The organism is Caballeronia arvi, assembly GCF_001544695.2.
Taxonomy (GTDB): domain Bacteria; phylum Pseudomonadota; class Gammaproteobacteria; order Burkholderiales; family Burkholderiaceae; genus Caballeronia; species Caballeronia arvi.
This window is the reverse complement of record NZ_FCOM02000043.1, coordinates 1-56,220: the sequence shown is the minus strand read 5'-3', so window position 1 is coordinate 56,220 and position 56,220 is coordinate 1. Positions and strand designations below refer to the sequence as shown.

At 63.3% G+C, this 56,220-nt stretch carries 51 protein-coding genes and 5 tRNA genes (1 of these 56 only partly in view); 14 read left to right on the top strand and 42 right to left on the bottom strand.

Translation table 11 applies throughout. The features are described 5' to 3' along the window. The 3 genes from odhB to typA form a co-directional block, all read right to left on the bottom strand. On the bottom strand, positions 1-547 hold the 5' end (the start) of the coding sequence (odhB, locus tag AWB74_RS31940; RefSeq protein WP_061150611.1) for a 2-oxoglutarate dehydrogenase complex dihydrolipoyllysine-residue succinyltransferase. Its footprint begins 761 nt before the window's first position; the window shows 547 of its 1,308 coding nt (coding positions 1-547); it begins with the start codon at positions 545-547; its stop codon lies beyond the left edge, outside the window. An 85-nt stretch (positions 548-632) separates the two neighbouring features. Beyond that, positions 633-3,491: a 2-oxoglutarate dehydrogenase E1 component gene (locus AWB74_RS31935; RefSeq protein WP_061150610.1), complete on the bottom strand. Its 2,859-nt coding sequence runs from the start codon at positions 3,489-3,491 to the stop codon at positions 633-635. 298 nt (positions 3,492-3,789) lie between these two features. Continuing rightward, positions 3,790-5,616, bottom strand: coding sequence for a translational GTPase TypA (gene typA, locus AWB74_RS31930; RefSeq protein ID WP_061150609.1), 1,827 nt, complete (start codon positions 5,614-5,616; stop codon positions 3,790-3,792). 315 nt (positions 5,617-5,931) lie between these two features. Here typA and AWB74_RS31925 point away from each other — a divergent pair, with 315 nt between their 5' ends. From AWB74_RS31925 to AWB74_RS31910, 4 genes are all read left to right on the top strand, one after another. Next, positions 5,932-6,438 (top strand): MarR family winged helix-turn-helix transcriptional regulator, encoded by a 507-nt coding sequence (locus tag AWB74_RS31925; RefSeq protein ID WP_061150608.1) that lies wholly within the window; start codon positions 5,932-5,934, stop codon positions 6,436-6,438. Positions 6,439-6,522: 84 nt separating this feature from the next. Beyond that, complete coding sequence (locus tag AWB74_RS31920; RefSeq protein ID WP_061150607.1) at positions 6,523-8,034, top strand: efflux transporter outer membrane subunit; 1,512 nt, start codon at positions 6,523-6,525, stop codon at positions 8,032-8,034. A 52-nt stretch (positions 8,035-8,086) separates the two neighbouring features. Beyond that, a complete protein-coding gene (locus AWB74_RS31915; protein ID WP_061150606.1) occupies positions 8,087-9,340 on the top strand; it encodes an EmrA/EmrK family multidrug efflux transporter periplasmic adaptor subunit in 1,254 nt (417 codons plus the stop codon). Between the two features lie 12 nt (positions 9,341-9,352). Continuing rightward, the gene (locus AWB74_RS31910) at positions 9,353-10,909 is read left to right on the top strand and encodes a DHA2 family efflux MFS transporter permease subunit (protein WP_061150605.1); all 1,557 of its coding nucleotides are present in this window, start codon (positions 9,353-9,355) and stop codon (positions 10,907-10,909) included. A 50-nt stretch (positions 10,910-10,959) separates the two neighbouring features. Here the strand turns inward: AWB74_RS31910 and truB are convergent, their stop codons facing one another. The 9 genes from truB to AWB74_RS31865 all read right to left on the bottom strand — a co-directional run bounded on the left by truB (position 10,960) and on the right by AWB74_RS31865 (position 23,354). Next, positions 10,960-11,883, bottom strand: coding sequence for a tRNA pseudouridine(55) synthase TruB (gene truB / locus AWB74_RS31905; protein WP_061150604.1), 924 nt, complete (start codon positions 11,881-11,883; stop codon positions 10,960-10,962). Then, positions 11,884-12,261, bottom strand: a complete 378-nt coding sequence (gene rbfA / locus AWB74_RS31900; RefSeq protein ID WP_061150603.1) for a 30S ribosome-binding factor RbfA — start codon at positions 12,259-12,261, stop codon at positions 11,884-11,886. A 95-nt stretch (positions 12,262-12,356) separates the two neighbouring features. Further along, a complete protein-coding gene (gene infB / locus AWB74_RS31895) occupies positions 12,357-15,371 on the bottom strand; it encodes a translation initiation factor IF-2 (protein ID WP_061150602.1) in 3,015 nt (1,004 codons plus the stop codon). A gap of 93 nt (positions 15,372-15,464) precedes the next feature. After that, positions 15,465-16,940, bottom strand: a complete 1,476-nt coding sequence (gene nusA / locus AWB74_RS31890) for a transcription termination factor NusA (protein WP_061150601.1) — start codon at positions 16,938-16,940, stop codon at positions 15,465-15,467. Then, positions 16,937-17,395 (bottom strand): ribosome maturation factor RimP, encoded by a 459-nt coding sequence (rimP, locus tag AWB74_RS31885; RefSeq protein WP_061150600.1) that lies wholly within the window; start codon positions 17,393-17,395, stop codon positions 16,937-16,939. Before rimP ends, nusA begins: the two co-directional genes overlap by 4 nt. A 386-nt stretch (positions 17,396-17,781) precedes the next feature. Beyond that, positions 17,782-19,674 (bottom strand): 23S rRNA pseudouridine(2605) synthase RluB, encoded by a 1,893-nt coding sequence (rluB, locus tag AWB74_RS31880; RefSeq protein WP_061150599.1) that lies wholly within the window; start codon positions 19,672-19,674, stop codon positions 17,782-17,784. Between the two features lie 131 nt (positions 19,675-19,805). Next, on the bottom strand, positions 19,806-20,792 hold the full coding sequence (scpB, locus tag AWB74_RS31875; protein ID WP_061150598.1) for an SMC-Scp complex subunit ScpB: 987 nt from the start codon (positions 20,790-20,792) through the stop codon (positions 19,806-19,808). 332 nt (positions 20,793-21,124) lie between these two features. After that, positions 21,125-22,366 (bottom strand): pyridoxal phosphate-dependent aminotransferase, encoded by a 1,242-nt coding sequence (locus AWB74_RS31870; RefSeq protein WP_096032039.1) that lies wholly within the window; start codon positions 22,364-22,366, stop codon positions 21,125-21,127. A gap of 73 nt (positions 22,367-22,439) precedes the next feature. Then, a complete protein-coding gene (locus tag AWB74_RS31865) occupies positions 22,440-23,354 on the bottom strand; it encodes a LysR family transcriptional regulator (protein ID WP_061150597.1) in 915 nt (304 codons plus the stop codon). A 410-nt stretch (positions 23,355-23,764) separates the two neighbouring features. Between AWB74_RS31865 and AWB74_RS31860 the strand changes: the two genes are divergently transcribed. Beyond that, on the top strand, positions 23,765-24,166 hold the full coding sequence (locus AWB74_RS31860) for a transposase (RefSeq protein ID WP_061125459.1): 402 nt from the start codon (positions 23,765-23,767) through the stop codon (positions 24,164-24,166). A gap of 246 nt (positions 24,167-24,412) precedes the next feature. Continuing rightward, positions 24,413-24,670: a hypothetical protein gene (locus AWB74_RS31855; RefSeq protein ID WP_061150596.1), complete on the top strand. Its 258-nt coding sequence runs from the start codon at positions 24,413-24,415 to the stop codon at positions 24,668-24,670. A 227-nt stretch (positions 24,671-24,897) separates the two neighbouring features. Here AWB74_RS31855 and AWB74_RS31850 read toward each other — a convergent pair whose 3' ends face one another. Then, entirely contained in the window at positions 24,898-25,209 is a 312-nt protein-coding gene (locus AWB74_RS31850) for a hypothetical protein (protein WP_061125461.1), read from the bottom strand. Between the two features lie 364 nt (positions 25,210-25,573). Here AWB74_RS31850 and AWB74_RS31845 point away from each other — a divergent pair, with 364 nt between their 5' ends. Beyond that, a complete protein-coding gene (locus AWB74_RS31845; protein WP_235024759.1) occupies positions 25,574-26,206 on the top strand; it encodes a YdcF family protein in 633 nt (210 codons plus the stop codon). A 266-nt stretch (positions 26,207-26,472) separates the two neighbouring features. Further along, positions 26,473-26,718: a hypothetical protein gene (locus AWB74_RS31840; RefSeq protein ID WP_061150595.1), complete on the top strand. Its 246-nt coding sequence runs from the start codon at positions 26,473-26,475 to the stop codon at positions 26,716-26,718. A gap of 132 nt (positions 26,719-26,850) precedes the next feature. Here the strand turns inward: AWB74_RS31840 and AWB74_RS31835 are convergent, their stop codons facing one another. Further along, entirely contained in the window at positions 26,851-27,267 is a 417-nt protein-coding gene (locus AWB74_RS31835; RefSeq protein WP_061150594.1) for a gamma-glutamylcyclotransferase family protein, read from the bottom strand. Between the two features lie 148 nt (positions 27,268-27,415). Between AWB74_RS31835 and AWB74_RS31830 the strand changes: the two genes are divergently transcribed. Then, positions 27,416-28,258 carry an AraC family transcriptional regulator gene (locus AWB74_RS31830; protein ID WP_061150622.1) on the top strand — a complete coding sequence of 281 codons (843 nt, stop codon included), beginning with the start codon at positions 27,416-27,418 and terminating at the stop codon, positions 28,256-28,258. A gap of 21 nt (positions 28,259-28,279) precedes the next feature. Here AWB74_RS31830 and AWB74_RS31825 read toward each other — a convergent pair whose 3' ends face one another. The 7 genes from AWB74_RS31825 to gltX form a co-directional block, all read right to left on the bottom strand. Further along, the gene (locus AWB74_RS31825) at positions 28,280-28,744 is read right to left on the bottom strand and encodes a GNAT family N-acetyltransferase (protein ID WP_061150593.1); all 465 of its coding nucleotides are present in this window, start codon (positions 28,742-28,744) and stop codon (positions 28,280-28,282) included. A 171-nt stretch (positions 28,745-28,915) separates the two neighbouring features. Then, positions 28,916-28,992 (bottom strand) — tRNA-Asp (locus AWB74_RS31820). Positions 28,993-29,061: 69 nt separating this feature from the next. Next, positions 29,062-29,137: transfer RNA gene (locus tag AWB74_RS31815), tRNA-Glu, on the bottom strand. A 95-nt stretch (positions 29,138-29,232) separates the two neighbouring features. Further along, a tRNA-Asp gene (locus tag AWB74_RS31810) sits at positions 29,233-29,309 on the bottom strand. Positions 29,310-29,378: 69 nt separating this feature from the next. Continuing rightward, positions 29,379-29,454, bottom strand: a tRNA-Glu gene (locus AWB74_RS31805). A 165-nt stretch (positions 29,455-29,619) separates the two neighbouring features. Continuing rightward, a tRNA-Ala gene (locus tag AWB74_RS31800) sits at positions 29,620-29,695 on the bottom strand. A 161-nt stretch (positions 29,696-29,856) separates the two neighbouring features. Continuing rightward, complete coding sequence (gltX, locus tag AWB74_RS31795) at positions 29,857-31,266, bottom strand: glutamate--tRNA ligase (protein ID WP_061150592.1); 1,410 nt, start codon at positions 31,264-31,266, stop codon at positions 29,857-29,859. A gap of 217 nt (positions 31,267-31,483) precedes the next feature. Between gltX and AWB74_RS31790 the strand changes: the two genes are divergently transcribed. Continuing rightward, the gene (locus AWB74_RS31790) at positions 31,484-32,425 is read left to right on the top strand and encodes a patatin-like phospholipase family protein (protein ID WP_061150591.1); all 942 of its coding nucleotides are present in this window, start codon (positions 31,484-31,486) and stop codon (positions 32,423-32,425) included. Between the two features lie 55 nt (positions 32,426-32,480). On the opposite strand, the gene AWB74_RS31785 is transcribed toward AWB74_RS31790, so the two are convergent. From AWB74_RS31785 to AWB74_RS31720, 14 genes are all read right to left on the bottom strand, one after another. After that, the gene (locus AWB74_RS31785) at positions 32,481-33,716 is read right to left on the bottom strand and encodes a c-type cytochrome (protein WP_061150590.1); all 1,236 of its coding nucleotides are present in this window, start codon (positions 33,714-33,716) and stop codon (positions 32,481-32,483) included. Beyond that, positions 33,713-34,285, bottom strand: coding sequence for a (2Fe-2S)-binding protein (locus AWB74_RS31780; protein ID WP_061150589.1), 573 nt, complete (start codon positions 34,283-34,285; stop codon positions 33,713-33,715). Before AWB74_RS31780 ends, AWB74_RS31785 begins: the two co-directional genes overlap by 4 nt. Further along, positions 34,282-37,098 carry a xanthine dehydrogenase family protein molybdopterin-binding subunit gene (locus AWB74_RS31775; RefSeq protein ID WP_061150588.1) on the bottom strand — a complete coding sequence of 939 codons (2,817 nt, stop codon included), beginning with the start codon at positions 37,096-37,098 and terminating at the stop codon, positions 34,282-34,284. Before AWB74_RS31775 ends, AWB74_RS31780 begins: the two co-directional genes overlap by 4 nt. A 347-nt stretch (positions 37,099-37,445) precedes the next feature. Beyond that, the gene (iscX, locus tag AWB74_RS31770; RefSeq protein ID WP_061150587.1) at positions 37,446-37,643 is read right to left on the bottom strand and encodes a Fe-S cluster assembly protein IscX; all 198 of its coding nucleotides are present in this window, start codon (positions 37,641-37,643) and stop codon (positions 37,446-37,448) included. Between the two features lie 14 nt (positions 37,644-37,657). Further along, complete coding sequence (gene fdx, locus AWB74_RS31765; protein ID WP_061150586.1) at positions 37,658-37,999, bottom strand: ISC system 2Fe-2S type ferredoxin; 342 nt, start codon at positions 37,997-37,999, stop codon at positions 37,658-37,660. Positions 38,000-38,026: 27 nt separating this feature from the next. After that, complete coding sequence (gene hscA, locus AWB74_RS31760) at positions 38,027-39,892, bottom strand: Fe-S protein assembly chaperone HscA (RefSeq protein ID WP_061150585.1); 1,866 nt, start codon at positions 39,890-39,892, stop codon at positions 38,027-38,029. 36 nt (positions 39,893-39,928) lie between these two features. After that, a complete protein-coding gene (hscB, locus tag AWB74_RS31755) occupies positions 39,929-40,459 on the bottom strand; it encodes a Fe-S protein assembly co-chaperone HscB (protein ID WP_061150584.1) in 531 nt (176 codons plus the stop codon). A gap of 83 nt (positions 40,460-40,542) precedes the next feature. Further along, positions 40,543-40,866: an iron-sulfur cluster assembly protein IscA gene (gene iscA, locus AWB74_RS31750; protein WP_061125475.1), complete on the bottom strand. Its 324-nt coding sequence runs from the start codon at positions 40,864-40,866 to the stop codon at positions 40,543-40,545. A gap of 62 nt (positions 40,867-40,928) precedes the next feature. Then, entirely contained in the window at positions 40,929-41,357 is a 429-nt protein-coding gene (gene iscU / locus AWB74_RS31745; protein ID WP_061150583.1) for a Fe-S cluster assembly scaffold IscU, read from the bottom strand. A gap of 59 nt (positions 41,358-41,416) precedes the next feature. Continuing rightward, the gene (locus AWB74_RS31740) at positions 41,417-42,640 is read right to left on the bottom strand and encodes an IscS subfamily cysteine desulfurase (protein ID WP_061125501.1); all 1,224 of its coding nucleotides are present in this window, start codon (positions 42,638-42,640) and stop codon (positions 41,417-41,419) included. A gap of 86 nt (positions 42,641-42,726) precedes the next feature. Further along, on the bottom strand, positions 42,727-43,254 hold the full coding sequence (gene iscR / locus AWB74_RS31735; RefSeq protein ID WP_061150582.1) for a Fe-S cluster assembly transcriptional regulator IscR: 528 nt from the start codon (positions 43,252-43,254) through the stop codon (positions 42,727-42,729). A gap of 151 nt (positions 43,255-43,405) precedes the next feature. Further along, entirely contained in the window at positions 43,406-43,888 is a 483-nt protein-coding gene (locus AWB74_RS31730; protein ID WP_061150581.1) for a low molecular weight protein-tyrosine-phosphatase, read from the bottom strand. A gap of 106 nt (positions 43,889-43,994) precedes the next feature. Then, complete coding sequence (locus AWB74_RS31725; RefSeq protein ID WP_061150580.1) at positions 43,995-45,188, bottom strand: DUF3734 domain-containing protein; 1,194 nt, start codon at positions 45,186-45,188, stop codon at positions 43,995-43,997. A gap of 15 nt (positions 45,189-45,203) precedes the next feature. Next, positions 45,204-45,998: a 3-hydroxybutyrate dehydrogenase gene (locus AWB74_RS31720; RefSeq protein ID WP_061150579.1), complete on the bottom strand. Its 795-nt coding sequence runs from the start codon at positions 45,996-45,998 to the stop codon at positions 45,204-45,206. 285 nt (positions 45,999-46,283) lie between these two features. Between AWB74_RS31720 and AWB74_RS31715 the strand changes: the two genes are divergently transcribed. Then, on the top strand, positions 46,284-47,126 hold the full coding sequence (locus tag AWB74_RS31715) for a 23S rRNA (adenine(2030)-N(6))-methyltransferase RlmJ (RefSeq protein ID WP_061150578.1): 843 nt from the start codon (positions 46,284-46,286) through the stop codon (positions 47,124-47,126). Here AWB74_RS31715 and AWB74_RS31710 read toward each other — a convergent pair. Then, the gene (locus AWB74_RS31710) at positions 47,117-47,488 is read right to left on the bottom strand and encodes a hypothetical protein (RefSeq protein ID WP_061150577.1); all 372 of its coding nucleotides are present in this window, start codon (positions 47,486-47,488) and stop codon (positions 47,117-47,119) included. The two genes, AWB74_RS31715 and AWB74_RS31710, sit on opposite strands and share 10 nt — an antisense overlap. A 113-nt stretch (positions 47,489-47,601) precedes the next feature. Between AWB74_RS31710 and copM the strand changes: the two genes are divergently transcribed. After that, positions 47,602-48,000, top strand: coding sequence for a CopM family metallochaperone (gene copM, locus AWB74_RS31705; RefSeq protein WP_061150576.1), 399 nt, complete (start codon positions 47,602-47,604; stop codon positions 47,998-48,000). 96 nt (positions 48,001-48,096) lie between these two features. Here the strand turns inward: copM and AWB74_RS31700 are convergent, their stop codons facing one another. Further along, on the bottom strand, positions 48,097-48,243 hold the full coding sequence (locus tag AWB74_RS31700; protein ID WP_087039318.1) for a DUF3563 family protein: 147 nt from the start codon (positions 48,241-48,243) through the stop codon (positions 48,097-48,099). Between the two features lie 233 nt (positions 48,244-48,476). After that, positions 48,477-48,863, bottom strand: a complete 387-nt coding sequence (gene cueR / locus AWB74_RS31695) for a Cu(I)-responsive transcriptional regulator (RefSeq protein ID WP_061150575.1) — start codon at positions 48,861-48,863, stop codon at positions 48,477-48,479. A gap of 95 nt (positions 48,864-48,958) precedes the next feature. Between cueR and AWB74_RS31690 the strand changes: the two genes are divergently transcribed. Together AWB74_RS31690 and AWB74_RS31685 are read left to right on the top strand one after the other, a co-directional pair. Continuing rightward, positions 48,959-49,165: a heavy-metal-associated domain-containing protein gene (locus AWB74_RS31690; protein ID WP_061150574.1), complete on the top strand. Its 207-nt coding sequence runs from the start codon at positions 48,959-48,961 to the stop codon at positions 49,163-49,165. Beyond that, positions 49,162-50,100, top strand: a complete 939-nt coding sequence (locus tag AWB74_RS31685; RefSeq protein WP_061150573.1) for a dTDP-4-dehydrorhamnose reductase family protein — start codon at positions 49,162-49,164, stop codon at positions 50,098-50,100. Before AWB74_RS31690 ends, AWB74_RS31685 begins: the two co-directional genes overlap by 4 nt. Here AWB74_RS31685 and AWB74_RS31680 read toward each other — a convergent pair. From AWB74_RS31680 to AWB74_RS47475, 4 genes are all read right to left on the bottom strand, one after another. Next, positions 50,094-53,546 (bottom strand): error-prone DNA polymerase, encoded by a 3,453-nt coding sequence (locus AWB74_RS31680; protein ID WP_407642492.1) that lies wholly within the window; start codon positions 53,544-53,546, stop codon positions 50,094-50,096. The genes AWB74_RS31685 and AWB74_RS31680 overlap by 7 nt on opposite strands. Before the next feature lie 6 nt (positions 53,547-53,552). Beyond that, entirely contained in the window at positions 53,553-55,193 is a 1,641-nt protein-coding gene (locus AWB74_RS31675; protein ID WP_200822060.1) for a Y-family DNA polymerase, read from the bottom strand. Then, on the bottom strand, positions 55,078-55,941 hold the full coding sequence (gene imuA / locus AWB74_RS31670) for a translesion DNA synthesis-associated protein ImuA (RefSeq protein ID WP_061150571.1): 864 nt from the start codon (positions 55,939-55,941) through the stop codon (positions 55,078-55,080). Before imuA ends, AWB74_RS31675 begins: the two co-directional genes overlap by 116 nt. A gap of 34 nt (positions 55,942-55,975) precedes the next feature. Beyond that, positions 55,976-56,220: hypothetical protein (locus AWB74_RS47475; RefSeq protein WP_235024757.1), on the bottom strand; the 245-nt coding region annotated here is incomplete at its 5' end.

Genomic DNA, 56,220 nt, shown 5'->3' with positions numbered 1-56,220 from the left:
CGCGCGCGGGCGCAGCCGGCGCGGCAGCCTTCGCAGCAGCCGGAGCCGGGGCCGATGCCGAAGCAGCGAGTGCGTCGCCCTTCGTGATGCGGCCGTCGCGGCCCGAACCCGACACCTGATCCGCCGAAACGCCCTTCTCGGCCAGAATCTTCGTCGCGGCAGGCGATGCTGCACCACCGGTCGCGCCCGCCGATGCCTGCGCAGCAGCCGGAGCCGCCGTGGCAGCAACCGGTTCGGCTTGCGGAGCCGGCTTCACTTCGGCGTCGCCTGCAGCGGCGACGGCCGCAGGCGCTTCACCGGCTTTCGCTTCGGTGTCGATCTTCGCGATGAGTTCGTCGGCCGTGACGATATCGCCATCGTGCTTGATCACTTGCGCCAGCACGCCGGCGGACGGCGCGGGCACTTCGAGCACGACCTTGTCGGTTTCGATCTCGATGAGGATTTCGTCCTGGGCGACAGCCTCGCCCGGCTTCTTCTTCCATTGCAGCATGGTCGCTTCCGAGACCGACTCGGAGAGCTGGGGAACCTTGACTTCTACGATAGCCATTTCAGTATTGTCCTGATGCGTGTCTGTGTGTGTACGAGCCTCGGGACGGGAAGCGCTTCGACGCTCCCGTCCCGATCAAGCCGAATTACTTCGCGATGGTCTGCGCGCCCTTCAGGCGGCCGAACGCGCCTTCCACGAGCGCCTTCTGCTGCTCGTAGTGCTTCGCGTAGTAGCCGACCGCAGGCGACGCCGAAGCCGGACGGCCGCTATAGGCCAGCTTCATGCCCTCGCGCATGCCTTCGCGCAGATGGTGCTCGACGTAGAACCAGGCGCCCTGGTTCTGCGGCTCGTCCTGCACCCACACGACTTCGGTCGCGTTCTCGTACTTCTTGAGCTCCGCGTCGAACTGCTTGTGCGCGAACGGATACAGCTGCTCGATACGCACGATGGCGACATCGTTGCTCTTCGCTTCGCGGCGATGCGCGACGAGGTCGTAGTACACGCGGCCCGAGCATGCGATCACGCGCTTGACCTTCTTCGCTTCGATCGCTTCATCGACTTCGCCGATGACCGGCTGGAACGAGCCCTTCGCCAGGTCCGACAGATCCGACACGGCTTCCTTGTGACGCAGCAGCGACTTCGGCGTGGCGATGATCAGCGGCTTGCGGAACAGGCGGATCATCTGACGGCGCAGCAGATGGAAGATCTGCGCCGGCGTCGTCGGCTGAACCACTTGCATGTTGTGGTCCGCGCACAGTTGCAGGAAACGCTCGATACGCGCCGACGAGTGCTCCGGACCCTGGCCTTCATAGCCGTGCGGCAGCATCATCGTGAGGCCGGAAACGCGGCCCCACTTCACTTCGCCCGACGAGATGAACTGGTCGATCACGACCTGCGCGCCGTTCACGAAGTCGCCGAACTGCGCTTCCCACGCGACGAACGTGTTCGGCTCGGCGGTCGAATAGCCATACTCGAAACCGAGCACCGCTTCTTCGGAAAGCACGGAGTCAATGACCGTAAACTTAGCCTGCCCTTCCGCGATGTTCTGCAGCGGAATGTACGTGCCGTCGTTCCAGCGCTCGCGGTTCTGATCGTGCAGCACGGCGTGGCGATGCGTGAACGTGCCGCGGCCCGAATCCTGACCGGTCAGACGCACTGCATAACCCGACGCCACCAGCGACGCGAACGCGAGATGCTCGCCCATGCCCCAGTCGAGCTTGGCTTCGCCGAGACCCATCGCGCGGCGGTCGTTGATCACGCGCTCGACGAGCGGGTGAACCTTGAAGTTTTCCGGAATCGTCGTGATGCGCTCGGCCAGACGCTTCAGTTCCGCGAGCGGCACGGCGGTGTCGGCCGCGTCGGTCCACTTGCGGTTCAGGAACGGCACCCAGTCGACCGCGTACTTGCTCTTGTAGTTCGAGAGCACCGGATCGACCGTGTGATGGCCTTCGTCCATCGCCTGACGGTATTCCTTGACGAAGTTGTCCGCGTCTTCGGCCGTGATCACGCCCTGCTGCACCAGCTTTTCGGCGTACACGGCGCGCGTACCGGGATGCTTCGCGATGGTCTTGTACATCAGCGGCTGCGTGACCGCCGGGGTGTCCTGCTCGTTGTGGCCGAGCTTGCGGAAGCAGATGATGTCGACGACCACGTCCTTGTGGAACTTCATGCGGAAGTCAATCGCGAGCTGCGTCGCGAGCACGACCGCTTCGGGATCGTCACCGTTCACGTGCAGCACCGGCGCCTCGATCATCTTGACGACGTCCGAGCAGTACAGCGTCGAGCGCGCGTCGCGCGGGTCCGACGTCGTGAAACCGATCTGGTTGTTGATGACGATGTGCAACGTGCCGTGCGTGCCGTAGCCGCGCGTCTGCGCGAGGTTCAGCGTTTCCATCACGACGCCCTGGCCCGCGAAAGCCGCGTCGCCGTGAACCTGCACCGGCAGCACCTGCAGGCCTTCCTCGTCGCCGCGGCGGTCCATGCGCGCCTTGGCCGAGCCTTCGACCACCGGATTCACGATTTCGAGGTGCGACGGGTTGAACGCGAGCGACAGGTGAACCGGGCCGCCTTCCGTCGACACGTCCGACGAGAAGCCCTTGTGATACTTGACGTCGCCGGCCGGCAGGTCATCGACGTGCTTGCCTTCGAATTCGGCGAAGAGGTCCGCCGGCATCTTGCCGAGCGTGTTGACCAGCACGTTCAGACGGCCGCGGTGCGCCATGCCGATGACGATTTCCTGCACGCCGTTCTTGCCGCCGTGACGGACGACTTCGTCCATCGACGCGATGAAGCTCTCGCCACCTTCCAGCGAAAAGCGCTTCTGGCCGACGTATTTCGTGTGCAGGAAGCGCTCGAGGCCTTCGGAGGCCGTCAGGCGTTTGAGGATGTGCTTTTTCTTGTCGTTCGAGAAAGCCGGCGTCGAGCGGATCGACTCGAGCTTCTCCTGCCACCAGCGCTTCTGCTCCGGATCGCTGATGTACATGAATTCAGCGCCGATCGTGCCGCAGTAAGTGTCGCGCAGCGCCTTGACGATGTCGCGCAGCGACGCCTGCTCGAAGCCGAAGTACAGGTTCGTCGAGTTGAACACCTGGTCCATGTCGGCTTCGGTGAAGTCGTAGAAACCGGGTTCGAGCTCGGGGATGGCGGGACGCTCGCGGCGCTTCAACGGGTCGAGGTTGGCCCATTGCGTGCCCATGAAGCGATACGCGCCGATGAGGGATTGAACGTGGACTTGCTTGCGCGCGGTGGTGAGGTCACCGGTGCTTTCGCGCGGAATGAAGGCATTCGCCTTCGCGCGCTGGGCGAAGGATTCGACGATGGGGCCGTGGGCCACGTCGTTGTGAGCCGTGCCGTCTGAAGCGGGCACGTTCTGCAACGCGTCGAAGTAGGCGCGCCAGGTCTCGGGCACTGACGCAGGATTATCGAGATATTGCTCGTACAACTCTTCAACGTACGGAGCATTACCGCCGAACAGATAGGAGTTCGACTGGAATTGCTTCATCATTTTTACGCTCACCTTTCTTCGAGTTTCTCGAGGAAGTGCGGGTTACGAAACCTTCCGCGCCACGGCCTGACCGTTTAGCGGATTGCGCGAATCAAGTCTGCTTGGAAGGACCTAAAAAGCGACAGCTAATCTTGGAAGCATAGCACAGAACCAATTGTCATATGACCGAAGGTCGCATGTGCGTGTTGCCCGCGCCCCTTCTGCATCGGGCATTTGCGGGCAATTTCGGGATAAGCAAGGGGTGGCTGCGCTCATGAAAAAGCCGCCCGAAGGCGGCTTTTGTCGGCCGATGCGCAGCTTATTCGGCGTTCGCTTCGCGGCTTGCGCGGCGACGCTCGTGCTCTTTCAGATGACGCTTGCGCAGGCGGATCGACTGCGGCGTGACTTCGACGAGTTCGTCGTCGTCGATGAACTCGACCGCGTACTCCAGCGAAAGCTGGACCGGCGGCACGAGACGCACGGCTTCGTCGGTGCCCGAGGCGCGCACGTTGGTCAGCTGCTTGCCCTTGATCGGGTTCACGACGAGGTCGTTGTCGCGGCTGTGAATGCCGATGATCATGCCTTCATAGAGCGCGTCGCCCGGCGTCACGAACATGCGGCCGCGATCCTGCAGCTTCCACAGCGCATAGGCGACGGCCGCGCCGTCGTCCTGCGAAATCAGCACGCCGTTGCGGCGCTCGCCGATCGACCCTTCCTTCACCGGCGCATAGGAGTCGAACGTGTGGCTCATCAGGCCCGTGCCGCGCGTGAGCGTCAGGAATTCGCCCTGAAAGCCGATCAGACCGCGCGCCGAAATCTTGTATTCGAGGCGCGTGCGACCACGGCTGTCGGAGGACATGTCGAGCATTTCGCCCTTGCGGCGGCCCAGCTCTTCCATCACGCCGCCCTGATGCTGATCTTCGATATCGACGGTCAGGTTTTCGTACGGCTCGCACTTCACGCCGTCGATTTCCTGCAGCACGACGCGCGGACGCGAGACGGCCAGCTCATAGCCTTCACGGCGCATGTTCTCGACGAGAATCGTCAGGTGCAATTCGCCACGGCCCGACACTTCGAACGTGGTCTCGTCGCCGGTATCTTTCACGCGCAGCGCGACGTTGTGATTCAGTTCCTTCGTCAGACGATCGCGAATCTGGCGGCTCGTCACGAACTTGCCTTCCTTGCCCGCGAGCGGCGACGAGTTCACGAGGAAGTTCATCGTGAGCGTGGGTTCGTCGACGGTGATCATCGGCAGCGCTTCGGGATTGTCCGGCGAGCAGATGGTCACGCCGATACCGATTTCCTCGATGCCGTTGATCAGCACGATATCGCCGGCCTGCGCTTCTTCCACTTGCACGCGTTCCAGACCGTGGAACGACAGCACTTGATTGATTTTGCGATTCAGGATCGCGCCGTCCGGACCCGAACGCACCGCGACCTGCATGCCGGGGCGAATGCGGCCACGCGCGACACGGCCCACGCCGATACGGCCGACGTACGAGTTGTAGTCGAGCGACGTGATCTGCAATTGCAGCGGACCGTCCGGATCGGCCGGACGCACCGGCACGTGTTCCAGAATGGCTTCGAAGAGCGGACGCATCGTGCCTTCACGCACTTCCGGATCGAGACCGGCATAACCGTTCAGACCCGACGCGTACACGATCGGGAAGTCGAGCTGCTCTTCGGTGGCGCCGAGCTTGTCGAAGAGATCGAACGTCTGGTTGATCACCCAGTCGATGCGTGCGCCCGGACGGTCCACCTTGTTGATCACGACGATCGGCTTGAGACCGAGCGCGAGCGCTTTCTTCGTGACGAAGCGGGTTTGCGGCATCGGGCCTTCGACGGCGTCGACGAGCAGCAGCACGGAATCGACCATCGACAGCACACGCTCCACTTCACCGCCGAAGTCCGCGTGTCCCGGCGTATCGACGATATTGATGTGCGTGCCTTCGTATTCGACGGCGCAGTTCTTCGCCAGGATCGTGATGCCGCGTTCCTTTTCGATGTCGTTCGAGTCCATGACCCGCTCGGCGACCTGTTGGTTTTCCCGGAACGTGCCCGACTGGCGGAGCAACTGGTCGACGAGCGTGGTCTTGCCGTGGTCGACGTGGGCAATGATGGCGATATTGCGGAGGGCGCGAGTCATAGAAAGATGTCTTGGTTGTGCGCCGTCGGAGCGAGTCTCGTCTGAGACTCCATGGCTCGGCAAGCCCCCTCAAAACCATCATGCAAGCATGACAAAAACGGGCCCGGCGCGGTGAGAACCGTAAATTATAGCACGCACGGATGACGTTCCCTTGCAATAGGACTCAACCCGTAAATCGGGCCAGCTTGAAGCGCGCCTGACGCGCAGGCAGACACCCGCGGATTGTTAAGCATATTCAGAAAAACTATTGCCGCATCAGATACGCTGCGCCTATAATGCTGCCTAGTCAACTATTGCATCCGCACCGTTATTTCAATGAGCGACGCCCCGAAATCCACGGCGATCGGCGATTACGTATTGGCCGAAAGCGTCGGCTATCTGATCGGCCGGGTACGCTCGACCATGTGGAACATGGTCACGCAACACACGTCGTCCGAGCTGGGCATCACGGGCACGCAGGCCAGCATCGTATTCATGCTGGCCGTTGGCAAGTGCTGGACGGCTGCCGATATCGCCCGCGAATACGGCATCGACGCGAGCGCGGTCACGCGCCTGATCGACCGGCTGGAAAAGCGCGGACTGCTCTCGCGCGTGCGCAGCGAGGAAGACCGGCGCGTCGTGCGCCTCGAGCTCACCGACGACGGCCAGGCGACTGCCGAAAGGATTCCCGCCATTTTCGCGCGCGTGCTCGATCACCTGCTGACGGGCTTCACGCCCGAGGAAGTGGGCTTCCTGAAAAGTATGATGAGACGGATTCTCGCGAACTCATGCGACCCGTCGGTGGCGTCGCTGGTTAGCGCCAACGATAAGCCGGGTACGTGATTGCGACGTCAAGCAAATTGCCGGCCCAAAGCCTACAAAATCATTGCAACGTCCACTTTTAATTCTCATCTCGAGAGACGAGATATGAAATACCTCTCCCTGTCCGTGCAACGCTCGCCGAGCCGTGCGAAAAGCGCCGTGGCCGCGGTCATCGCGGTTTTCGCGATGGCGGGCTGCGCGAACTATTCGGGCATTTCGAGCGACAAGCAGATCACGTCGCCGGACAATTTCGAGGCTACGCAAAGCGTGCCCGCGCAAGGCGGCCAATGGCCGACGCTCGACTGGGCGAAGCAGTTCGGCGACCCGCAACTGCCGCAACTGATCGACGAAGCGCTCGCGGACAGTCCGAGCATCGCGCAGGCGCAGGCGCGCATCGCGAAGGCGTCGTCGTATATCGAAAGCTCGCGCTCGGCGCTTTATCCCAAGGTCACCGGTTCGTATTCGTGGACGCGCGAGTTGTACTCCGCCAACGCCCTCTTCCCGCCGCCCTACGGCGGCACCTGGTACAGCGAGAACAACGCGCTCGTGAGTGCGTCGTGGGAGCTCGATCTCTGGGGCAAGAACCGTTCGCGCCTGAACATGGCGGTATCGCAGCAAAAGGCTGCCGAGGCCGATATGCAGCAGGCGCGCGTAACGCTCGCGGCATCGGTGGCGCGCACCTATAACCAGCTCGCGCTGCTCTACGCGCTGCGCGATGTCGCCGCGCGCGAGATCGCGAACCGGCAGGACGTGGGACGCATCACGGACGGGCGCGTCACTGCCGGCCTCGACACCAACGTCGAGCGCCAGACGGCGGCAGGCAACGTTGCGACGAGCCAGACGAACCTGTCGGAGCTCGACGGCCAGATCGAAACCGTCCGCTATCAGCTCGCGGCGCTGCTCGGCAAAGGCCCGGACCGCGGCATGCAGATCGGCAAACCCGTGATCGATCCGAAGGTCAACGTCACGCTGCCCGACAATGTTCCCGCCGACCTCGTCGCGCGCCGCCCGGATATCGTCGCCGCGCGCTGGCAGGTCGAGGCCGCGACGCACAACATCAAGGAAGCAAAGGCCGAGTTCTTCCCGGACATCAACCTCGCCGCGGCCTTCGGCTTCGACGCGTTCGGCTGGAGCCGCTTCCTGCAGGCGAGCAGCCGGCAGATGCAGATCGGGCCGGCGGTGCATCTGCCGATCTTCGATGCCGGCGCGTTGCGCGCGCAGTTGAAGGGCCGTTACGCCGATTTCGAGGGCGATGTCGCGAACTACAACCAGACGCTCATCAGCGCGCTGAGTGACGTCGCGACCAACATTTCGGCGATCCGCTCGCTCGACAAGCAGACGGCCGACGCCCAGCGCGCACTCACGGCGGCGACAAGCGCCTACCAGCTCGCAGTGATTCGCTACAAGGCCGGCCTCTCGCCGCAGTTGCAGGTGCTCAACGCCGACGAAAACCGTCTCGCCAACGAGCAGACCGTGACGAATCTGCGTCTCAAGCGCACCGATCTGCAGATCGCGCTGATCAAATCGCTGGGCGGTGGCTTCGACGCAACGAACGCGAATCTCGCGATCGACGGCAGCGGACAAAGCCAGGCGTCGAATCCGACGCCGTCGCAGTGAGCCCCACACAAGAACACGCATCAAGACCAATACGGAATATTCGGAGTCTTTCATGAGCGACCCTCAACAAACCGCAGCCGCCGCGCCCGCGCCGAAGCAGAGCAACGGTAAACGCCGCCGGCTGATGACGCTGATCGTGCTCGTCATCATCATCGCCGCCGTCGCGTACGGGCTGTACTACTTCCTCGTCGCGCGCTTTCACGAATCCACCGACGACGCCTACGTGAATGGCAACGTCGTGCAGATCACGCCGCAGGTCGTCGGCACGGTGATTTCCGTGAACGCGGACGACACGCAGACGGTGAAGATCGGTGATCCGCTCGTCGTGCTCGATCCGGCCGATTCGAAGGTCGCGCTCGACTCCGCCGAGGCAAATCTCGCGCAGGCCGTGCGCCAGGTCCGCACGTTCTTCGTCAACAACAACCAGTACGAAGCGCAGATCGCGCTGCGCCGCTCGGACTTGTCGCGCGCGCAGGACGATCTGAAGCGCCGCATGCAGGTCGCGCAGACGGGCGCTGTGTCGCAGGAAGAAATCTCGCATGCGCGCGACGCTGTGCGCAGCGCGCAGGCCGCGCTCGACGCCGCCGAGCAGGAGCTCGCCTCGAACCGCTCGCTCACCGCCAACACGACGATCGCCGATCATCCGAACGTGCTCGCCGCCGCCGCGAAAGTGCGTGACTCGTACATCAACTATGCGCGCAACACGCTGCCGGCGCCGGTGACGGGCTATGTCGCGAAGCGCTCGGTGCAGGTCGGCCAGCGCGTGTCGCCGGGCAATCCGCTGATGGCGATCGTGCCGCTCAACGCCGTGTGGGTCGACGCGAACTTCAAGGAAGTGCAGTTGAAGCACATGCGCATCGGGCAGCCGGTCGAGCTCACGGCCGACCTCTACGGCTCGGGCGTCGTGTTCCACGGCAAGGTGATCGGCTTCTCGGCCGGCACGGGCTCCGCGTTCTCGCTCTTGCCCGCGCAGAACGCGACGGGCAACTGGATCAAGGTCGTGCAGCGCCTGCCGGTGCGGATCGAGCTCGATCCGAAGGAACTGGAGCAGCATCCGCTGCGCATCGGGCTTTCGATGAACGTCGACGTGACGATCAAAAACGAGCAAGGCGGCCAGCTCGGCAACGCGCAGAACACGGTCTACCAGACCAACGTGTTCGACAACTACGGTGCGCAGGCCGATCAGGAAATCGCGCGCATCATTCAGCAGAACGCGGGCGCGGGTACGGCGGCGCAAGGCACGTCGTCGTCGGCTGCCGCGCGCGGCAAGACGGCGAAGTCCGCATCGGCCGCCAAGCTGATGTAAGCGGATTCGCCCATGTCAGCGCAAAACGTCGTTCATCCGCCGCTTTCGGGCGGCAAACTCGTCATCGGGACGATCGCCGTGTCGCTCGCGGTGTTCATGAACGTGCTCGACACGTCGATCGCGAACGTCTCGATTCCGTCGATCTCGGGCGATCTCGGCGTGTCGTCCGATCAGGGCACGTGGGTCATCACGTCGTTCGCGGTGGCCAACGCGATCTCGGTGCCGCTCACCGGCTGGCTCACGCAGCGCGTCGGTCAGGTGAGGCTGTTTCTCGGCTCGATCATCCTGTTCGTGATCGCGTCGTGGCTCTGCGGTCTCGCGCCGACGCTGCCCTTCCTGCTCGCCGCGCGCGTGTTTCAGGGCGCGGTCGCCGGCCCGATGATTCCGCTGTCGCAGACGCTGCTGCTCGCGAGCTACCCGCGCGAAAAAGCGCCGATGGCGTTATCGATGTGGTCGATGACCACGCTGATCGCGCCCGTCGCCGGTCCGGTTTTGGGCGGCTGGATCTCCGACAACATTTCGTGGCCGTGGATCTTCTACGTGAACATCCCGGTGGGCTTCGCGGCGGCGATCGCCACGTTCGCGATTTTCCGCGACCGCGACTCGGCGATCCGCAAGGCGCCGATCGACACCGTCGGTCTCGGGCTGCTGGTGATCTGGGTCGGTTCGCTGCAGATCATGCTCGACAAGGGCAAGGACCTCGACTGGTTCAACTCGACGACGATCGTCGTGCTCGCGCTGATCGCGGTGATCTCGTTCGCGTTCTTCATCGTGTGGGAGCTGACGGCGGAGCATCCGGTCGTCGATCTATCGCTCTTCGAGCTGCGCAATTTCACGGGCGGGACGATCGCGCTGTCGATCGGCTACGGGCTGTACTTCGGCAATCTCGTGCTGCTGCCGCTGTGGCTGCAGACCGATATCGGCTATACGGCGACGAACGCCGGTCTCGTGATGGCGCCAGTCGGCCTCTTCGCGATCCTGCTTTCGCCGATCACCGGCAAGTTCCTGCCGCGCACCGATCCGCGCTATATCGCGACGGCCGCGTTCCTAGTGTTCGCGCTGTGCTTCTGGATGCGCTCGCGCTATACGACTGGCGTCGATACATGGGCGCTCACGGTGCCGACGCTGATTCAGGGCATCGGCATGGCGGGCTTCTTCATTCCGCTCGTGTCGATCACGCTGTCGGGCTTGCCGGGGCATCGCATTCCTGCGGCGTCGGGGCTGTCGAACTTCGTGCGGATCATGTGCGGCGGCATCGGCACGTCGATTTTCTCGACGGCTTGGGAGCATCGTTCGATCGTGCATCACGCGCAATTGATCGAAGGCGCGAATGCGTACAACCCTGTGTTTGCGAATTCGATGCAGCAGATGGGCGCGCTCGGCTTTTCGCAGGAGCAGGCTCGAGGCTTCTTCAACAGCATGGCCACGCAGCAGGCCGCGCAGCTCGGCGTGAACGATATGTTCTATATCTCGGCGGGGATTTTCGTCGCGCTGATCGCGCTGATCTGGATCACGCGGCCCGAGCGTTCAGGCGGCGATTCAGCGGCGGCGGCATCGGCGGCGCATTGATCTCTGCCGCTCGATGATGACGAAGGCCCGGATTTCAGTCCGGGCCTTTCTCATTGGGCTGTGACAATCAGGCGTTCCGGCGCGAGCACACCCTCGCCTGCTTTCGCGACGCCCAGCAACCGGCCGCCTTCCTGCGCATAAACGCGCACGCGACCGTCTTCGAGACGCGTTTTCACGACATCCGCGAGCCGCAAACGCTGGCCGTGCAGAAAGCGTTGGGTCGCTTCGTCGTTTAGCTCTACGGCAGGAAATGTCGACAGAAGCGCGTCGACCGGTTGCAGACGCGCGTCGCGTTCGCTGTCGCTCAGGCTCGCCAGTTCGTCGAGCGTGACCGCGTGCTCGAGCGTCAAGGCGCCGACGCCCGTACGGCGCAGCGCAGTCAAATGCGCGCCGCATCCGAGCGCTTCGCCGATATCTTCCGCAAGCGTGCGCACATACGTGCCCTTGCTGCACGTCACGCGAAACGTCACGAGCGGCAACGCGCACGCGATCAACTGCAAGGCGTGAATCGTCACCGGCCGCCCTTCGCGTTCCACCGTCTGTCCGGCGCGCGCGTACTCGTAGAGCGGCTTGCCGTCGCGTTTCAGGGCGGAGTACATCGGCGGGATTTGAACGATATTGCCGAGAAACTTCGTCATCGCATCGGCAACCGCGGCTTCATCGCACGTCACGTCGCGCGTGTCGAGCGCCTCGCCTTCGGCATCGCCGGTCGTCGTGCGGATGCCGAGTCGCATCGTCGCTTCATACGTCTTGTCGGCCTCGAGCAAATCTTGCGAGAACTTGGTCGCCTCGCCGAAACACAACGGCAAAAGGCCCGTCGCGAGCGGATCGAGCGTGCCGGTGTGGCCCGCCTTCTTCGCCAGATAGAGCCGCTTCGCCTTGATCAAGGCATCGTTGCTCGACCAGCCCAGCGGCTTGTCGAGCAGCAACACGCCATCGAGCGCGCGACGTGGAATCTTCGGACCGCCTTTCACTTATGCGCCTTCTTCGTCATCTTTGGCGCGCGTCGCATTGGCTTCGTCGATCAGGCGCGACATTTCGACGGCCTTCTCGATCGTCTGGTCGTAGTGGAAATGCAGCGTCGGGACCGTGTGAATGTGCAGCCGCTTGAACAGCAGATTGTGCAGATGACCCGCCGCGTGATTCAACCCTTCCTGCGTCTGCTTCGGATCGCCCGTGAGCGTCGTGAAGTAGACCTTCGCGTGCGCATAGTCGGGCGTGAGCTCGACGCTCTGAATCGTCACGAGCCCGATGCGCGGGTCCTTCACCTCGCGCATCAGCTCCGAGAGATCGCGCTGGATCTGATCCGCAATCTGCACGTTGCGATTCGGGGATGTCTTTCTTTTTGCCATGATGTCGTTCCGTTTTCTTAGCCGCCGCCGCTTCAAATGAAAAGGGCGGAGCAAGCCGCCAGGCTCACCCCGCCCCTTTATCAGCGGCTAGCGCATTACAGCGTGCGCGCCACTTCCGTCACTTCGAAGACTTCGAACTGATCGCCTTCGACGATGTCGCTGAAGTTCTTGATCGACATACCGCACTCGAAGCCCTGACGCACTTCCTTGACGTCGTCCTTGAAGCGCTTGAGCGAATCGAGTTCGCCGGTATGGATCACGACGTTGTTGCGGATCACGCGCACCGACGAGGAGCGCTTGACGAAACCGTCCGTGACCATACAACCCGCGATCAGGCCGACCTTCGGCACGCGGATCACCTGGCGCACCTCGACCATGCCCGTCACCGTCTCGCGCTTCTCCGGCGCCAGCATGCCGGACATCGCCGCCTTCACCTCATCCACTGCGTCATAGATGATGTTGTAGTAGCGGATGTCGATGCCGTTCGACTCGGCCACCTTGCGCGCCTGAGCATCCGCACGCGTGTTGAAGCCGATGATGACCGCCTTCGACGCCGTCGCCAGATTGACGTCCGATTCGCTGATCGCGCCGACCGCGCTGTGCACGATCTGCACGCGCACTTCGTTCGTCGAGAGCTTTTGCAGCGACTGAACCAGCGCTTCCTGCGAGCCCTGCACGTCCGCCTTGACGATGAGCGGCAGGTTCTGCACTTCGCCTTCGCCCATCTGCTCGAGCATGTTTTCGAGCTTCGCGGCCTGCTGCTTCGCGAGCTTGACGTCGCGGAACTTGCCCTGACGGAACAGCGCGATTTCGCGCGCCTTGCGCTCGTCCGGGAGCACGATGACTTCCTCGCCCGCGGCCGGCACTTCCGACAGACCCTGGATTTCCACCGGGATCGACGGACCTGCCGACTTGGTCGACTTGCCGGTTTCGTCCAGCATGGCGCGCACGCGGCCATAAGCGCTGCCCGCCAGCACGACATCGCCGCGGTTCAGCGTGCCCGACTGCACCAGAATGGTCGCGACCGGGCCCTTGCCCTTGTCGAGCTTGGCTTCGATGACGAGACCCTTCGCAGCCGCTTCGACCGGCGCGGTCAGTTCCATCACTTCGGCCTGCAGCGACACGTTTTCCAGCAGATCGTCGATGCCCTTGCCGGTTTTCGCCGACACTTCGAGGAACGGCGAATCGCCGCCGTACTCTTCCGGCACCACGCCTTCCGCGACGAGTTCCTGCTTCACGCGGTCGGGATTGGCGTCCGGCTTGTCGATCTTGTTGATCGCGACGACGATCGGCACGCCGCCCGCCTTCGCGTGAGCGATCGCTTCCTTCGTCTGCGGCATCACGCCGTCATCGGCTGCAACGACCAGAATGACGATGTCGGTTGCCTTCGCACCGCGCGCACGCATCGCCGTAAAGGCTTCGTGACCCGGCGTGTCGAGGAAGGTGATGACGCCACGCGGCGTTTCGACGTGGTAAGCGCCGATATGCTGCGTGATGCCGCCCGCTTCGCCCGCCGCCACTTTCGCGCGACGAATGTAGTCGAGCAGCGAGGTCTTGCCGTGGTCGACGTGACCCATCACCGTAACGACCGGCGGACGCGGCAGCTTCTCGGCCGTGTCTTCCGTCGCTTCGCCTTCGATCAACAACGCTTCCGGATCGTCCAGCTTCGCCGCGACCGCGCGATGGCCCAGTTCTTCGACGACGATCATCGCCGTTTCCTGGTCCAGCACCTGATTGATCGTGACCATCTGGCCGAGCTTCATCATCACCTTGATGACTTCCGAAGCCTTCACCGACATCTTGTGCGCGAGGTCCGCCACCGAAATGGTTTCCGGCACGTGGATTTCGCGGATGATCGGCTCGGTCGGCGCCTGGAACGACGTCTGTTCCTGATGCTTGCCGCGTCCCTTCGGACCGCCGCGCCAGCCGCGATCGACGCCGCCGCTCGAGTCGCCGCGCGTCTTGATGCCGCGGCGCTTCGATGCGTCGTCCTGCGACCAGCCGCCCTTGCCGCCAGCCTTTTTCTTGTCGCCTGCGCCTGCGGGTGCAGTCGTCGACGGCGCGGCTGTGCCGCCAGCTGCCGGCTTCTTCGCGGCAGCGGGACGTGCAGCCTGCGCGCCTTCCGGCTTCGCGGGCTTGTGCAGCGTACCCTTCGCTTCGGCGGCCTTCGCCGCTTCCGCCGGCTTCGCGGCGGGTGCCGGTTCCGGCGCCTTCACCTGCGCCTTGCGCGGCGTGTTCATCATTTCGCGGATCGCGCGCGCTTCGGCTTCGGCCGCTGCACGGCGCTTCGCGATGGCTTCCTGTTCCAGACGCGCCTTCTCGGCCGCGGCCTTCGCGACTTCTTCCGCCTTCTTGGCGGCTTCGCGCTGCGCGGCACGCTCGCTCGCGGCCTTTTCTTCCGCGGCCTTCTCGGCGGCCAGGCGTTGCGCTTCCTCGGCTTGCTTGTCCGCTTGCTTGTCAGCCTGCTTGTCCACCGGCTTCGCTTCCGCCGCCGGCTGGGCGCGTGTCTCCTGACGCGCGGCCTGCGCCGCACGCGAGATTTCCGCTGCCTGAGCCGCGGCCGCTGCACGGCGCGCCGCCTCTTCTTCCTGCTTGCGACGCTCGGCTTCCGCCGCTTCCTCGCGGGCGCGGCGCTCGGCTTCCTCGAGCTCGAGCTTCGCCTGACGCTCCTTCAGCTCGCGCTCTTCACGCTCGAGCTGCTCGGCAGCGTGGCGCGCTTCTTCCTCGCGGCGCTGGAGTTCGGCCTCGTCGACTTCCGGCTCTTCGACATGATTCGACGCGGCCGCTTCGGGCTGCTCGACGCCGGTTTCGTCACGCTTCACGAAAACACGCTTTTTGCGCACCTCGACCTGAATGGTGCGAGCTTTACCCGTTGCGTCGGATTGTTTGATTTCCGACGTATGCCGGCGGGTCAAAGTGATCTTGCGCTTGTCGGCGTCGGAGGAACCGTGCGACTTGCGCAAATGATCGAGCAGACGCGCCTTGTCCGTCTCGGACAGGTCGTCGTTCGCGCTCGCTTTCTGGACGCCAGCCGCCTGCAACTGCTCGAGCAGGACGCCCGCAGGCATTTTGAGTTCCGCGGCAAATTGGGCTACGTTGTTACTCGCCATTCATTCCTCTTGATGCAAGGACATACCCTTGCGGTTAGATCGGGGTCACGCGGCCAGACAGGCCGCCAAATTTCAGTGCGCCATGGTCATTTCTCACTGGAACCAGTGTTCACGTGCTTTCATGATCAACGCCTTAGCGGCATCCTCTTCCATACCGGTCATTTCGACCAGTTCATCTACAGCCAGCTCCGCGAGGTCATCGCGGGTCTGAATCTGGTGCTCTGCGAGCTTGGCCAGCAGCTCGCTGTCCATGCCGTCGAGACTCTTCAAATCGAGCGCGACGCCTTCGACCTTCTCTTCGTTGGCGATGGCCATCGTGAGCAGCGCGTCACGCGAGCGATTGCGCAGCTCGTGCACGGTGTCTTCGTCGAAGGCTTCGATTTCGAGCATTTCGTTGAGCGGCACGTAGGCGATTTCTTCGAGGCTCGTGAAGCCTTCGTCGATCAGGATGTCGGCGACTTCCTCGTCCACGTCCAGACGCGCCATGAACAGCTCGCGCAACTTGCCACGCTCTTCGTTCTGTTTCAACGCCGATTCGTCCGGCGTCATGATATTGATTTGCCAGCCCGTGAGCTCGCTGGCGAGCCTGACGTTCTGGCCGGCGCGGCCGATGGCGACCGCGAGTTCGTTCTCGTCCACGACGACGTCCATCGCGTGCTTTTCTTCATCGACGACGATCGACTGGACGGCTGCCGGCGCGAGGGCGCCGATCACGAACTGCGCGGGATCTTCCGACCATAGCACGATGTCGACGTTCTCGCCACCGAGCTCGTTGCGCACGGCCTGCACGCGCGAACCGCGGATGCCGACGCAAGTGCCGATCGGGTCGATGCGCTTGTCGTAGGCGATCACCCCGATTTTCGCACGCACGCCGGGATCGCGCGCGGCTGCCTTGATCTCCAGCAGGCCTTGTTCGATTTCCGGCACTTCGAGCTCGAACAGCTTCATCAGGAATTCGGGCGCGGTGCGCGACAGCTCGATCTGCGGGCCGCGCGCGGTGCGGTCGACCTTCGCGATGTACGCGCGCACGCGGTCGCCCACGCGCAGGTTTTCCTTCGGAATCAGCTGGTCGCGGCGCAGCAGCGCTTCCACGCGCCCCGATTCGACGATGAAGTTGCCCTTGTCGAGGCGCTTCACCGAGCCGGTCATGATCTTTTCGCCGCGCTCGAGGAAGTCGTTCAGGATCTGCTCGCGCTCGGCGTCACGCACCTTCTGCAGGATGACCTGCTTGGCCGCCTGCGCGCCGATACGGCCGAATTCAATCGACGGAATCGGCTCTTCGATGTACTCGTCGATCTCCACGTCCGGCTTTTGCTCTTTCGCTTCGAACAGCAGGATTTCCTGATCGGGTTCCTGCAGGCCGGCCTCGTCCGGCACCACGCGCCAGCGGCGGAAGGTTTCATGCTCGCCGCTCTCACGGTCGATCGCGACGCGGATATCCACGTCTTCCTCGAAGAGCTTCTTCGTGGCGGAAGCAAGCGCAGCTTCCAGGGCTGCGTACACGACGTCCTTGTTGACGTTCTTTTCGCGTGCCAGCGCATCCGCCAGCATCAGTACTTCGCGACTCATTGTTTGCGGCTCCTAAAGTCAACCTTGGGGACGAGACGTGCCTTGTCGAGGTCCGCGAGCGTGAAATCCAGCATGGCGGCGCCGTCCTTCCCTTCAAATTCCAATCCGATCTTGTCGCCTTCGGGGGCGTGCAGGATGCCGCGGAACGATTTGCGTCCGTCCAGCGGCTTTTTCAATGTAATGGCCACTTCGCTTCCCGCGAAGCGCTCGAAATCCGCGAGCTTCTTGAGCGGACGGTCGAGCCCCGGCGACGAAACCTCGAGCCGGTCGTAGTCGATGTTCTCGACTTCGAGCAAGTATTGGAGCTGACGCGTGACCTTCTCGCAGTCTTCGATGGCGATACCGGCCGGCTGGTCGATATACACACGCAGCATGCCGCCTCCCGAACGCTCGAGATCGACAAGCTCGTAGCCCAGGCCCGAGACCGTGGTTTCTATCAATTCCGTCAGTTGCACAGTAACTCCAAGGTGTTCGCGCGCTCCACGCCGAAACACCTGCGGGCGAGCGCCTTCATGCGGGCGCGCACCCCTGCTCCCGAGATGCCGAACCGAAAAGCCAAAAAAAAATGGGCGCAACGCCCATCTTCTTCAACCGAGGTCGCACCCGGGCAGCGAAAAAACTACGTACCCAGCGACTTCATGATTTTAGCCATTTTTCAGGATAAACGCAAACGTAAAGCGCGCTTTCGGCCCTGTTGAGGCCCGTTTCGCGCCGATTCCGCTTCCGTGATCCTGAAAACTGAAGCGCAGCATTTCGCGCCGTCAAACCGCAACTGAAGCACCGCACATCGCCCGAATCCGCTGTACGGCGCCTACTTTGCACTTCTTTATGATTTGCGCGCTCAGCGGCCGCGCGAGCGATTGCGCGCGCCGCGGCCGGCGCCGCCGGCCTTGCCTTGTCCTGCGCCTTGCTGCGCACCACCGCCTTGCCGATTGCCGCGCTGCGCGTTGCCGCCACTCGCGCGCTTGCCCGCGCCGCCCATGCCCTGCGGTGCGCCTTGCGGGCGTGCGCCGCGCGGACCCGGACGGGCGCCAGTCGCACGATTCCCATTCGGCTCATTGCCGATGCGGTTGCCGTTCGGTTCACGGCCGCCGCGACGGCCCATGCCGCCGGCATTGCCCGCGCCCGCGTTACCGCCGAAACCGCCCATGCCGCCAAGCCCAAAGCCGCCGGAAGTAGCACCGCCCGGCTGACCGCGCCGACCGCCGCGTCCCGGCGTCTGCTGCTGCGTCATGCGCGAATGCGAACTCAGCACCGGCTCACGCGTGATGAAGCCCATCGACGTCTGCATCGGATCGGGTTGCACGCGCGGCGCAGAGCTGCGTCCGCCCTTCTCGGCCGTCGGCACCTTCAGCCCGACCGACGCCAACAGGCTGCGCACCTGATTATCCTCGAGCTCTTCCCAGCGGCCGCGCTTCAGCCCGCGCGGCAGTGCGATCGGACCGTGGCGCGTACGGATCAGGCGGCTCACCATGAGGCCCGCCGCTTCGAACATGCGGCGCACTTCGCGATTGCGGCCTTCCGCCAGCGCGACGTGATACCAGTGATTCGTGCCCTCGCCGCCGCCGTCCTGAATACGCAGGAAATTCGCGGGGCCGTCGTCGAGCTCGACGCCCTTCAGCAGCTTCTGCTTCATCGCTTCCGACAACTGGCCGACCACGCGCACCGCGTACTCACGCTCGACGCTGTAGCGCGGATGCATGAAGCGGTTCGCCAGATCGCCGGACGTCGTGAGCAGCAGCAGGCCTTCAGTGTTGAAGTCGAGACGACCGACCGCGAGCCACTTGGCCGTTTTCATCGACGGCAGCTTGTCGAACACGGAAGGACGGCCTTCCGGGTCGGCGTGGCTGACGATCTCGCCCGTCGGCTTGTGATACAGCAGGATGCGCGGCGGCTTGCTCGCGAGCTTGCGCTTGAGCGGCTTGCCGTTGATGCGCACCTGATCGGTCGGCATGATGCGCTGGCCGATGTGCGCGGGCTCGCCATTCACCGACACGCGGCCGGCGATGATCAGTTCTTCCATGTCGCGGCGCGAGCCCATGCCCGCATCGGCGAGCACCTTGTGCAGCTTCGGCGCGTCTTCGTCCGGTTCCAGCACGCGCTTTTGCTGAGGCGCGTTGCGGCCGCGACGCAGCATCGGTGCGCGCACGCCCGAACCGTTGTCGGCGTCGAAGGCCGGCGAGGTCACGTAGGCGAACACGTCGTCGACGGCGGCAGCGGCCGCGCTCTCGACCGTCGCGGGTCCCGCGTCGTTGCGCTGCTTGCCGCGCTTTTGCTGCGGCGGGCTCTTACGCTGACCGCCCTCGCGCGGTGCGGACGCGGGTGCCTGCGCAACCGCTTCGCCGGCGATATCCGCGCTGACTTCGGCGGCTTCGGCGCGCGCATTCTTGCGGCCACGCGGATTCGCCCCTTCGCTCTTGCGCGGCTTGCCGTTCGGATCCTTGCGCGGCGTACGCACCTGCGCGGCGACGACGCCATCGGGCGGCGTCTCGTTTACTGCGCCCGGCGTCTCCGGCGCGCCCTCGGCGCCCTTGGTCTTCGCGACAGCGCGCCGCCGTGCGATCAGGCTGCGCGGCCCGCGGCGCAGTCCGCGACGCGGACGGTCATCGCCCTCGCCGCCCTCCTCGGTGCGGTCGGTACGCGTGCGTTCGCCGGCGTCGGCCGACTCAGGTGCGTCCGCGGCGTGCACGGGGCGCGCGGATTCAGGCGAATCGCTGTCGTGGGAGTGTGTCAAAACAACCTCAAATGTCGAATCGCGCGCCCGTCGCGGGCGCGTCTAAAAATCCGCTGATTGCACCGGCTCGTCGTCTCGAAATGATCTTTATGGAGAGCCGGATTGCAAAATCAGGGGCCATGCAAACTGAATCAGGCGCGGCGCGCCTTCGGTTCTTCGGAGTCGTCGTCCAGTTCGTCGTCGTTCGATGGACTCGTGTCTTCTTGCTCTTCACGCGGCATTGGCAGGGGCGCGGCGAACGCTTCATGCCCTTCGCGAGCCTCGTGAGCTTCATGCGCATCTTGCGCGACGCCCGACGGCTGCGCGTGAATCCCGGCCGGCAATGCGGCGCGCTCATCCTGCGCATCCGCATGTTCCGTTCCGAGTCTTTCCTGCTGTTCTTCTGTCTCTTCTTGCCCGATGGCAACACTCGCCGCGCGCTCATCGCTGCCGGACGCTCCGGCTTCGATCGATGCTGCCGCTTCAACCGCGTTGACCGGCGCGGCGGCATCGCGTTCCCCGTCGACCAACGCTTCTTGCGGCTGGCTTGCCGGCTGCGCGTCGCCCGCTACGCTGTCGGGAAATTCGATCGAATGCTGCGCGAGCAGCGATGCTTCCAGTTGCGCCGACGGATTGTCCAGCGCGGGCAGCTCGTCGAGCGCGGTCAGGCCGAGGTCGTCGAGAAACTGCTTGGTCGTCGCGTAGAGCGCCGGGCGGCCCGGCACGTCGCGATGACCGATCACCTCGATCCAGCCACGGTCTTCCAGTTGCTTCACGACCTGCGTGTTCACCGTCACGCCGCGGATCTCTTCGATATCGCCTCGCGTCACCGGCTGCCGATACGCAATGATCGCGAGCGTTTCGAGCACGGCCCGCGAATACTTGGGCGGCTTCTCCGGGTGCAGCCGGTCGAGATAGGTCCGCATCGCGGGCTTGCTCTGAAAGCGCCAGCCCGAAGCGAGCGCCACCAGTTCCACGCCGCGGCCCGACCAGTCGGCCTTGAGCGCTTCGAGCAGCACGCGAACGGTATCCGCCGAAATGTCGTCGGCGAACAGCTTGCGCAATTCATTCAGCCTCAGCGGTTCCTGCGCGCAAATCAAAGCAGTCTCGAGGACGATCTTCGCCTCTTGGGTATTCATGCAGCTTGAGTCAACCCTGTATGGTCAATGATTCAATTCAAATCGAGCTTGCGCAGGACCGAACGCTACCAAAATGGTGCGAACGATAAAGCTGGACGCGGAGTTTCAAGACGCGCTCGCCCGATTGTAATCGGTCATATTGATTGGGAGCACGCACCGGGGAGAGGCGGTATCGGGCGATCGGTGAGCGAACGCCGGGCCATCCCAGCCGGACGAGGTGGCGCTTTCATAGGCGAAAGCGCGTGACTGAGCGCCATATTACGCAAAAACAACCGGTGCGTAAAGGTGATCGATTCATCCGCGCCCGGCTCACTCGACGCCCTTCCTGCTACTCAGACGATACCGCGGGTCGCCAGGAAGCGCTGCAGACGCTCGACGCCCACATCCAGCCGCGCGGGATCGCACGCATAGCACCAGCGCACGAAGCCTTCACCCTCCGGACCGAACGCGCTGCCCGGCGCGAGCCCGAGGCCGGCTTCGCGCACGAGCGATTTGCACAGCTCGAGACTGTTTTGCGCGCCCGGCAGCGCAAAAAACAGATACATCGCGCCGTCGGGCGTGCGCACGTCGACGCCCTCGATCGACTGCAAGGCTTTCACCAGATGATCGCGGCTCGCGCGCAGATCGGCGACGAGCGCCTGCGTGAAGCGCTCGCCCTCTTCGACCGCGACGACGCCCGCCTGCTGCACGAACGACGGCGCGCACGAAGTGTTGTATTCGACGAGCTTGCCAAGATCGTCCATCAGTTGCGTCGGCGCGACGAGCCAGCCGAGCCGCCAGCCGGTCATCAGCCACGCCTTCGAGAACGAATTCACCGCGATCACGCGCTCGTCACGCCCGGCAAGATCGAGAAACGACGGCGCCGCCTGGCCGGGCGCGCCATCGTCGTAATAAAGGCGCTCGTAGACTTCATCCGCGACGATCCAGATGCCGTGACGCCGACAATGCTCCAGCACGATGCGCTGCTGCTCGCGCGTCATCGTCCAGCCGGTCGGGTTGTTCGGCGAGTTGATCATCAGCATGCGCGTGCCCGGCGTGAGCGCGGCAAGCAGGCGCTCGAGATCGAGTGTCCAGCCGCCCGGGCCATAGATCAGCGCGACCGTGTCGACGCTCGCGCCCAGAATCTTCGGGATCTCGACGAGGTTCGGCCAGAGCGGCGTCACCGCGACGACGCGGTCTCCCGCGCCGACGACGAGTTGCGCCGCCAGCATCAGCGCGTTCACGCCGGCGCTGGTCACGGCGATGTGCTCGCGCGTCGTCGCGCCGTGCAGCGCGCTCACGTAGCGACTGAGCGATTCGCGCAGCGGCGCAATGCCGAGGTTGTGCGTGTAGAAGGTGGCGCCGTCGGCGAGTGCGCGGCTCGCGGCATCGCGGATGAACGGCGGCGTCACGCGATCCGATTCCCCGAACCAGAACGGCAGCACGTCGGCGACGCCGAAGCCCGCGTTCGCCACCTCGCGGATCTGCGACGGCCGCAACGCACGCACGGCGTCACGCGCATTGGGCGCGCCGAATCCATGCGCGCCCGCAAGTTGATGCAGTTCGCTGACCACCGCTCCTTCCGATTCACTCATCGCCCGCCCCGTCGACTTGTCTTAAAAAAAGAAGTCTAACGCGCGTGGCGTCTTTTCGAGACGCGAAACCGCCTCATCCGAGGTCTTCCGCACGCCTCGGCAGCGATGCGATCAGGGACCACACCGATTCCGCCGCGGGCGACAGCGAGCGATCTCGCCGCCGCACGAGTTCGACGGTGCGCTCCGAGCGCGGCTCGATCGGCAGAGCGACGAGCGACGAGTCCGCCGGAAGCGGCAGCGCGAGCCACGGCAACACGCTCACGCCGACGCCCGCCTCGACGAGCCCGAACACCGTCGCCGAATGTCCGAGTTCCTGAACCACCTGGGCTTCGACGCCGTGCTTCTGCATGACGGCGTCGATGATCGGCCGGCTGCCCGACGCATGATCGAGCATCACGAGGCGCTCGCCGGCGAGCGCTTCCCACGGCACGGCGGACTTGCGCCCGAGCGGATGATCGCGCCGCGCGACGAGGCAGAAGGAATCGGTCATCACCGGCTCGCCGTGCAATTCATCCGACGAAAACGGACCGATCACCACACCGAAATCGACTTCGCCGGATTTCACCTTGCGCAAGACGTCCGACTGCACGTCGTCGCGCAGGCTCAGGGTAATCAGCGGGAACTGCTGCAGACAGGACGCGATGACGCGCGGCATCAGCCGGCACGCGACGGTCGGGCATGCCGCAACGATCACGCGCCCGCGCCGCTGCTGGCTGAGATCGCGCACTTCGCGCAGCGCTTCGTCGAGGGCGGCCAGAAGGCGCGATACGGTGCCGACGAGATTCGCGCCCACGTCGGTCAGTTGGACCTCACGGGTCGTCCGGTCGATCAGTTTGAGACCGATTTCTCCTTCGAGCTCGCGCACGCAACGGCTGACCGCCGACTGCGTGAGACCGATCTCGTCGCCCGCGCGGCTGAAACTGCGCAGCCTCGATACTTCGATGAAGACGCGCAATTGTCGCAACGTCACGTTAAAGGGCGCATTCATTCCGATATCTCATCAACGACTTTGTTTGATGAACATTGTAACGAGCATTGATCGGACTTGACGCGCGAACGTACGTTTCGCTGCAGTGCAGCAGATTGCGCAAACGCACGTCAGATGGGCCTATTGCACTTGATTGGTGATTGTCCCGATTTCTTAATCAGTCTGTTTCGGGTCTGATACGGGCCATGCTGGCATCGCGTCAGCCTACTGCCATGCGGGTTTCCCGGATTTCGCGACATGCATGGCACGGTTCTCGCATTTCCTTGCGCACAGAAGTCGGAGTCAACGCGGTTACATCGAACATCGTCCGCCGCTACCGCTCCGACCTTCCCTGGTATTCGTTCAACGGATTCCGACCAGAGTGCGCGGCGCGGGGCAGCGCACCGGGGTTAGCTTCGCTGAGGTGAGATATGGTGCTGTTCGACGATTTGAGAGATAACGAGTGGGCGCTAGTTGAGGCATTGTTCTGTGCCGAACCGGCGCGTAGCGAACGGCGCGGGCGTCCGCGCGTCGAGGCGCGAGCCGTGGTCAATGCGGTCTTGTGGGTATTGTCGACGGGCGAAGGCTGGTCGAAGCTGCCCGGGCGATATCCGTCGCCACCGACCTGCCGCCGCCGCTTCGATGAATGGCAGGCGGATGGCACGCTGGCCGAGATCGTGAAGCGCCTTTCCGGCAACGGCCGGGAGGTGTCGCTGCGCGGTCGGATCGGATCGAGCGCTGCGAAGCCGCCGGCGCCGCCGAGCCGCGACCGCTTGCGTGGCGCGTTCTGGACCAATCCGGAATCGTGGCGCGCGCCGGCCAAGATGGCCTGAGCGAGTTCGCTTGCACCGAAACCGGCGATCGCCGGTTTCGTTCGGCATTTCACCTCTCGCGCGAGTTGCAGCCTGCGCGATCCTCGCCCCCTTCCGAATTCGATGGCCCTGATTTCGCCTAACACGGCGAAGCGCGGCACGTCCCGGACGAAACAACTCTTTACTATTCCTTACAGCGCTTCTGCGGATCGAAGCTTAGCGTGGTGTTGATCGAACAAGCCTCACGAAGGCTTCGAGGATTTCGCCATGAAGGCATCGACACTGCTCGTCAATGGCGCCTTTGTCGCGCTCACGAGCACCGCGGCGATGAGCCAGGCCCAGCCGCCGCCTCCGGCATCCGATTTCCATGTGAGTACGAAGGCGTCGATGGCCGCATCGCAGAATGTCGGCCGCAATCGTGATGCGGCGCCGCCTGCTCCGCGCGGTGATCTGCGCGGCGACATCGCGAGCAACGTGCGCGCACGTCCGGATTCGGAGCGCGACGCGCGTTCCCGGCATCATTGAGCGCGCTGGCACGATTGCGCACATTGCGCGGAACCACTCCGGCGCACGTCAGTCACACCCTATGCCATGAGCACAGCATGGCAACAGTGAGATCCGGTCTGCCCGTGTCCTTCGCGATACGGGCTTTTTTTTGATTTCCACCTATGTAGGCCGTCTGTCGGCATCTTTCGTCCGACGACGATGCTCCCTCGACTTGAACGTCGACCATCAACCGGGAACCGGCAGTGTCAGACTCGCGCCTCCAGAACCGCTTCCTGACCGCCGAAGGTATAGCGCTCAGCGCGGCGCAAGTCCCAGTCGGTGGAGCGCTCGTCGCGGGAAAGCCGCGAGAATTCCTGCTTGCCGCGTTCGGTGACCACCGCGATATCGACCGGTGCATGGAATCCGGGCGCGGGCGCCACGGTGCGCTGCCGGGCGAGCTCGAGCAGTCCGAGCGCGCGCAAGAGATCGAAGACATTGGGGCGTTTCGCCCAGGGAACCTGACGATACTGCGCTCGGCGAAGTGCTTCGAGTACAACTTCGTTGGAATACGTGGTCATCTCGTTCTTTCTTCCTGTGCAGCCATGACGACGCTCGTGACGGTCGCAAGACGGTCCGCGACGTCGACTAAACGCGACGCGCCGAATTTCGTCTGCGAGGCGAACTCATGGCTTGCAGTCGAATGTTTGGCCGCCGCTTGCGTTAGGTGCTGCTTTCTATTACAAGCCCCCGTTGACAGCGCGCTGATCACGCGCTTTGCTGCGACACCCCGCCGATGCGTTCCGAAGCACGCGATGACGGAACGAATTGTCCTAAAACCAATACGTTACCCCAATCAAATTGGTTTCATTCACTTTATTGCTGCTTTTTTTTGCACTATTTGCGCTGTGGCGGACACGCCGCGCACAAATTGCCATCGTCTTTGTGGCGCTCGCATGGGCTATCGGCGCGGGCTGGCTGACGAACCCTCTGCTCGATCTCGCCCAGCGCGGCTATCGTCATACGGACATGCCGACGTTCGCGCCGCAGACGACGATCGTGCTGATGGGCGCCGGCACCGCGCGCCATGCCTCGGGACTCGTTCCGAAGTCCGATGCGATGCCGCGCATCGCCGCCGCGGCGACGCTCTATCGGCAGTGCCGTGAAACCGGCGCATCCTGCAAGGTGATCCTGAGCGGCGGCGATCCGCAGGATCACGGGCAGGCCGAAGCCGACAATTACGCACCTTACGTGCTCGCGCTGGGCGTCGCTGCGGGCGATCTCGTGCGCGAGAACCGGAGCCTCAATACATACCAAAATGCCCGTAACGTGGCCGATATTGTGGGCCCTTCACATGACAACCGTTTGATCGTCGTCACATCCGCGTACCACATGCGGCGCTCGCTGCGCGCTTTCGAAGCATTCGGTTATGCGCCCGTGCCCTACGTGTCGGACGTGCGCCACAACCGCGTCACACTCTTGCCGCGCAGACGAGGCTTTGCAAACAGCGAGCTAGCGATGCACGAACTCGTCGGACTTGCGCGCTTCGATGTGTATCGCTGGCTGCATCTCTATTGAACCAGCCTCGGTCGAACAAGCGCAATGCTAAGCACTCTGAAGTAACCCAAAGCATTGCGCATGATCACGAATAACTGGTTTCAATTGAACGCACGACACACCGCTGCCCGATTCCGGGCTTATGATTGAGAGTGTCTGATCGTCACGCGCAGCATTTGCGGTGACGGCTCGCGCAACAGCGGGAGCGATTCTTGCTCAGGCTGCATGCGTCGTTCCACCGGATCGGACGGGCGATTCCCGGGTTCAACTACTATTAGGAGGTAACAATGAAGAAAGTGTCCCTGGCTGTTCTTTTGTCCCTCAGCGCGGTCGCGTCGGGCGCCTACGCCCAGAGCGATCAGGGCGTGACGATGAGCACCGATCCCGCCAAGATCGCAGACATCGAATCGCGCGCGCAAACCCTCCAAACGCAGCAGGACAACGCGCAAAGCATGCGCACGCAGGCGCCTTCGCACAAATCGATGCATCACAAGAAGCAGCAGAGCAAGCCGATGTCCGGTTCGAGCCAATAAGCCCGACATTCACCCCGACATTCGCTGTTACTGCTGTACGTGCTCAGGCACGGGGTCATTCACGCCGCCCTGGAGTCGACGCATCGACTCCAGGGCGGCGCGAGCGTTTTTTAGGCGATGACGTACTCGACTTCACACACGCGCTGCGCGATGCGTCACCCAGTCGCCGCTCTCGATGCGCGGCAAACCGGAAACGGCCGCCGCCGCAACCGGATAAATCAGGCAGTCGATCCGATCTTTCTGCCCCTCGATCTCCACCTCGATATGCAGACGATGCGCGCGGAATAACCCTTCCACGCCCGGATACACGTCTTCGATCTCATCGAGGACGGGCACGAGCGCGTCTTCGATCCGATAGACGTCGCCGCGGATCGGCGCACCCTCGTCGTCGATCACGAGTCCCGGATAAGTACCGAAGTCGAAGAGCCGCCCCCGGACATGCGCAGCGCCGATCCAGACGGGCGCAGCGATGGCGTGCCGCTCGGCCGCATGGCGGATATCGTTGGCCTCGCCCGCTCGCAGCGTGCCGTAGACAAAGACGTATTGCATCGAAAAAGGCGCTCCAGTCGCTCGAAGGTGATGAACGGCATTATGCGCTGCGCAAAAATCGCAGCGCCATGTCGTCGCGCGCCAGGGCTCGCGCTTTCGGCTACCATCGGCGCGTGGTGACGCATCAAACCCATCGACCCGAATGAACATGGCTACGTTTGTCGAATCGAGATCGTCGAGCGAGGAAGTCGAGCATCTCGATATTCCCGTCGAACATTCGCCGACGCTCGATCACCCGATTCGCGTGCGCTCGCGGCCGGTGCCGTACGGCGTGCGGATCGCGCTGCATACGCATCCGTGGGCGCAGGTCGCCTATACGTCACGCGGTGTGCTGCGCGTCGCGACCGTCGATTCGACCTGGATGGTGCCGCCCTCGCGCGCGATCTGGGTGCCGCCCAATGTCACGCATGAGGTCGTGATCGTCGAGGACGCCTATCTCCGCACACTTTACGTCGATGCGAGCGTCGTGCCGGCGGGCCTTGGCGCGTGCCGGGTCGTCGAGGTGTCGCCGCTCTTGCGCGAGGTGATCGCCGCGCTCGACGAAGAATCGATCTCCCGTCAACGCGAACGGCTGCTCGGCACGCTCGCGCTCGATGAAATCATCCGATCGCAACCACTGCCTTTATCCGTACCGATGCCCAATGAGAAGCGCCTGCGCGCGTTGTGCAACGCCGTGCTCGCCGATCCGTCACATTCCGATTTGGAGCGATGGTCCTCGGAAGCCGGCGCGAGCACGCGCACTATCGCGCGGCTCTTTCGGCGTGAACTGGGTGTGAGTTTTTCGCAATGGCGCCAGCAAGCAGTGCTGGCGCGCGCCATTCCCTTGCTGAGCCAGGGCCGTCCGCTCGCGCAAGTGGCGCGCGAACTGGGATACCAGAGCCAAAGCGCCTTCTCCGCGATGTTTCGCCGCGCGTTCGGCGAAAGCCCGCGCGCATTTTTTGCACGCGATAGCGGCGACAACCGCGATGGGCGCGATGTCGACGGCGCATAGCACGCACGCGATGCGCTTCGCTCAGACGCGCCGGACCATATGACGGATCGCGCCGAGCTGCGCGAGACGCGGCCCCGCCGGTCGGTAGCCGAGACGCATGTAGAGACGCGCCGCCGGGTTATCGACGAACACGCGCAGCTGACATTCGGCCAGCCCGCGCGCCCTCGCCCAGCGATGCGCTGTATTGAGCAGGAATGTGCCCGCCCCGCGCCCGCGGAATCCTTGCGCGATCTGCACGTCGCGGATATGCAGCGAATTGTCTTCCTCGGTGACACGCATTACGCCGATCGGCGTGCCGTCGGCCTCGAGGATGAAATTTTCGGATTCGCGCCAGCTACAGAGAAAGAGATCGCCGCGCCAGACGAGATTGTGACGCCGGTAGTAACCGACCATGTTGTCGTGCGTGAGCGCTTCGGCGAAGGCGAAGTCCGCCATGATCGCCTGGCGCAGTTGATAGAGCGAGAGATCTTCGGTCGGGTCGAGCATCGCACGGGCACGAGAACAAGTGCCTAAACACTAAGGCAGCGCGCGCAGGCTGGCAATGGCCTTATGACGTCAGGGTGTGGATGGAATGTGTAATCCGGCGATCGGGAAATGAGCCGAAAATGGGCGGGACAAAAAAAATCCAGCCGGGAGGCTGGATTTTTCACAACATATTGGCGGAGCGGACGGGACTCGAACCCGCGACCCCCGGCGTGACAGGCCGGTATTCTAACCAACTGAACTACCGCTCCACTTCTTTCCATCGGTTCGCAGTGCCGTTTGCGAACTTGCAGCGCTTTTACTAGCAGCCGCCGATATTCTGGCGTCCCCTAGGGGATTCGAACCCCTGTACTCACCGTGAAAGGGTGATGTCCTAGGCCTCTAGACGAAGGGGACTTCAACTTCTATCCAACCTGCAACCCGGCCGCGGCGAAAAAAAACCGGCTCTCAGTAGCCGGAGTGTTCCTGCTCGCAATTCCAGTTGCAAGTGTTGGCGGAGCGGACGGGGCTCGAACCCGCGACCCCCGGCGTGACAGGCCGGTATTCTAACCAACTGAACTACCGCTCCACTTCTTTCCATCGGTTCGCGGTGTCACCCGCGAGCTTTGCAGCGCTTTTCTAGCAGCCGCCGATGTTCTGGCGTCCCCTAGGGGATTCGAACCCCTGTACTCACCGTGAAAGGGTGATGTCCTAGGCCTCTAGACGAAGGGGACAGAAACTTGTGTATCTGTCTTTACTACGAATTCGAAGATCTGCTCACTTACTTGCCGCCGATCAACGAAGACCAAAATTCTATACAACTTCGCGCTACTTGTGAAGTATTTTCTGCGCCTTCCGAGTTTTCCGGAGAACAACTTTGCGCTACTTCATCTGTTCTTTGGTGGAGGTAAGCGGGATCGAACCGCTGACCTCTTGCATGCCATGCAAGCGCTCTCCCAGCTGAGCTATACCCCCTTGCAGAACAGAAACGAGATTGTATAGGGCGTTTTTGAAGTTGTAAATACTGTCTGACGACTGAAGCGAAATTTTCTTGCCTCGGTTCTCGCGATCGCGCGCAATGGATGACGCGCCGACGCTTTCGATGGCGATCCGGCGAGTCATCCGTTTGGGCGAGATCAGCCCGCGGCCTTCTCCAGGCGCCGCAACACGGTATCACGGCCGAACAGCATCAGCACCGCGTCGATCGACGGCGTATGAGTCGTGCCCGCGACCAACAGGCGCACTGGCATCGCGAGTTGCGGCATCTTGAGCTTGTGCGCGGCGAGCGTAGACTTGAGCGCCGCCGAGATGGCCTCCTTGGTCCACTCCACGCTTGCAAGCGCCGCACGCAAGTCCGCGATGGCCGGACGCACCGCATCGGTGACATGCTGGGTAAAGGCGTCCGGAGCAATGACGGGCTCGCGATAGAACATCGCGGCGTTATCGGCGATTTCCTTCACCGTCGATGCGCGATCCTTCAGCAGCCCGATCACCTGATCGAGCGGCGCGCCGCCATCGATCGCTGCGGCGTCGATGCCCGCCTGCGCGAGGAACGGCTTCGTCAGTTCCGCGAGCCGTTCGTTGTCCGCTTCCTTGATGTAATGCGCGTTCAGCCAGTTGAGCTTGTCGTGGTCGTACTGCGCCGGCGACTTGCCGAGATGCTCGAGATCGAACCATTCGACGAACTGCTCGCGCGAGAAAATCTCCGCGTCGCCGTGCGACCAGCCGAGCCGCGCGAGATAGTTCACCACCGCTTCGGGCAGAAAGCCGTTGTCGCGATAACCCGTCACGCTCATCGCGCCGTGACGCTTGCTCATCTTCTCGCCCTGCTCGTTCAGCACGGTCGGCAAGTGCGCGTAGACCGGCACCTCGCCGCCCAGCGCGCGCAGGATGTTGATCTGACGCGGCGTGTTGTTCACGTGATCGTCGCCGCGAATGACGTGTGTGATCTTCATGTCGAGATCGTCGACGACCACGCAGAAGTTATAAGTCGGCGTGCCGTCGGGGCGGGCGATCACGAGATCGTCGAGTTCTTCGTTCGAAATTTCGATGTGCCCTTTCACCGCGTCGTCCCACGCGACCGCGCCCGTCAGCGGATTGCGAAAGCGCACGACGGGCGCAACGCCTTCCGGAATCGGCGGCAGCACCTTGCCCGGCTCCGGGCGCCACGTGCCGTCGTAGCGCGGCTTCTCGCCCGCGGCGCGCTGACGCTCGCGCAATGCGTCCAGTTCTTCCGTCGACATGTAGCAGTGATAGGCGAGACCCTTCTCCATCATCTGCGCGACGACCTCGCGATAACGGTCCATGCGCTGCATCTGATAGAACGGGCCCTCGTCGAAATCGAGGCCGAGCCACGCCATGCCTTCGAGGATCGCATCGACCGATGCATCGGTGGAGCGCTCGAGATCAGTATCTTCGATGCGCAGCACGAAAGTGCCCTTCATCTTGCGCGCGAACGCCCACGGATAAAGCGCGGAGCGGATATTGCCGAGATGGATGAAGCCGGTCGGGCTCGGTGCGAAGCGTGTACGGACTTGGGTGGTCATTGCTGTTTGCTCGATGGAGGGCGGCGCGCGCTGTCTTGCTCGAATCGCGCTCGAAATCCGCTCAAAATGAGACGAAATTATACTCGCCGCCCGCTTTGTGTCGGCCGGGTCGCCTTTTGTTTTATGATGTGCGCGCTTTTCCCGATCTCCCGGGACGCCCGCCTGCAAAGCCCGCACGGACAGGCCGACCGGGTCCGCTGCATCGCCGGAGCACATCTTGAGTTCATCGTCACCCCGTCTTTCGCGCCGCGCGTTTTCGCTCGCGGCCGCATCGTCCGTTCTCGCCGCCTGCACCACCACGCGCGGGGGCATCTCGGGCGACACCGCATCAGGCACGCCGGCCGCGCCGCCGAAGACCGAACCGCAGCGTCCGCCGCGCATCGGGCTCGCGCTCGGCGGCGGCGCCGCGCGTGGCTTCGCGCATATCGGCGTGATCAAGGCGCTGGAGGCGCGCAACGTGCAGGTCGATCTCGTCGCGGGCACGAGCGCGGGCTCGGTCATCGCGGCGCTGTACGCGTCGGGGATGAACGGCATCGCGATCAACAAGCTGGCTTTGACGATGGATGAAGCATCGATCAGCGACTGGGCGATGCCCTTTCGCGCGCGCGGGATTCTGCAGGGCGTGGCGCTTCAAAACTACCTGAACAAGACGCTCGACAACCGTCCGATCGAGAAGATGGCGAAACCGCTCGGCATCGTCGCCACCGATCTGAAAAGCGGCCAGCCGATTCTCTTTCAGCGCGGCAACACGGGCGTCGCGGTGCGCGCGTCGTGCAGTGTGCCGTCGATCTTCGAGCCGGTGAAGATCGGCGGCCGCGAATATGTCGACGGTGGTCTCGTGAGTCCGGTGCCGGCGGCATTCGCGCACAAGATGGGCGCCGACTTCGTGATCGCGGTCGATATCTCCGCGCGTCCGGAAAGCGGGCTCACGTCCAGCTCCTTCGATGTGCTGATGCAGACCTTCACGATCATGGGTCAGACGATCAAGGCCTACGAGCTCGACAAGTACGCGAACGCGGTGATCCGCCCGAATCTCGCCGCGATGAGCAGCAGCGACTTCAGTCAGCGCAACGCATCGATTCTTGCGGGCGAGGAAGCGGTCGCGAAGATGTGGCCGACGCTGCAACGTCAACTGGCGGAAAGCGGCGCACGGGTCTGATCCATTTGCTGCTTTGAAAGCGACGAGGCCACGCAATTGCGTGGCCTCGATCGTTTTAGCGCAGCGACTTCACCTTGTCGGCGCTTATGTCGGCGGGCTGACCGCCCCACGTCGCGCGCAGATAGTTCGCAAGCTGCGCGATCTGTTCGTCGGTGTAGGTGCCCGCGAAGCCCGGCATGTGCTGCATGTTCTCGAGACCCGGGAACCGCTGCGCCTCGATGCCGTCGAGCATCGACACGATCAGGTTGCGCGGATCCGCCTGGCGCAAGGTCGAGTTACCGTCCATCGCGACCGCGACGTGCGGCTTGCCCTGACCATCGAAGCCATGACAGCCGGCGCAGGAATCGAGGTAAAGACTGCGGCCCGCCGCGAGTTGCGTGGGATCGTCGACCTTTGCGGCGACGAGCGGCGCGGGTTTGGGCGGCGCGTCGCCGAGCAGATACGTCGCGAGCGCGCGCGAGTCGTTTTCGCTCAGATGCTGCGTGCTCAGATAGACCACGGGATGCATCTCGCCGAACGCGGAGCCCTGTTTCGCGAAGCCCGTAGCGAAAAACGCCTGCAGGTCCGCGCCCGTCCAGCCGCGCGCGGCCAGCGCGGCGGGCGTGATGTCCGGCGCGCCGATACGGCCGAGTTCGCCGCCCTGCAAGGTCTTCGCGTCCTGCATCTGGCCGAACGCGCCGCGCGGTGTATGGCATTCCGCGCAATGACCCAGAGCGTTGGCGAGATAGCGCCCGCGCGTCCAGTCGGCGGATTGTCCCGACGATGCATCCGGCAGCGCGTCTTTCAGGAACAGCATGTCCCAGAAACGCACGGCGAAGCGCACGTTGTACGGAAACTTCAGATCGGCTGCGACGTTCGGCGCCGGCGCGGGCTTTTGCGCCATCAGATAGGCGTAGATCGCGTCGCTGTCCTCGCGCGACATCTGCCGGTACGAGGTATAGGGCATCGCCGGATACAGCTTGTGCTTCGGCGCCACGCCATCGTGCAGCGCGCCGTACAAATCATCGGCGCTCCACGTGCCGATGCCGTGTTTCGGATCAGGCGTGATGTTGGTGCCATAGAACGTGCCGAACTGCGATTCGAGCTTCACGCCGCCCGCGAACGGCGCCCCGTTTTGCGCGGTATGGCACGCGGCGCAATCGGCGGCCTGGGCGAGGTAACGGCCGCGCGTGATCTGTTCGGGCGAGTTCTTCGGCGATGTCGCGGCGTCGTTGTGCCCGCCGCAACCGGCAAGCGCGAAGGACACGGCGGCGAGCGGCGCAAGGAAGTGCTTCAGGATCGATCTCGTCATGCCGCGTCCTTCACGAGTCCGGGCGTGGCGAGCACGAGATCCTTCACCGCTTCGTAGTAGCGCACATAGCCCGTGCAGCGGCAGATGTGCTCGTTGAGCGCGTCCATGATCGTCGCCTCGATCCGGTCCTTCGTGATCGGATCGCGCTTCAGCTTTTCGATCAGCACCGTCGTCGCGTTGACGAAACCCGGCGTGCAATAGCCACACTGGAAGCTGAAGTGCTCCAGAAACTTCTGCTGCACCGGTGACATTTCGACGACCTCGCCCTGCTCGTTGCGCTTCGCATGGCCTTCGACGGTGCGTACGGTCTTGCCGTCGAAGACATGCGCGCCGTTGATGCACGTGCGCACTTCCTCGCTCGTGCCGTCGGGTTTGTCGACGATCACGACGCACGCGTGGCAGATGCCCTGCCCGCAGCCGAGACGCGAGCCGGTGAGCCCGAGATATTCGTGCAGAAAATCGATCATCGGCAGACCGGCGGGCACCTGCATCGGCCCGATCTTCGCGCCGTTGATCGTCATCGAGAGCGCGCGCGATTCGATGCCCGCGGCGGATTGGGTGGCCGTCATGCGAGCACCTCCTGAATGTTTTTCGGCGTCACCGGCAGATCGGTGAAGCGATGGCCGATCGCATGCGCGATCGCGTTGACGATGGCCCCGACGACGGGAATCATCACCACTTCGGCGATGCCCTTCGGCGGATCGGTTTCGGTGAGCGGCGGCAGGACTTCGCTGGTCTGCGCCCACACCGCGACGTCGCTCGCGAGCGGCAGGTGATAGCGGTTGAAGTTCCACGTTCCGTTGCCCGGGCCGTCTTCGTAGAGCGGCAGATACTCATGCAGCGCGTGACCGATGCCCATCGCGATGCCGCCCTGCACCTGACCCGACACGAGCGCGGGCGAGAGCTGATTGCCGCACTCGAAGATCGAGTGATGCGAAAGCAGTTCGACCTTGCCGCTCGCTTCGTCGATGGCGAGTTCGACGAGCGTGCCCAGCGCGCTGTAGTACGTGACGGCCGCATTGTTGCGGCTCACCGGCGCGATGAACACCTTTTTGCGATCGAGCACCGTGTAGCCGTTCGACGTGACCTTTCCGTTCTTGCCTGCGTCCAGTCGTACCGAAAGACCGTCGATCGGCAGACGCTCCGCGCTGCCGGCGATATCGAACAGCGCCTCGCTCCACTGCCAGCGGTTGAACGTGTGCACCGTCGCACCGGTGACGAGGCCGAGCTCGTGCGCCTTTTTCGCGAGCTGTTCGAAGGGCAGCGGCGCCATGCCGCCGGCGGAGAGCGTGCCGTCGATCCAGCGCGCATCCTCGATGCGCACGACGAACGACGTGGCCTGACCACCGCCGATGCCCTGCCCCCAGATCGCCATCGCGGCCGGCCAGAGGCCCTGGCGGAATACGACGCGCGCCGCTTCACGCGTGGCGTGCGTGTAGTAGTAAGCCGAGTTCGTCGCGCTGGCGGGCGATGCGTAGGCCGGCGACCAGCGCGGATTCGCGCTCAGACGATCCTGCTCCGCCTGCGACATGATGTACGGATCGCCGCTCGATACGACCGGCAGATCGGACCAGTCGGTGATCGCCATGTGGACGTCGACGGCTGGCTTGCCCAGCCACTTCGCGACCGCGAGCGCCTGCGACGTCGATGAACCCGTACCGATTTCCGCGCCCGAATGGAACAGCGAGATGCGGCCGTCCGCGCCGAATTCGACCCTGGCGAACGCGCTCTCCGCGCCCGTGCCGAAATCCTTTTGCGTGCACGAGAAACCCACGCCATGACGCTTGCCAGGATGCGCGGCCTCGTACTCGGCCTTGCGCTTCGCACGCTCCGTCCACAACGGATGAATCTGCGCCTTCTTCAGCACTTCCTCGGCGCGCAGCACGCCGGCGGGAATCGCGCCTTGCGTGTTCTTCATGCCGGTGCGGAACACGTTCTTCAGCCGAAGTTCGATCGGATCGATGTCGAGCTGCTCCGCGATATCGTCGATCATCATTTCGGTGGCGGCCATGCTTTGCAGCGTGCCGTAGCCGCGCGCAGAGCCGGCGTCGACCGCGCGCGAGGCCGTCGCGACCGCAGTCAGATCGCTCTGCGGAATGTAATAGATCGATTGCGCCGCGGTGGCGCCGACCATCGCGACCGAGGGCGAGAAGTTGCAGCGGCCGCCGCCGTTCGCCTCGAAATCGCCCTTGAACGCACGAATCAGGCCGCTCTTCTTGTCGATCGCCATGCGATAGCGCATGTCGAACGCGTGACGCTTGATCGACGTCTGAAACTGCTCGAAGCGGTCGTTGGCGAGCCGCACCGGGCGGCCGTCGCCGTACATCGCCGCGACGAGGCCGTAGTACGGCATGTTGTAGTGGTCCTTCGAGCCGTAGCCGACCGTGTAGCACGGATGCAGGAACAGCTTCTTCACCGGGAAATGCGACTTCGACGTCATCTCGATGACGCTCTGCGTCACTTCGCTCGGTCCCTGCGTCGGGACGACCATGTGCAGCGATTGCGTCGCCGCGTCGTACCAGCAGTTCGCGTTGTCCGGCTCGAGCGCGGCCGTATCGACGGATTGCGTGCGATAGCGGCGATCGACGACGAGCCAGTCTTCCGATGGCCGTTCGAGCGCATCCGCGATCTGCTGTGCGTGAAACGCGCCCTGCGCGTCGAGCTTGCCGTGCTCGTCAGCATCGGCCCAGACCGGCTCGCGCTTTTTCATCATGTGCGGGAAGAGCGGCGTGTCCTTGAGACTCGAGAACGTGTCGTCGTCATAAGGCGTCTTGCCGCCGACGCGCACGAAGCGGAACGCAGCCCACGGATCGCGCTCGAGCGGTCCGGTCGTCGCGCCGTAGCGGATCACGCCATCGCGGAACTGGAGCTTTTCCTTCGCAAAGCGAAAACGCGCGAAGTCGTGGTAGATCAGCATCGCGACGGCCTGCCCGAGATACGCGGGCGTCTTGCCCGTGGGCAGCAGCATGTCGTCGCCGTAGAAGGCCGGGAACGCGAGTTGGTCGCGCGCGAGGACATCGGCGGTGACGATGCGATCCGGCGCGAGGCCGGCCGCATCGAGCACGGACAGATCGAAGCCTTCGTAGATGCGGTCCGCGAGCGTCGTACGCAGGATCAGCGCGTGCGACTGCTCCTTCGGCCAATGCGGCATGTCGGATGCGCGGATGTCGCGCGCGAACACCTTTGCGCCCGTCACTTTCGCGATGCCGTCGATGCGGAATCGCGCGTCGCCGTTCTTCGCATCCCATTGAACGGGCGTCAGAATCTTCTCTTCGAACAACGCGGCGAACGCACGGCTGCCGAGCGGCGCGACGAACACCGAAACGCCAGCGAGCGCGCCCGCTTTCAGAAAGCCGCGCCGGGACAGGCCGGGTTTCCCCATGAATTTCTCCTCAAGTGATCGCCCGAAGGCCGTCTGCGCGCGACTCGGCCTCACGTCGCCCGATCGCGAACGCGAGATTGATTTGCAATGCAAAATTGTGTTGCGGAGCCGGGTCGGCTATCGCGCAACGAATGAATGCCTGGCACTTTCTTGCCAAGTTGCAGCGGTCGCGATTCTAAGTGCGGGACACTTCGACAACAACGCTCAGGGCGTCAAGTTTCGTCAAATTGGAAGTGTCAGAAGAACGCAGGCGTTCTGGAGACGACGGAGGCGCGCCAAAAGCAAAACGGCGGCTTCTTGCGAAGCCGCCGTTTCTGAGCAGGCGCTGAAAATCCGCGATCGACGGATCAATAGTCCGCGTCCTCGATCCAGGCCGCCTGGATCGCCTCGAGAATCTTCTCGTTGGACTTTTCCGGATCGTCATCGAAGCCGTCCAGTTCCGTGATCCAGCGATGCAGGTCAGTGAAACGCACATATTGGGGATCGATATCCTGATGCGCGTCGGTGAGTGCCATCGCGATATCTTGAGTATCCGTCCACTTCATGGGCGAGCCTCCTGTCAGTGATTTTCTTTGGCGTGATTGATGGAGTACCGCGGGATCTCGACCACCAGATCCTCGTCGGCAGGCACCATTGCCTGACATGATAACCGCGATGTCGGTTCGAGACCCCACGCTCTGTCGAGCAGATCGTCCTCGTCCTCTTCGGACGGCTCGAGCGCGTTGAAGCCTTCCCGGATGATGACGTGACACGTCGTGCACGCGCACGATTTCTCGCAGGCGTGCTCGATCTCGATGCCGTGGTCCAGCAGGTTGTCGCAGATGCTCTTCCCGAGGTCGGCGTCGATCACCGCACCGTCCGGGCACAACTCCACGTGAGGCAGCACAACGATTTGAGGCATGTTTTCGTGATTCTCGAATGAGGTGATTTAGACGTCGTCGAGCTTGCGGCCCGCAAGGGCGCGGCGAATGCTCTTGTTCATGCGGCGCGCCGCGAATTCATCGGTGCCGGTGGCGAGCGTCTTGGTGGCGTCTTCGATCTTTTCGACCGAATCGCCGTTCGCGATCGCCGCGAGTTCGGCCACGAGCGTCTGGATCTGCGCGCGCTCGTCGTCGTCGAGCAGTTCGCCATCGGTTTCGAGCGCGGCATGCGTCGCCTCGATGAGACGCGCTCCGCTTCCACCTGCGCCTCGCGCAATGCGCGCGCGCATGTCGGTTTCCGCCGTCTTGAAGCTTTCTTCGAGCATGCGCGCGACTTCGTCGTCCGCGAGTCCGTACGACGGCTTGACGACCACCGACGCCTCGACGCCCGAGATCTGCTCGCGCGCGAACACGGAAAGCAGCCCGTCCGCGTCGACCTGATAGGTCACACGGATGCGCGCCGCGCCCGCCGCCATCGGCGGAATGCCGCGCAGCTCGAAGCGCGCGAGCGAACGGCAGTCGGAGACCAGCTCGCGCTCGCCCTGGACGATGTGAATCGCCATCGCGGTCTGGCCGTCCTTGAACGTCGTGAAATCCTGCGCGCGCGCCGTCGGAATCGTGGCATTGCGCGGGATGATCTTCTCGGTGAGGCCGCCCATCGTCTCGACGCCGAGCGACAGCGGAATCACGTCGAGCAGCAGCCAGTCGTCGCCTTCTCCGCGACGGTTGCCCGCGAGCAGATCGGCCTGAACCGCCGCGCCGAGCGCGACAACCTGATCCGGATCGAGATTGACGAGCGGCGGCTGGCCGAAAAAGCCCTCGACCGCGCGGCGAATCACCGGCATGCGAGTCGCGCCGCCCACCAGCACGACGCCCTTGATATCTTTGGGCGCAACCTTCGCGTCACGCAGCGCCTTCTTCGTCGGCGTGAGCGTGCGCGTGACGAGCGCTTCGGTCAGCGCGGCGAATTGCGCTTCGGTCACGGCAACATCGATTTCGACGCCCGTCGTGAGCGTGGCCTGCACGCGCGTTTCGGGCGCGGAGGACAGCGCTTCCTTCGCCGTGCGCACGCGATCGAGCATCAGACGCACGTCTTCCGGCGTGTCGATCTTGACGCCCGCCTGCTCCACGACATGGCGATACAGCGCGTGATCGAAATCGTCGCCGCCGAGCGCGGAATCGCCGCCCGCCGCGAGCACTTCGAAGACGCCCTTCGTGAGCTTCAGGATCGACAGATCGAAGGTGCCGCCGCCCAGATCGTAGACGGCGTACAGACCTTCGGCGCCGTTATCGAGGCCGTAGGCGATCGCCGCCGCGGTCGGTTCGTTCAGGAGCCGCAGCACGTTCAGACCGGCGAGCTTCGCCGCGTCCTTCGTCGCCTGACGTTGCGCTTCGTCGAAATAGGCGGGCACTGTAATCACCGCGCCGACGAGATCCTCGCCGAGGGTGTCTTCCGCGCGATAACGCAGCGTCGCGAGAATCTCCGCGGACACTTCGACGGGACTCTTTACGCCGTCGATGGTGCGGATCTGCACCATGCCGGGCGCATCGATGAAATCGTACGGCGCGTTCTCCGCGCCCTCGACTTCGCTCTTGCCACGGCCCATGAAGCGCTTCACCGAAACGATCGTGTTGCGCGGATCGACGACCGCTTCTTCCTTCGCGGTCCGGCCGATGCGCCGTCCGCCCTTCTCCAGATAGCGCACGACCGACGGCAGCAGCACGTGGCCGTCTTCGTCGGGCAGCGCTTCGGGCACGCTGTTGCGCACGGCCGCGACGAGCGAATTCGTCGTGCCGAGATCGATGCCGACCGCCACGCGCCTTTGGTGCGGCGCCGGCGCCATGCCGGGTTCTGAGATTTGCAGTAAAGCCATCGTTGGTCTTATGGGGTTATCGCAGCCGACGCGTCTTTAAGCGTGTTCGAGCCGCTCGATCTGCGCGCCGATCTCCGTCGCCACGCGTTCGATGAACATCAACTGACGCACCGCCTCGCTCGCCGCCTGATCCGACTTGCTGTCGATGAGCGCCTCGAGCTTCGTGAAGCGCACGCGCTCTTCGTCACGCAGTTCGTCGAGCAATGCCTCGAGCGCGCCGATGTTCTTCGCGCCCGCCGCATCTTCGATATTTTCGCGCCATTCCATCTGCTGCATGAGAAAGGCCGGTTCCATCGCAGTGTTGTTTTCCGCGTCGACATCGACGCCGCGCTGCTTCAGCATGTAGCGCGCGCGCTTGAGCGGATCGCGCAGCGTCTGATACGCCTCGTTCGCGTGCGTCGCCCATTGCATCGCGAGACGCTTCTGGGCATCGCCGGCCGCGGCGAAGCGGTCCGGATGCACTTGCCCCTGCACGGTGCGATAGGCGTCGTCGAGTTTCTGCTGATCGACGGCGAAGGTCGGCGGCAGATGGAAGAGATCGAAGTGACTGTCGGTGAGCGAGGCCATGCTAAGTCTATGGTTTCAGTGTGCGCGAATGAAAAAGGCGGCACGCGCCGCCTCTTTTGCCGATACCGCCGGCGCTTTCCACGTCATACGCGGAACGATTCGCCGCAGCCGCACTCGTCCTTCGCGTTCGGATTGTTGAACTTGAAGCCCTCGTTCAGGCCTTCACGGGCGAAGTCCAGTTCGGTGCCGTCGAGATACGGAAGACTCTTCGGATCGATGATGATCTTCACGCCCGCCGTCTCGAACACGGTGTCTTCAGGCGCGAGCTCGTCGACATATTCGAGCTTGTAGGCCAGACCCGAACAGCCCGTCGTGCGCACGCCCAGCCGCAGGCCGACGCCCTTGCCGCGCCGCGTCAGATACTTTTGCACGTGCTGTGCCGCTTTATCCGTCAACGTGATTGCCATAGTCTTCGCTTCTCTTCGCGCTTCACTTCGTCGGGGCGCCGTGCCCGGCGCCCTCGTCCACATTACGCTGCAGCCTGCTTGGCTTCGGTTGCCGACGCTTCCGGCGCGGCAGTGCCATGACGCTGCTTGTAATCCGCCACTGCGGCCTTGATCGCGTCTTCCGCGAGGATCGAGCAGTGGATCTTCACCGGCGGCAGCGCCAGTTCCTCGGCGATCTGCGTGTTCTTGATCGTCAGCGCCTGATCCAGCGTCTTGCCCTTCACCCATTCGGTGACGAGCGAGCTCGATGCGATCGCGGAGCCGCAGCCGTAAGTCTTGAACTTCGCGTCCTCGATCACGCCATCCGCGCCGACGCGGATCTGCAGTTTCATCACGTCGCCGCATGCGGGCGCGCCGACCATGCCGGTGCCGACGGTGTCGTCGTCTTTCGAGAACGAGCCGACGTTACGCGGGTTTTCGTAGTGGTCCAGAACCTTGTCGCTATAAGCCATGATTCAAACTCTCCTTTATTCGGTGTCGCGTGCGCCCTTCGGGTGCGCTCATGTTCCGCTCAGTGCGCGGCCCACTGGATGGTCGAAATGTCGATGCCGTCCTTGTGCATTTCCCAGAGCGGCGACAGATCGCGCAGTTTCGCGATCTTGCTCTTCAGCAGGTTGATCACATAGTCGACGTCCTGCTCGGTGGTGAAGCGGCCGACCGTGAAGCGGATCGAGCTGTGCGCCAGTTCGTCGTTACGGCCGAGCGCGCGCAGCACATACGACGGCTCGAGAGAAGCCGACGTGCACGCCGAACCCGACGACACCGCGACATCCTTCACCGCCATGATCAGCGACTCGCCTTCGACGAAATTGAAGCTGATATTGAGGTTGTGCGGCACACGGCGTTCCATGTCGCCATTGACGTACACCTCTTCGATGTCCTGCAAGCCCTTCAGCAAGCGATCGCGCAGCATGCGGATGCGCTCGTTTTCGGTGGCCATTTCTTCACGCGCAATGCGGAACGCCTCGCCCATGCCGACGATCTGATGCGTCGCGAGCGTGCCCGAACGCATGCCGCGCTCGTGACCGCCGCCGTGCATCTGCGCTTCGATACGCACGCGCGGCTTGCGGCGCACGTACAACGCGCCGATACCCTTCGGGCCATACGTCTTGTGCGCCGAGAACGACATCAGGTCGACCTTCAGCTTTTGCAGGTCGATCGTGATCTTGCCGGTGGCCTGCGCCGCATCGACGTGAAAAATGATGCCCTTCTCGCGCGTGATCTCGCCGATCGCCTCGATGTCCTGGATCACACCGATCTCGTTGTTCACGCTCATCACGGAGACGAGGATCGTGTCCGGGCGGATCGCCGCCTTGAACTTTTCCAGATCGATGAGGCCGTCGTCCTTCACGTCGAGATACGTGACTTCGTAGCCTTCGCGCTCCAGCTCACGCGTGGTGTCGAGCACGGCCTTGTGCTCGGTCTTCACCGTGATGATGTGCTTGCCCTTGCTCTTGTAGAAGTGCGCCGCGCCCTTGATGGCGAGGTTGTCCGATTCCGTCGCACCCGAGGTCCAGATGATCTCGCGCGGATCGCAGTTGACCAGCGCCGCGACGTTCTCGCGCGCTTCCTCGACTGCACGCTCCGCATCCCAGCCGTACTGGTGGCTGCGCGAAGCCGGATTGCCGAACTGCTCGCGAAGATACGGGATCATCTTGTCCACCACGCGCGGATCGACGGGGGTCGTCGCGCTGTAGTCCATGTAAATGGGCAGGTGGGGAATATCGTTGTTCATCAGTCGCTCCGGGGAAATCAGTCAAAGCTCTTGGCTGGGACGCTCGTTGTTCTCCGCGCACGGCACGTGCCGGCACGGCTTATGTGTCATCCGGCCAGGTTGAAAATGGAATTCGGTCCCTTGGGCACCACGCGCGCGGTTTCGACGCCGGCCGACTCGGTGCGGCGGTCGCGCAGCACCGCCGACGAACCTTCGCGTGCGCGCTGCTGATCGACCAGATCTTTCAACGACACGGAGTCGAGATACTCGACCATCTTCTGGTTGAGCGTCGCCCAGAGCTCGTGCGTCATGCAATGGCCGTCGTGCTGCTTGGTGCCTTCGCACGTGCCCTTGCCGCCGCATTGCGTGGCGTCGATCGGCTCGTCGACCGCGATGATGATATCGGCCACCGTGACGTTCTCCGCGCGGCGCGCGAGGTTGTAGCCGCCGCCCGGTCCGCGGACCGATTCGACGATCTCATGCCGCCGCAGCTTGCCGAAGAGCTGTTCGAGGTAGGAAAGCGAGATGCGCTGGCGCTGACTGATGCCGGCCAGCGTCACCGGGCCCTGCTCCTGGCGCAACGCCAGGTCGATCATCGCCGTGACGGCGAAACGGCCTTTCGTGGTGAGTCTCATAATTGGGGGCTACCGCTAATACTCGATGATTTTCGTCAAGTATAAATATCCCACAGTTTTAGTCAAGTATCCGGGCGCGATAAGTAGCTTTTTAATTGAGTTTTTTCATGCCCGCAGGGACGGGACGCGGACAACTCTCATCAGCCATCGCTCAGGCGGTCAGCTGCGCTCGCAGGGCCTTCAGCAAGCCTTCGCAGGCGTCCTCGCACTGATCGAGCACCTTTTCGAAGCCCTCATCGCCGCCGAAATAGGGATCGACGACGACGCGGCCATCGTCGCGCGTGGCGAATTCCATCAGTAGACGAATCTTGTCGCGATGCTCCGGCGGGCAGACCGCCGTCAGCGCGGTGGCGTTCGCGTCATCCATCACGATGAACAGATCGAAACGCGCGAAATCGTCGGCGGCGACCTGCCGTCCACGAAGGCTCGACAAATCGTAACCGCGCTTTTTCGCCGCCTTCTGGGCGCGTTCGTCGGGCGGCTCGCCGATGTGCCAGTCGCCCGTTCCGGCGGAATCGATCACGATGCGATCGGCGAGCTTCGCGCGCGTGACGAGTTCGCGCATCACCGCTTCCGCGCTCGGCGAGCGGCAGATGTTGCCAAGACAAATGAAGCAGACTGCGATCGATTTCATCAGGCAGGGGAATTGTCGTTATGCGCGGCGGCAGGATGAGCGTCCAAAGCCGCCGCGATGCGTCCGGATTATACAAACTGACACACATTCCCGCCCGAAACGCCCTTCACTCGCCGCGGTGGATGTCGTGGGTTACGAAACGCGATTCGCCGTTGGGCATGTCGAGCCAGTCGCGATGCGCGAGCGTGCGGCGAATGTCGGTCAGGCCGCTTTCCCAGTGCTCGCGCATCGTCGAGAAGCCGAACTGGTAATCCTTGTAGTGGCCCTCGTATTCCTTGTGGCGATAGATCAGGTGAATGATGTTGTAACGCTTCGAGCACGCGAGATCGGCCGCGAGCCGGCACCATTCGTCGCTCTTGCGAACGTCTTCGGGCACGAGGTCGAGCACGTGCTGCAAGACGTTCCGGTAGCGTTGCGCGCGCTGCATCTGGTCCGTGACGAGGCGCGTGCGGCTCGAAAACTGGACGTCCTTCACCCGCCCCATCACGTCGACGATACTGTCCGGCACCGGCCCGCGCGCGCTCCACAGATCGACCTGGAAGGCGAGCGTGTCGCGGCGTGGCGTCGCCTGCGCGATCTCGTAGAGCGGCGTATTCGACATAAGGCCGCCGTCCCAATAGAACTGACCGTCGATCTCGACCGCGGCGAAACCCGGCGGCAGCGCGCCCGACGCCATGAAATGCTCGGCGCGCAAGGTCATATGCATGTTGTCGAAATAGGCGAAATTGCCCGTCGCGACATTCACGGCGCCGACCGACACGCGTGTCTCGCCGGAATTGATGCGATCGAAGTCACAGAGACGCTCGAGTGTCGCCTTGAGCGGCGTCGTATCGTAATAGCTCGCGGTTTGGGGTGAGCTCGACGAAATCGGCGAAGGCGGCGGAAAACGCGGGACAAAAAAACCCTTCTGCCCTTCGACGAGCGCGCCGACTGCCTGCATCGCGGTGAACGCCTTGCGGATGTCATCGGCGGAATCGAACAGCGCGCGCTCGATGAACGCCGGCAGCGGAAAGCCAAACGCGGGCTGGCAGATCGTCTCCCAGAATTCCAGCAGACGCGTCACGCGATGCTCCGGCGCATTGCCCGCAATGATCGCCGTGTTGAGTGCGCCGATCGAGATGCCGGCGATCCAGTTCGGATGGATGCCCGCCTCGTGCAGCCCTTGATAAACGCCCGCCTGATAGGCGCCGAGCGCGCCGCCGCCCTGGAGCATCAGCGCGATCGTCTCGTAGGGCGGCAAGTGGATGCGACCTTGCGCCCGTTCGCTTTGCAGCGCTTCAATATTGTCGTTTTCAGCCATGCGTCCTCGCTCTCTTTACTGCATGAACCAGCCGTGACTCACGACGAACGATTGCCCCGTCAGCGCGGCAGTCTCGAACGCGGACAGGAAAAGCACGGTCTGCGCGACATCGTCTACGGTCGTGAAGACGCCGTCCACCGTGCCGCCCAGCATCACGCGCTTGACGACTTCCTCCTCGCTGATCTTCAGTTCTTTCGCCTGCTCGGGAATCTGCTTGTCGACGAGCGGCGTGCGCACGAATCCCGGACAGACGACGTGCGAACGCACGTTGTGTTTCGCGCCCTCTTTCGCGAGCACGCGGGCGAGGCCGAGAAGGCCATGCTTCGCGGTCACATAGGCCGATTTGAGCGGCGATGCCTCGTGCGAGTGCACCGAGCCCATGTAGATCACGACGCCGCCGCGATCGTCCTTGTACATGTGCTTGAGCGCGGCTTTCGTGGTGAGGAACGCGCCGTCGACATGGATGGCCATCATCTTCTTCCAGTCGGCGTAGGCGTAGTTTTCGATGGGATTGACGATCTGGATGCCCGCGTTCGACACGAGGATATCCACCGAGCCGAGCTCCGCGGCGACGCGATCGATGCCCTGATTCACCGCGTCTTCGTTGGTCACGTCCATCGCGATGCCGATGGCCTTGCCACCCTTGCCGCGAATTTCCTCGGCAACCGCGTTCGCGCCCGCCTGATTCAGGTCGGCGATGGCGACCGCGGCGCCGGCATCCGCGAGCGTCAACGCGATCGCGCGGCCGATGCCGCTCGCCGCGCCCGTGACGACCGCGGTCTTGCCGTCGAGCTTACCGTTTGATGACATGCGAACCTCCTCTATCTGGTGGGACATCGGGTGAATGACAACATTCATCGGCACGGCCATCAAGCTGGCCGTTCGGCATAGGACACGTCTCGCCGGGCATCGGAAGGCCTAGGCCATTCGGCCGACTGTTCACGATTGCCCGGGAGCGGCTATTGTGCATTAGACACGGTGCGCCGCAGCAGAGGTTGGCGCCGTGAAATCGCATCGCATGGCGTCGGCTAGAATAGACACCCTTCCCTGCACGCTTTATTTCCAGCTTTTCATGCCCTGCGCGGGCCTCTCCTCATGCTCAGTTATCGTCACGCCTTTCATGCGGGCAATCACGCCGATGTGCTGAAACACGCGGTCGTCATTCAGATGCTTCGCCATCTCGGCCTGAAGGACAAATCGTATTGGTATATCGACACGCACGCCGGCGCCGGCGTCTACTCGCTCACAGAGGGTTTCGCGACCAAGAACGCGGAGTTCGAGACGGGCATCGGCAGGCTATGGGAACGAGACGACCTGCCGCCGCTGCTCGCGGATTATGTCGATGAAGTGAAGGCGTTGAACCCCGATGGCGGCCTGCGTTTCTATCCCGGCTCACCGTATCTCGCCTGGCGCACGATGCGCGAGCAGGATCGCATGCGCCTCTTCGAGCTGCACAGCACGGAGATCGACGTGCTGCGCCACAATTTTCGCGACGCCGGCCGCCGCGCGATGATCTACGACGGCGACGGTTTCGACGGCATCAAGGCGATCCTTCCGCCGCCGCCACGCCGGGCGCTCGTGCTGATCGACCCGTCGTATGAGGACAAGCGTGACTATGCACGCACGCTCACGTGTGTCGAGGAAAGCCTCAAGCGTTTCGCGACGGGAACCTATGCGGTGTGGTATCCGATCGTCACGCGCATGGAGTCTCAGCGCTTTGCGGATCAAATGAAAGCCATCCAGCCGGGCAATTGGCTGCACGCGTCCCTGACCGTGAAGAACCCGCCGACGGACGGCTTCGGCCTGTTCGGCAGCGGAATGTTCGTCTTCAATCCGCCGTATACGCTGCAGAAGGCGCTGAAAGCATCGCTGCCGTATCTCGTCGATGCGCTCGGCGAAGACGGCAACGCGTCATTCAGACTTGAGCATCAGGGATAAGGCGCGCGCGGGACTCGCGGGCGCCCCGGGGCTCCGGGCTGTACGGGCACGACGTTCTGCCCGCCGGGATACTCGACATAAGGCGATACCACGATGGGCGGCTCTCCCTGTTGCGGCAGCCCGGGCAGCGTAGCCATCGGCACCATGCCGGGACCGCCGAGCGGTCCGCTCTGGAGGACGGTTCCGCTCACGCCACTGTGAATGCCGGTTTGCGTATCGAGCACGAGCGGCTCACCGCCCGGCTTGGCCAGCGCCGGTTGCGAGCCGGACAAAGCCAGCGCGAGCGCGATGGAAACACGTGCCGTTCGTGCAACGGAGGCGCGGCAGCGGGTATTCGTCGAGTCGTTGATGTGGCCTGACATCTTGTGATCTTTTATGTAGACGAAACCGCTTTACCTTACCCCGATGGCAAGCTTTAGGCTAGGCGTTTTGGCTCAGAACGAGCGATGCAATCCGTCCTTTCACAGGAGATACGATGAAATCAACAAGAATCGCGCTTGCCATCATCACGGCCCTCTGTAGCGCAAGCGCGATCGCGCAGACCGCTGCGCCGGCCAGCGACGCGATGCCCGGCATGAACATGGAACAGCACGCGCCGAAGCCGACGGACGTCTCGTCCACTGCGGCATTCCAGGCCGCCGATCAGAAGATGATGTCGGGCATGTCCGGCATCGAATACACGGGCGACGCCGACCGGGATTTCGTCGCGCACATGATTCCGCATCATCAGGGCGCGGTGGAAATGGCGAAGGTCGAGCTGAAGTATGGCAAGGACGCGAAGCTGCGCAAGCTTGCGAAGGACGTCATCGCCGCGCAGAACAAGGAAATCGCATTCATGAAGCAATGGCTGGAGCAGCATCCGCCCAAGCACTGACAAGCAAACTCGCGTTGTAGCAGAAAAGCAAAAGCCCCGCATTGCGGGGCTTTTCAACTTTTACGTCCGGCGCGCTCGGCGCCTGGAACGAAACGCTTACGCGTTGTAACCGTTGGTTTCGAGCGAACGGATGCGCTGTTCGAGCTGGACGATGTCCGTCGATTGCGCAAGGTACGCTTCGCGGCGGCGCTGCTCGGCGACTTCAAACCAGATGCTCAGTTTTTCGATGATGAATGCAAACATGATGTGCTCCAAGGTCTTTAAAAGATCCCTGGCGGTTCGGGTCAGGGATTACCCGTTAGGGAATACCCGGATTATAGAGTAGAAGATTCGCGGTGTGGTAGTGAAATGCTTGAATAGTGTGCATTCGTTTTCGGAATGGTGCAGGCAGAGTATTTGCTTCAAGTCGCTGTTTTTTCGGACTATTAGCCGCTTTGAGCGCCGGATTGCGTCTGCTGATGCACCAGTTTAGGGCATCACTGAGCGAGCTTATCCAAAATAGGACAATCCGGCCGAGCATCGCCGTGGCAGTGCTTCGCCAGATGCGACAGCGTGTCGCGCATTTCCGTCAACTCGGCAATGCGGCGGTCCAGTTCCGCGACATGCTCCAGCGCAATCGACTTGACCTCGGCGCTCGCCCGCGACCGATCCTGCCAAAGCGCCAGCAACTTACGGATATCCTCGACGAGAAAGCCGAGCCGGCGCGCCTGCCGCACGAAGCGCAGCGCGTGCACTTCCTGATCGCCATAAACGCGGTATCCCGCCGAAGTCCGACCGACCGGATTGAGCAATCCAACGCTCTCGTAGTAGCGAATCATCTTCGCCGTGACGCCCGAAGCGCGAGCCGCTTCACCGATGTTCATGTCCTGCTCCGAAAAAATGTCATTTCGACTCTACACCTTCCCATGATGGCAAGGTATACGATGTCGTTGATCGAAATCTTCATGAGGAAATTGCAATGACGGAATTCGAAGTTCAAGGCATGAGTTGCCAGCACTGCGTCGCGGCTGTGACGCGCGCGATTCAGGAAATCGATGCGCAGGCGCAGGTTCGCGTCGATCTGGAGCGAGGCAGGGTCGCCGTCGAGTCGACGCAACCTAACGATGCGCTGAAGGAAGCCATCGACGAGGCGGGTTATACGGTCGTCGGCGTCGCGTCGGCATGAGGCCGGGAGACCGTTTTACCGTCGCACTCATCGGCGCGTCGGGACTTCTGGGACGCGCCATCGCTGGCGAACTGGCGAGCGCGCCCAGCGCGAAGGACTGGCGCATTGTGCACACGGCCCGCAGCCGCGCCGACGCCCGGAGCGTCAAGCTCGATTTGCTGGACTATGAAGCGGTGCGCACCTTTCTTCGCGAGTTCGCACCCGATGCGATCGTCGTCACGGCGGCGGAGCGGCGTCCGGATATGTGCGAGAACGATCCGGCGCGCGCGCGCGCGTTGAACGTCGATGCATTAAGCGTGATCTCGGCCGAAGCGCGTTCGCTCGGCGCGTGGGTGCTGTCGATTTCGACCGACTACGTGTTCGACGGCGCCGCCCCACCCTATTTCCCCGACGACACGACCGCGCCGCTCAACGCGTACGGCCGAAGCAAGCTGGACGGCGAGCGCGCGCTGCTCGCAAGCGACCCGGCATCCTGCGTGTTGCGCCTGCCGTTGCTTTACGGGCCGTTTGCCGACTGGAACGAATCGGCGGTGACGAGTCTCACGCCCGCGATCGTCGAGTCCGCCGATCCGGCGAACCCGCCCGCGTCGATGGACGCCTGGGCGACGCGCTATCCGACTTTCACGCCCGATGTTGCCGTGGTGATCCGCGGCATGCTCGAACAACACGCGAAAGGCGCGACGATTTCGGGCATCACCCAATGGTCCGGCGACGAGCCGATGACGAAATTCGATATCGCCGAACGCATCGCGCGCGTGCTGAAGGTGGACGCGAAGCTCGTCGCGCAGCGCACGCCGACGGACGCGACGCCGCGCCCGCGCGACTGTCATCTCGATTCCGGCCGGCTGGAAGCGCTCGGCATCGGCCGGCGCACGCCGTTCGACATCGCCATCGCGGGGTTGCTCGCGAACTATCCGAACATGCCGGATCAGTGAAAATCGCGGCTCGACGCGGCAAGTCGGCCAAGCAGTGCGCTATGGTCTTCGAGCCGCTGCGCTACCAGATGCCGCACCTCGCCTTCCATTTGCCAGACGCCGTGCACGCCGAGCAGCGACGCCCCTAGCAGCACCTTGCGCTGCTTCTCGACGAGTCCGGGCCAGACGATCACATTGATCGCACCGGTTTCGTCTTCGATCGAGACGAAGATCGTGCCGTTCGCCGTGCCCGGCCGTTGCCGCACCGTCACAATGCCGCATGCCCGCACGAAGCGTCCGTTCTTGTGGTGAGCGAGTTCCTCGGCGGTCTTGAAGCGCATGCGCGCCAGCTTTGCACGCAGCAGCGCGAGCGGATGACGATTGAGCGTGAGCCCGAGACTCGCGTAGTCATCGACGATTTCGCGGCCTTCCGATGCTTCCGGCAGCAGAAGCGGCGCTTCGCTCATCGGCGCATCGCGCAGCAATTCCGGCGCGCGCTGCTGCGCCGTGACCGCCCACCACGCCTGACGCCGATGTCCCGCAATGCTCGCGAGCGCATTGCCCGCCGCAAGCGCTTCGAGATCGCGGCGCGACAAGGCAGCGCGGCGCGTGAGATCGTCGACATCGGTGAATGGCGCTTGCGCGCGCGCGGCCATGATCCGCTCGGCGGCGGCTTGCTGCAGACCCTTGATGAGACTCAGGCCGATGCGCACACCCGGCCCGCTCGCACCGTATCGACGTCCGTCCAGCACGACGCGCTTTTTGAGTCTGCGCGCCGCGCGCCGCACGGTCTTCCGGAACACGTGATCCGGCAGCGGCACGCCATAGAACTGTTGACGCCGACGCTCCTTGCCGTCATCGAACGCGATGCGCTCGCCGTTGCCCGCGCGCGCTTCCAGCACCGATTCCCAGTCGCTCAGGGAAACATCGGGCGCGAACACCGCCACACCATGACGCCGCGCGTCCTGCACGAGTTGCGACGGCGAATAGAAACCGAGCGGCTGGCTGTTCAAGAGGCCGGCCAGAAATGCCGCCGGTTCGTAACGCTTGATCCACGCGCTGAAATAGACGAGCAGCGCGAAGCTCGCCGAATGACTCTCCGGAAAGCCGTATTCGCCGAATCCCTCGATCTGCTTGCACACGCGCGCGGCGAAATCGTGCTCGTAACCGCGAGCGAGCATCTTCTTCATCAGATCGGCCTGATACGCCTCCAGATAGCTGCCGCGACGCCAGGCGGCCATCGCGCGGCGCAACTGATCGGCCTGTTCCGCCGTGTAGCCCGCCGCGACCATCGCAAGCTTCATCACCTGCTCCTGAAAGATCGGCACGCCGAGCGTGCGGCCAAGCACCGGCCGCAATTCCTCTTTCGGATAGTCCTCGTCTTCCAGGCCCTGCTTGCGACGCAGATACGGATGCACCATGCCGCCCTGAATCGGGCCGGGCCGCACGATCGCCACTTCGATCACGAGGTCGTAATACTTTTGCGGCCGCAAGCGCGGCAGCATGCTCTGCTGCGCGCGCGATTCGATCTGAAACACGCCGATGGTGTCCGCGCGACAGCACATCTCATAGACCGCTGCATCCTCGCGGCGAATGTGCTGGATGCTGAAGCCCGGCACGCCGCGCCGCAGCGCGACGAATTCGAGCGCGCGCCGGATCGCCGAGAGCATGCCGAGCGCGAGTACATCCACTTTCAGAAGCTTCAGCTGATCGATATCGTCCTTGTCCCACTGGATCACGCAGCGGTCTTTCATCGCGGCGTTTTCGATCGGCACGAGTCTCGACAAGCGCTCCCGCGCGATGACGAAACCGCCGACGTGCTGCGACAGATGCCGCGGAAAGCCGCGCAACTCGCGCGTCAGGCGGATGAGATGCTTCGTGACGTGCGAATCGTCGCTGAAGCCCGCTTCCCTGAGATAGCCCGCCACCGCCGACGGCCCGTCCCACCACTGCTGCGACTTGCCGATACGCTCGATCAGCGACGCATCCAGTCCGAGCGCGCGGCCGACATCCTTCAGCGCGCTGCGCGTGTGATACGTGATGACCGACGCCGCCAGCGACGCGCGATGCCGTCCGTACTTCCGATAGATGTACTGGATGACTTCCTCGCGCCGCTGATGCTCGAAATCGACGTCGATATCGGGTGGCTCGTTACGCGCCTGGGAAATGAAGCGTTCGATCAGCAAGTCCATACGAACCGGATCGAGCTCGGTGATGAAAAGGCAATAGCAGATGATCGAATTCGCCGCCGAGCCGCGGCCCTGACACAAAATCCCTTGACTGCGCGCAAACGCGACGATGTCGTAGACCGTCAGAAAGTACTTCTCGTATTCCAGATGCGCGACGAGCGCCAGTTCCTTTTCGATGAGACCGATGGTCTCGGCGTCCATGCCGTTCGGCCAGCGCTTGAGCGCGCCCGCGATCACCTGTTTGCGCAAGTAGCTCGCGGGCGTTTCGCCGGGCGGCACCAGTTCCTCGGGATATTCGTACTTGAGCTCGCCGAGTTTGAAGGTGCAACGGGCGGCCACTCTCAGCGTTTCCCTGATCGCCTCTTTCGGATACAGCGCGCCGATGCGCAACCGCGTGCGCAGATGCCGCTCCGCGTTCGCTTCGAGCGCATAGCCACATTCGGCGAGCGGCCGATTCAGGCGAATCGCGGTCAGCGTGTCCTGCAAAGGCTTGCGCGAGCGCGCGTGCATCAGCGCGCCGCTTGCCGCGACGAGCGGCAATCCGCTCGCTTCGGCGATCACGCGCGATGAGGCGAGACGTTCGTCGTCGCTGCCGTCCTGCCATAGCTCCAGCGCGAGCCACGCGCGGCCCGCGGCGAAACCGGCCAGCCAGTGCGCGCGATCGAGCGTGTCGGCGAGCGTTGCGGAGCGCTGCGGCACGAGGATCAGCAGGCAATCGGGCAAATGCTTCAGATGCGCGATATCGCCACGCAGGTCCGCGGTATCCGATGAAGCGGCGGGATCGGTGAAATCTTCCGGACCGATTCTGTACGTGCCTTTGGGCGAACGCGAGCGCGCGAGCGAAATCAGCTCCGACAAATTGCCGTAGCCCGCACGATTCATCGCAAGCGCGACGAGCGTGCAGAACGGCTCGCCGTTGGCATCGGTGAGATGCAATTCGCTGCCGACGATCAGCTTCAGGTTCTGCTTCTTCGGCGGCGGCTCGCCGGCCTTCCGCGCTTCTTCGGCCGCGGCTTGCGCCTTCGCTTCGATATCCTTGATCGCGGCATGCGCGCGCACGACACCCGCGAGCGAGCACTCGTCCGTGATCGCGAGCGCGGTATAGCCGTGCTCGAGCGCGGCCGCGGCCAGTTCCTGCGCATGCGACGCACCGCGCAGAAACGAGAAGTTGCTCAGGCAATGCAGCTCGGCGTAGCCGGGCAACAGCGCCGACGCCGACATCGAGCCGGGAAACGTATTGTCATCATCCAGTCCGATGATGTCGCTCAGATCATCCATCGCGCATCACCCGAAAAAACCGTGCAGGAACCAGTAACCGCTGAGACGTTCGCGATAGAGCCAGAACATGCGGCCGCGATCGTCGGCGGCGACGTAGTAATCGCGCTGCACACCGTTGCCGTCCCACCATCCCGCCTCGATGCGCTCGGTGCGGCTGATCAGCTTCAACGGACGACGATAGAACGGCCGCTCGTTGCGCAGCATGAGCTTTTGCGGCGTTTCGAGTATCCACGCCGGACGCGGTTGCTGAGGCACCGCGAGATCCGGCAGTTCGAGCGGTTCGCCGGGTTCGGCTTGCGCTTCTTCCGGTTCCGGCTCGCGTTCGGCTTGTGTTTTAACTGTTGTCGGCGTTTTTTTCCCGCCCTTTTTCCCGCGCTTGGGCTTCGTTTCACGCGCAGGCTTGCAGGCTTCGACCGTCATCGCTGCCTCGGGCCTGTGATCGTCCCGCGCGACCAGTTGCACGACATTCTCCGCACCGAGTCGCGCGCTCAGGCGTTCGAGCAGTTGCGCCATCGAGTCGCTGTCGGAACCGGGCAACGGAAACAGGGTGTCGGGCGGCGGCGCATGCTCGCTGACCTTGTCGGCGAGAAGCTTCATTTCGATCACGGGAGCAGCGAGCGTCGTCTGATTCAGCTTCTCGCGCAGTAACCAGAGAATGTGTTCGGCTTCGCGCGTCGGCACGGCCCACGCGACTTTGAATGTCGACGTTTTCGGCGCGTGACGAGCAGCCAGTTCGTGCTCGAGCAGCAGCGAAAATTCGCTGACCGCCGCATGATGCGCGGCGAGCCAGCCGGCGAGTTGCAGCACGAGCCGACGAGCGGCGAACAGCAGCGCGTCGGCGCTTTCCACGCGCGCCTGCAATTCGAGCCGCGCTTCGAACGACGCCGGCGCGCAGAACGCCTCGCGCGGATCGGGCGCCTGCCCGTACGCTTGCGCAAGCCATTGCAGGACGCCTTGCCCGAACCGTCGCGCGACGCCCTTGCGCGGCAAACGACGCAAATCGGCAAGCGTCGCGCAACCGATCTGCTCGAACACGTTGCCGTGCGAGTGCGCCGACGGGACGAGCGATACGGGCAGCGCATCGAGCGCGTGTAAGAGCGTCGTCTCTTTCACGATACGCACGCGACGCGCAACACGGCGCGTGCGTGCGTGCGCCAGCAACCACGAGCCCCATGCCGTCGGCGCGCAGCCCATGCGCGAGGTGAAACCGCATCCTTTCACCGTCGATGTCACCCTGGACAGCAACGCGCGCAGTCCCCCGAAAAGCCGCATGCTCGCGCCGACTTCGAGCAGCACGGTATTCGCATGAGCAAGCACGACCTTGGGCGTGAACGCGAGCAGCGCCAGCGCAACGGCTTCGAGTGCGTTCTGCTCTGCGCGAATGTCGACGGCCAGCAGCGTCAACTGCGGTGCCAGCGCGAACGCATGCGCGCGCGTGCTGCCGGGCCGCACGCCAAGTCGAAACGCGACGAGATCGGGCATCAGGATGCGAGCGTGATCGGCAAGCGCGAAGCATGGCTGATCAATGTCGTCATTCGCCGTCGAGTTCGCTCCAGGCGATGTCGAGCTCGCCTGCGCTGAGGGCATCGAAGGCGGCCTGACGGCTTCGAGCGATAAAAGCGGCAATGTCACCGCTATCCACAACATGTTTGACCTCTCGTGCTTTCCTGCCGACGTGCGCGCGGCGAATGTGTTCGGGCAGCGCGGGCAACTGCAGTGGCAAGTTCAACCGCAGCGGCTTTTCCAGCAAAGGACCACGCCGCTTGATGATGTCGATTTCGAGCATGACGGCCTGCATCCATTCGCGGCGGTTCATTGTCTGCGCGTCAGCGGGAAGTATTGGCTTGCAGACCATGCGCAATGGCGCGGCGGATGATTGCTTCGCCGCTTTGAGCGGGCGAAAGAGAAACGCCAGCGACTGCGCTTCCTGAGCCGCGACTTGCAGCCTTCGCAGGGATTCGGGACGCACTTGCGGCAGCCAGATCAACACGGCGCCGATCCCGTCCTGTTTCAATGATTGTTCCGCAGCCCAGAGCACCTGATCCTCGGGCGCCTTGACCCAGACCAGTTTTTCCACCGCGATGTTCATCGCCCGAAGCCCAGCCAGATTGGGCTTCCACGGTGGTGCGATGAAGATGACCGAGCGGCCTTTGCTCGCCGTCAGTTCCCGAAGCGTGCGAGCGAATAGTCTGATTTCGCCTACGCCGCTCTCCTCGATCAGCAGTTCGGTGACTGAGCCGGGCATCCAGCCTGCGCCGGGCAAGGCGAGATCAAGCATCCGATAGCCGCTCGAGATGATGTTCGAGTCAGGATCATTGATCGGACTGCCCTGCCAAACCTGACGCTGCAGATGCGATGTCAGCCCGATATCGAGCAGTGAAAGTGCTGCACCCATGAGTTTCCCCGTCCAGCGCGAATGCAAGGGCCTGTCATGGCTTGAGCATGCGGTGGCCTATGACTTTTACTGTATATTTATACAGTATTTTCGCAGGTTGTGTTGGCCGGAGACGCGTGGGGGAAAGGATGAAATGGTGATGGAAGGAGCGCGTTGGGCGCTCGAGCAAATCGCACGCCCAACGCAAAAACCCCACCTTTGTGGGGTGGGGTTTTTGTTTTGCTGCATGAGGAGCCTGACGATTACCTACTTTCACACGGGAATCCGCACTATCATCGG

What these genes read in the sequence shown, in the direction of transcription:
- AWB74_RS31935 (WP_061150610.1), bottom strand. Translation starts at nt 3,491, where the DNA reads ATGATGAAGCAATTCCAGTCGAACTCCTATCTGTTCGGCGGTAATGCT.
- typA (WP_061150609.1), bottom strand. Translation starts at nt 5,616, where the DNA reads ATGACTCGCGCCCTCCGCAATATCGCCATCATTGCCCACGTCGACCAC.
- AWB74_RS31925 (WP_061150608.1), top strand. Translation starts at nt 5,932, where the DNA reads ATGAGCGACGCCCCGAAATCCACGGCGATCGGCGATTACGTATTGGCC.
- AWB74_RS31920 (WP_061150607.1), top strand. Translation starts at nt 6,523, where the DNA reads ATGAAATACCTCTCCCTGTCCGTGCAACGCTCGCCGAGCCGTGCGAAA.
- AWB74_RS31915 (WP_061150606.1), top strand. Translation starts at nt 8,087, where the DNA reads ATGAGCGACCCTCAACAAACCGCAGCCGCCGCGCCCGCGCCGAAGCAG.
- AWB74_RS31910 (WP_061150605.1), top strand. Translation starts at nt 9,353, where the DNA reads ATGTCAGCGCAAAACGTCGTTCATCCGCCGCTTTCGGGCGGCAAACTC.
- rbfA (WP_061150603.1), bottom strand. Translation starts at nt 12,261, where the DNA reads ATGGCAAAAAGAAAGACATCCCCGAATCGCAACGTGCAGATTGCGGAT.
- infB (WP_061150602.1), bottom strand. Translation starts at nt 15,371, where the DNA reads ATGGCGAGTAACAACGTAGCCCAATTTGCCGCGGAACTCAAAATGCCT.
- nusA (WP_061150601.1), bottom strand. Translation starts at nt 16,940, where the DNA reads ATGAGTCGCGAAGTACTGATGCTGGCGGATGCGCTGGCACGCGAAAAG.
- scpB (WP_061150598.1), bottom strand. Translation starts at nt 20,792, where the DNA reads ATGAATACCCAAGAGGCGAAGATCGTCCTCGAGACTGCTTTGATTTGC.
- AWB74_RS31870 (WP_096032039.1), bottom strand. Translation starts at nt 22,366, where the DNA reads ATGAGTGAATCGGAAGGAGCGGTGGTCAGCGAACTGCATCAACTTGCG.
- AWB74_RS31865 (WP_061150597.1), bottom strand. Translation starts at nt 23,354, where the DNA reads ATGAATGCGCCCTTTAACGTGACGTTGCGACAATTGCGCGTCTTCATC.
- AWB74_RS31860 (WP_061125459.1), top strand. Translation starts at nt 23,765, where the DNA reads ATGGTGCTGTTCGACGATTTGAGAGATAACGAGTGGGCGCTAGTTGAG.
- AWB74_RS31855 (WP_061150596.1), top strand. Translation starts at nt 24,413, where the DNA reads ATGAAGGCATCGACACTGCTCGTCAATGGCGCCTTTGTCGCGCTCACG.
- AWB74_RS31850 (WP_061125461.1), bottom strand. Translation starts at nt 25,209, where the DNA reads ATGACCACGTATTCCAACGAAGTTGTACTCGAAGCACTTCGCCGAGCG.
- AWB74_RS31840 (WP_061150595.1), top strand. Translation starts at nt 26,473, where the DNA reads ATGAAGAAAGTGTCCCTGGCTGTTCTTTTGTCCCTCAGCGCGGTCGCG.
- AWB74_RS31835 (WP_061150594.1), bottom strand. Translation starts at nt 27,267, where the DNA reads ATGCAATACGTCTTTGTCTACGGCACGCTGCGAGCGGGCGAGGCCAAC.
- AWB74_RS31830 (WP_061150622.1), top strand. Translation starts at nt 27,416, where the DNA reads ATGGCTACGTTTGTCGAATCGAGATCGTCGAGCGAGGAAGTCGAGCAT.
- AWB74_RS31825 (WP_061150593.1), bottom strand. Translation starts at nt 28,744, where the DNA reads ATGCTCGACCCGACCGAAGATCTCTCGCTCTATCAACTGCGCCAGGCG.
- gltX (WP_061150592.1), bottom strand. Translation starts at nt 31,266, where the DNA reads ATGACCACCCAAGTCCGTACACGCTTCGCACCGAGCCCGACCGGCTTC.
- AWB74_RS31785 (WP_061150590.1), bottom strand. Translation starts at nt 33,716, where the DNA reads ATGACGAGATCGATCCTGAAGCACTTCCTTGCGCCGCTCGCCGCCGTG.
- AWB74_RS31780 (WP_061150589.1), bottom strand. Translation starts at nt 34,285, where the DNA reads ATGACGGCCACCCAATCCGCCGCGGGCATCGAATCGCGCGCGCTCTCG.
- AWB74_RS31775 (WP_061150588.1), bottom strand. Translation starts at nt 37,098, where the DNA reads ATGGGGAAACCCGGCCTGTCCCGGCGCGGCTTTCTGAAAGCGGGCGCG.
- iscX (WP_061150587.1), bottom strand. Translation starts at nt 37,643, where the DNA reads ATGAAGTGGACGGATACTCAAGATATCGCGATGGCACTCACCGACGCG.
- fdx (WP_061150586.1), bottom strand. Translation starts at nt 37,999, where the DNA reads ATGCCTCAAATCGTTGTGCTGCCTCACGTGGAGTTGTGCCCGGACGGT.
- hscA (WP_061150585.1), bottom strand. Translation starts at nt 39,892, where the DNA reads ATGGCTTTACTGCAAATCTCAGAACCCGGCATGGCGCCGGCGCCGCAC.
- hscB (WP_061150584.1), bottom strand. Translation starts at nt 40,459, where the DNA reads ATGGCCTCGCTCACCGACAGTCACTTCGATCTCTTCCATCTGCCGCCG.
- iscA (WP_061125475.1), bottom strand. Translation starts at nt 40,866, where the DNA reads ATGGCAATCACGTTGACGGATAAAGCGGCACAGCACGTGCAAAAGTAT.
- iscU (WP_061150583.1), bottom strand. Translation starts at nt 41,357, where the DNA reads ATGGCTTATAGCGACAAGGTTCTGGACCACTACGAAAACCCGCGTAAC.
- AWB74_RS31740 (WP_061125501.1), bottom strand. Translation starts at nt 42,640, where the DNA reads ATGAACAACGATATTCCCCACCTGCCCATTTACATGGACTACAGCGCG.
- iscR (WP_061150582.1), bottom strand. Translation starts at nt 43,254, where the DNA reads ATGAGACTCACCACGAAAGGCCGTTTCGCCGTCACGGCGATGATCGAC.
- AWB74_RS31730 (WP_061150581.1), bottom strand. Translation starts at nt 43,888, where the DNA reads ATGAAATCGATCGCAGTCTGCTTCATTTGTCTTGGCAACATCTGCCGC.
- AWB74_RS31725 (WP_061150580.1), bottom strand. Translation starts at nt 45,188, where the DNA reads ATGGCTGAAAACGACAATATTGAAGCGCTGCAAAGCGAACGGGCGCAA.
- AWB74_RS31720 (WP_061150579.1), bottom strand. Translation starts at nt 45,998, where the DNA reads ATGTCATCAAACGGTAAGCTCGACGGCAAGACCGCGGTCGTCACGGGC.
- AWB74_RS31715 (WP_061150578.1), top strand. Translation starts at nt 46,284, where the DNA reads ATGCTCAGTTATCGTCACGCCTTTCATGCGGGCAATCACGCCGATGTG.
- AWB74_RS31710 (WP_061150577.1), bottom strand. Translation starts at nt 47,488, where the DNA reads ATGTCAGGCCACATCAACGACTCGACGAATACCCGCTGCCGCGCCTCC.
- copM (WP_061150576.1), top strand. Translation starts at nt 47,602, where the DNA reads ATGAAATCAACAAGAATCGCGCTTGCCATCATCACGGCCCTCTGTAGC.
- AWB74_RS31700 (WP_087039318.1), bottom strand. Translation starts at nt 48,243, where the DNA reads ATGTTTGCATTCATCATCGAAAAACTGAGCATCTGGTTTGAAGTCGCC.
- cueR (WP_061150575.1), bottom strand. Translation starts at nt 48,863, where the DNA reads ATGAACATCGGTGAAGCGGCTCGCGCTTCGGGCGTCACGGCGAAGATG.
- AWB74_RS31690 (WP_061150574.1), top strand. Translation starts at nt 48,959, where the DNA reads ATGACGGAATTCGAAGTTCAAGGCATGAGTTGCCAGCACTGCGTCGCG.
- AWB74_RS31685 (WP_061150573.1), top strand. Translation starts at nt 49,162, where the DNA reads ATGAGGCCGGGAGACCGTTTTACCGTCGCACTCATCGGCGCGTCGGGA.
- AWB74_RS31680 (WP_407642492.1), bottom strand. Translation starts at nt 53,546, where the DNA reads ATGGATGATCTGAGCGACATCATCGGACTGGATGATGACAATACGTTT.
- AWB74_RS31675 (WP_200822060.1), bottom strand. Translation starts at nt 55,193, where the DNA reads ATGTTGTGGATAGCGGTGACATTGCCGCTTTTATCGCTCGAAGCCGTC.
- imuA (WP_061150571.1), bottom strand. Translation starts at nt 55,941, where the DNA reads ATGGGTGCAGCACTTTCACTGCTCGATATCGGGCTGACATCGCATCTG.